The 57,671-nt window shown below is 46.6% G+C and carries 55 protein-coding genes and 1 pseudogene (1 of these 56 running past the window's edge); 29 read left to right on the forward strand and 27 right to left on the reverse strand.

Annotation, left to right across the window (positions count from 1 at the left end):
• Nucleotides 1-320 precede the first annotated feature (320 nt).
• Complete coding sequence (locus B2U10_RS11540) at nt 321-1,190, reverse strand: nucleotidyltransferase-like protein (RefSeq protein WP_290787829.1); 870 nt, start codon at nt 1,188-1,190, stop codon at nt 321-323.
• Between the two features lie 114 nt (nt 1,191-1,304).
• Here B2U10_RS11540 and B2U10_RS11545 point away from each other — a divergent pair, with 114 nt between their 5' ends.
• On the forward strand, nt 1,305-1,667 hold the full coding sequence (locus B2U10_RS11545; RefSeq protein ID WP_029340912.1) for a DUF2614 family zinc ribbon-containing protein: 363 nt from the start codon (nt 1,305-1,307) through the stop codon (nt 1,665-1,667).
• A gap of 14 nt (nt 1,668-1,681) precedes the next feature.
• On the opposite strand, the gene perR is transcribed toward B2U10_RS11545, so the two are convergent.
• Nucleotides 1,682-2,104 carry a peroxide-responsive transcriptional repressor PerR gene (gene perR / locus B2U10_RS11550; RefSeq protein WP_369792039.1) on the reverse strand — a complete coding sequence of 141 codons (423 nt, stop codon included), beginning with the start codon at nt 2,102-2,104 and terminating at the stop codon, nt 1,682-1,684.
• A gap of 175 nt (nt 2,105-2,279) precedes the next feature.
• Here perR and B2U10_RS11555 point away from each other — a divergent pair, with 175 nt between their 5' ends.
• The gene (locus B2U10_RS11555; protein WP_290787833.1) at nt 2,280-3,578 is read left to right on the forward strand and encodes a glutamate-1-semialdehyde 2,1-aminomutase; all 1,299 of its coding nucleotides are present in this window, start codon (nt 2,280-2,282) and stop codon (nt 3,576-3,578) included.
• 48 nt (nt 3,579-3,626) lie between these two features.
• Here the strand turns inward: B2U10_RS11555 and B2U10_RS11560 are convergent, their stop codons facing one another.
• The 4 genes from B2U10_RS11560 to mutY form a co-directional block, all read right to left on the reverse strand.
• Nucleotides 3,627-5,360, reverse strand: coding sequence for an ABC transporter ATP-binding protein (locus tag B2U10_RS11560; protein WP_290788110.1), 1,734 nt, complete (start codon nt 5,358-5,360; stop codon nt 3,627-3,629).
• 90 nt (nt 5,361-5,450) lie between these two features.
• Entirely contained in the window at nt 5,451-5,993 is a 543-nt protein-coding gene (gene ntdP, locus B2U10_RS11565; RefSeq protein WP_023467311.1) for a nucleoside tri-diphosphate phosphatase, read from the reverse strand.
• A gap of 116 nt (nt 5,994-6,109) precedes the next feature.
• Nucleotides 6,110-6,535, reverse strand: a complete 426-nt coding sequence (locus tag B2U10_RS11570) for a hypothetical protein (protein WP_290787835.1) — start codon at nt 6,533-6,535, stop codon at nt 6,110-6,112.
• Nucleotides 6,535-7,551, reverse strand: a complete 1,017-nt coding sequence (gene mutY, locus B2U10_RS11575; protein WP_290787837.1) for an A/G-specific adenine glycosylase — start codon at nt 7,549-7,551, stop codon at nt 6,535-6,537. Before mutY ends, B2U10_RS11570 begins: the two co-directional genes overlap by 1 nt.
• Before the next feature lie 103 nt (nt 7,552-7,654).
• Here mutY and B2U10_RS11580 point away from each other — a divergent pair, with 103 nt between their 5' ends.
• Nucleotides 7,655-8,638: a metal-dependent hydrolase gene (locus B2U10_RS11580; RefSeq protein WP_035412727.1), complete on the forward strand. Its 984-nt coding sequence runs from the start codon at nt 7,655-7,657 to the stop codon at nt 8,636-8,638.
• Between the two features lie 45 nt (nt 8,639-8,683).
• On the opposite strand, the gene B2U10_RS11585 is transcribed toward B2U10_RS11580, so the two are convergent.
• The 5 genes from B2U10_RS11585 to B2U10_RS11605 form a co-directional block, all read right to left on the reverse strand.
• A complete protein-coding gene (locus B2U10_RS11585; protein ID WP_023467307.1) occupies nt 8,684-8,956 on the reverse strand; it encodes a YfhJ family protein in 273 nt (90 codons plus the stop codon).
• Entirely contained in the window at nt 8,953-9,273 is a 321-nt protein-coding gene (locus tag B2U10_RS11590) for a DUF1811 family protein (RefSeq protein ID WP_023467306.1), read from the reverse strand. The genes B2U10_RS11585 and B2U10_RS11590 overlap by 4 nt, the downstream gene beginning before the upstream one ends.
• A 60-nt stretch (nt 9,274-9,333) precedes the next feature.
• Nucleotides 9,334-11,394, reverse strand: coding sequence for an ABC transporter ATP-binding protein (locus tag B2U10_RS11595; RefSeq protein ID WP_290787839.1), 2,061 nt, complete (start codon nt 11,392-11,394; stop codon nt 9,334-9,336).
• 14 nt (nt 11,395-11,408) lie between these two features.
• Nucleotides 11,409-13,136, reverse strand: coding sequence for an ABC transporter ATP-binding protein (locus B2U10_RS11600; protein ID WP_290787841.1), 1,728 nt, complete (start codon nt 13,134-13,136; stop codon nt 11,409-11,411).
• A 321-nt stretch (nt 13,137-13,457) separates the two neighbouring features.
• Nucleotides 13,458-14,273 (reverse strand): RecX family transcriptional regulator, encoded by an 816-nt coding sequence (locus B2U10_RS11605; protein ID WP_290787843.1) that lies wholly within the window; start codon nt 14,271-14,273, stop codon nt 13,458-13,460.
• A gap of 133 nt (nt 14,274-14,406) precedes the next feature.
• On the opposite strand from B2U10_RS11605, the gene B2U10_RS11610 reads away from it, so the two are divergent.
• From B2U10_RS11610 to B2U10_RS11640, 7 genes are all read left to right on the forward strand, one after another.
• Nucleotides 14,407-15,315, forward strand: a complete 909-nt coding sequence (locus tag B2U10_RS11610) for a TIGR01777 family oxidoreductase (protein WP_214861216.1) — start codon at nt 14,407-14,409, stop codon at nt 15,313-15,315.
• 18 nt (nt 15,316-15,333) lie between these two features.
• Nucleotides 15,334-16,473, forward strand: a complete 1,140-nt coding sequence (locus tag B2U10_RS11615) for an amidohydrolase (RefSeq protein ID WP_035412712.1) — start codon at nt 15,334-15,336, stop codon at nt 16,471-16,473.
• Between the two features lie 230 nt (nt 16,474-16,703).
• Complete coding sequence (locus B2U10_RS11620) at nt 16,704-17,264, forward strand: GNAT family N-acetyltransferase (RefSeq protein WP_023467300.1); 561 nt, start codon at nt 16,704-16,706, stop codon at nt 17,262-17,264.
• Nucleotides 17,265-17,391: 127 nt separating this feature from the next.
• Nucleotides 17,392-18,075, forward strand: coding sequence for a response regulator transcription factor (locus B2U10_RS11625; protein ID WP_023467299.1), 684 nt, complete (start codon nt 17,392-17,394; stop codon nt 18,073-18,075).
• Complete coding sequence (locus B2U10_RS11630; RefSeq protein ID WP_056063655.1) at nt 18,072-19,466, forward strand: sensor histidine kinase; 1,395 nt, start codon at nt 18,072-18,074, stop codon at nt 19,464-19,466. The genes B2U10_RS11625 and B2U10_RS11630 overlap by 4 nt, the downstream gene beginning before the upstream one ends.
• Nucleotides 19,466-20,029 carry a TVP38/TMEM64 family protein gene (locus B2U10_RS11635; RefSeq protein WP_290787846.1) on the forward strand — a complete coding sequence of 188 codons (564 nt, stop codon included), beginning with the start codon at nt 19,466-19,468 and terminating at the stop codon, nt 20,027-20,029. Before B2U10_RS11630 ends, B2U10_RS11635 begins: the two co-directional genes overlap by 1 nt.
• 32 nt (nt 20,030-20,061) lie before the next feature.
• A complete protein-coding gene (locus tag B2U10_RS11640) occupies nt 20,062-20,940 on the forward strand; it encodes an aldo/keto reductase (protein ID WP_290787848.1) in 879 nt (292 codons plus the stop codon).
• A gap of 69 nt (nt 20,941-21,009) precedes the next feature.
• Here B2U10_RS11640 and rlmD read toward each other — a convergent pair whose 3' ends face one another.
• Nucleotides 21,010-22,395: a 23S rRNA (uracil(1939)-C(5))-methyltransferase RlmD gene (rlmD, locus tag B2U10_RS11645; protein WP_056063648.1), complete on the reverse strand. Its 1,386-nt coding sequence runs from the start codon at nt 22,393-22,395 to the stop codon at nt 21,010-21,012.
• A 40-nt stretch (nt 22,396-22,435) separates the two neighbouring features.
• A complete protein-coding gene (locus B2U10_RS11650) occupies nt 22,436-22,648 on the reverse strand; it encodes an SE1561 family protein (RefSeq protein WP_023467294.1) in 213 nt (70 codons plus the stop codon).
• Nucleotides 22,649-22,732: 84 nt separating this feature from the next.
• Here B2U10_RS11650 and yfkAB point away from each other — a divergent pair, with 84 nt between their 5' ends.
• The 3 genes and pseudogenes from yfkAB to B2U10_RS11665 form a co-directional block, all read left to right on the forward strand.
• On the forward strand, nt 22,733-23,845 hold the full coding sequence (yfkAB, locus tag B2U10_RS11655; protein WP_290787850.1) for a radical SAM/CxCxxxxC motif protein YfkAB: 1,113 nt from the start codon (nt 22,733-22,735) through the stop codon (nt 23,843-23,845).
• 87 nt (nt 23,846-23,932) lie between these two features.
• On the forward strand, nt 23,933-24,115 hold the full coding sequence (locus tag B2U10_RS11660) for a hypothetical protein (RefSeq protein ID WP_023467292.1): 183 nt from the start codon (nt 23,933-23,935) through the stop codon (nt 24,113-24,115).
• A gap of 71 nt (nt 24,116-24,186) precedes the next feature.
• A pseudogene (locus tag B2U10_RS11665) lies at nt 24,187-25,338 on the forward strand (MFS transporter); the annotation flags it as partial.
• 41 nt (nt 25,339-25,379) lie between these two features.
• Here the strand turns inward: B2U10_RS11665 and B2U10_RS11670 are convergent.
• On the reverse strand, nt 25,380-25,667 hold the full coding sequence (locus tag B2U10_RS11670; RefSeq protein WP_023467290.1) for a hypothetical protein: 288 nt from the start codon (nt 25,665-25,667) through the stop codon (nt 25,380-25,382).
• A gap of 163 nt (nt 25,668-25,830) precedes the next feature.
• The gene (locus B2U10_RS11675; protein WP_290787886.1) at nt 25,831-26,760 is read right to left on the reverse strand and encodes a DMT family transporter; all 930 of its coding nucleotides are present in this window, start codon (nt 26,758-26,760) and stop codon (nt 25,831-25,833) included.
• A gap of 185 nt (nt 26,761-26,945) precedes the next feature.
• Between B2U10_RS11675 and B2U10_RS11680 the strand changes: the two genes are divergently transcribed.
• Entirely contained in the window at nt 26,946-28,895 is a 1,950-nt protein-coding gene (locus B2U10_RS11680) for a heavy metal translocating P-type ATPase (protein WP_290787889.1), read from the forward strand.
• A gap of 51 nt (nt 28,896-28,946) precedes the next feature.
• On the opposite strand, the gene B2U10_RS11685 is transcribed toward B2U10_RS11680, so the two are convergent.
• From B2U10_RS11685 to B2U10_RS11700, 4 genes are all read right to left on the reverse strand, one after another.
• Nucleotides 28,947-29,855 carry a YihY/virulence factor BrkB family protein gene (locus B2U10_RS11685; RefSeq protein ID WP_035412690.1) on the reverse strand — a complete coding sequence of 303 codons (909 nt, stop codon included), beginning with the start codon at nt 29,853-29,855 and terminating at the stop codon, nt 28,947-28,949.
• Between the two features lie 86 nt (nt 29,856-29,941).
• The gene (locus B2U10_RS11690; RefSeq protein WP_290787891.1) at nt 29,942-30,370 is read right to left on the reverse strand and encodes an NUDIX hydrolase; all 429 of its coding nucleotides are present in this window, start codon (nt 30,368-30,370) and stop codon (nt 29,942-29,944) included.
• A gap of 25 nt (nt 30,371-30,395) precedes the next feature.
• The gene (locus B2U10_RS11695) at nt 30,396-31,307 is read right to left on the reverse strand and encodes a PfkB family carbohydrate kinase (RefSeq protein ID WP_035412684.1); all 912 of its coding nucleotides are present in this window, start codon (nt 31,305-31,307) and stop codon (nt 30,396-30,398) included.
• A gap of 178 nt (nt 31,308-31,485) precedes the next feature.
• A complete protein-coding gene (locus B2U10_RS11700; protein ID WP_056063630.1) occupies nt 31,486-32,379 on the reverse strand; it encodes a 1,4-dihydroxy-2-naphthoate polyprenyltransferase in 894 nt (297 codons plus the stop codon).
• 159 nt (nt 32,380-32,538) lie between these two features.
• On the opposite strand from B2U10_RS11700, the gene B2U10_RS11705 reads away from it, so the two are divergent.
• The 6 genes from B2U10_RS11705 (at nt 32,539) to menC (ending at nt 39,685) form a co-directional block, all read left to right on the forward strand.
• Entirely contained in the window at nt 32,539-33,924 is a 1,386-nt protein-coding gene (locus tag B2U10_RS11705) for an isochorismate synthase (protein ID WP_290787894.1), read from the forward strand.
• Nucleotides 33,914-35,557: a 2-succinyl-5-enolpyruvyl-6-hydroxy-3-cyclohexene-1-carboxylic-acid synthase gene (gene menD, locus B2U10_RS11710; protein ID WP_290787897.1), complete on the forward strand. Its 1,644-nt coding sequence runs from the start codon at nt 33,914-33,916 to the stop codon at nt 35,555-35,557. Before B2U10_RS11705 ends, menD begins: the two co-directional genes overlap by 11 nt.
• Entirely contained in the window at nt 35,554-36,330 is a 777-nt protein-coding gene (gene menH, locus B2U10_RS11715; RefSeq protein WP_035412672.1) for a 2-succinyl-6-hydroxy-2,4-cyclohexadiene-1-carboxylate synthase, read from the forward strand. The genes menD and menH overlap by 4 nt, the downstream gene beginning before the upstream one ends.
• Before the next feature lie 18 nt (nt 36,331-36,348).
• Nucleotides 36,349-37,173 carry a 1,4-dihydroxy-2-naphthoyl-CoA synthase gene (menB, locus tag B2U10_RS11720; RefSeq protein WP_023469886.1) on the forward strand — a complete coding sequence of 275 codons (825 nt, stop codon included), beginning with the start codon at nt 36,349-36,351 and terminating at the stop codon, nt 37,171-37,173.
• A 62-nt stretch (nt 37,174-37,235) separates the two neighbouring features.
• Nucleotides 37,236-38,618 (forward strand): o-succinylbenzoate--CoA ligase, encoded by a 1,383-nt coding sequence (menE, locus tag B2U10_RS11725; RefSeq protein WP_290787899.1) that lies wholly within the window; start codon nt 37,236-37,238, stop codon nt 38,616-38,618.
• A complete protein-coding gene (gene menC, locus B2U10_RS11730; protein ID WP_290787901.1) occupies nt 38,615-39,685 on the forward strand; it encodes an o-succinylbenzoate synthase in 1,071 nt (356 codons plus the stop codon). Before menE ends, menC begins: the two co-directional genes overlap by 4 nt.
• A 76-nt stretch (nt 39,686-39,761) precedes the next feature.
• On the opposite strand, the gene map is transcribed toward menC, so the two are convergent.
• The 5 genes from map to B2U10_RS11755 all read right to left on the reverse strand — a co-directional run bounded on the left by map (nt 39,762) and on the right by B2U10_RS11755 (nt 44,920).
• Nucleotides 39,762-40,523 (reverse strand): type I methionyl aminopeptidase, encoded by a 762-nt coding sequence (gene map, locus B2U10_RS11735; RefSeq protein WP_023467279.1) that lies wholly within the window; start codon nt 40,521-40,523, stop codon nt 39,762-39,764.
• Nucleotides 40,524-40,536: 13 nt separating this feature from the next.
• Complete coding sequence (locus tag B2U10_RS11740; protein ID WP_056063615.1) at nt 40,537-41,727, reverse strand: EAL-associated domain-containing protein; 1,191 nt, start codon at nt 41,725-41,727, stop codon at nt 40,537-40,539.
• A 73-nt stretch (nt 41,728-41,800) separates the two neighbouring features.
• A complete protein-coding gene (locus B2U10_RS11745) occupies nt 41,801-42,067 on the reverse strand; it encodes a hypothetical protein (RefSeq protein WP_035412663.1) in 267 nt (88 codons plus the stop codon).
• Between the two features lie 106 nt (nt 42,068-42,173).
• Nucleotides 42,174-43,733, reverse strand: a complete 1,560-nt coding sequence (locus tag B2U10_RS11750; protein ID WP_035412660.1) for a DEAD/DEAH box helicase — start codon at nt 43,731-43,733, stop codon at nt 42,174-42,176.
• A 332-nt stretch (nt 43,734-44,065) separates the two neighbouring features.
• The gene (locus tag B2U10_RS11755) at nt 44,066-44,920 is read right to left on the reverse strand and encodes a CvfB family protein (RefSeq protein WP_214856486.1); all 855 of its coding nucleotides are present in this window, start codon (nt 44,918-44,920) and stop codon (nt 44,066-44,068) included.
• A 233-nt stretch (nt 44,921-45,153) separates the two neighbouring features.
• Here B2U10_RS11755 and B2U10_RS11760 point away from each other — a divergent pair, with 233 nt between their 5' ends.
• The 7 genes from B2U10_RS11760 to B2U10_RS11790 all read left to right on the forward strand — a co-directional run bounded on the left by B2U10_RS11760 (nt 45,154) and on the right by B2U10_RS11790 (nt 52,541).
• Nucleotides 45,154-45,321 (forward strand): hypothetical protein, encoded by a 168-nt coding sequence (locus tag B2U10_RS11760; protein ID WP_023467274.1) that lies wholly within the window; start codon nt 45,154-45,156, stop codon nt 45,319-45,321.
• Nucleotides 45,322-45,446: 125 nt separating this feature from the next.
• Nucleotides 45,447-45,752 carry a hypothetical protein gene (locus tag B2U10_RS11765; RefSeq protein WP_290787904.1) on the forward strand — a complete coding sequence of 102 codons (306 nt, stop codon included), beginning with the start codon at nt 45,447-45,449 and terminating at the stop codon, nt 45,750-45,752.
• Between the two features lie 38 nt (nt 45,753-45,790).
• Nucleotides 45,791-46,048, forward strand: a complete 258-nt coding sequence (locus B2U10_RS11770) for a hypothetical protein (RefSeq protein WP_023467272.1) — start codon at nt 45,791-45,793, stop codon at nt 46,046-46,048.
• Nucleotides 46,049-46,127: 79 nt separating this feature from the next.
• Nucleotides 46,128-46,826: a lysophospholipid acyltransferase family protein gene (locus tag B2U10_RS11775; RefSeq protein WP_035412648.1), complete on the forward strand. Its 699-nt coding sequence runs from the start codon at nt 46,128-46,130 to the stop codon at nt 46,824-46,826.
• Nucleotide 46,827: 1 nt separating this feature from the next.
• On the forward strand, nt 46,828-48,729 hold the full coding sequence (locus B2U10_RS11780) for an ABC-F family ATP-binding cassette domain-containing protein (protein WP_290787906.1): 1,902 nt from the start codon (nt 46,828-46,830) through the stop codon (nt 48,727-48,729).
• 181 nt (nt 48,730-48,910) lie between these two features.
• Nucleotides 48,911-50,743 (forward strand): GGDEF domain-containing protein, encoded by a 1,833-nt coding sequence (locus B2U10_RS11785; protein ID WP_290788113.1) that lies wholly within the window; start codon nt 48,911-48,913, stop codon nt 50,741-50,743.
• Nucleotides 50,744-50,753: 10 nt separating this feature from the next.
• Nucleotides 50,754-52,541 (forward strand): GGDEF domain-containing protein, encoded by a 1,788-nt coding sequence (locus tag B2U10_RS11790; RefSeq protein ID WP_290787910.1) that lies wholly within the window; start codon nt 50,754-50,756, stop codon nt 52,539-52,541.
• A gap of 53 nt (nt 52,542-52,594) precedes the next feature.
• Here the strand turns inward: B2U10_RS11790 and B2U10_RS11795 are convergent, their stop codons facing one another.
• Genes B2U10_RS11795 through B2U10_RS11805 form a run of 3 tightly spaced genes read right to left on the reverse strand, consistent with a single transcriptional unit; the run spans nt 52,595 to nt 54,865 of the window.
• Nucleotides 52,595-53,239 (reverse strand): hypothetical protein, encoded by a 645-nt coding sequence (locus tag B2U10_RS11795; protein WP_290787913.1) that lies wholly within the window; start codon nt 53,237-53,239, stop codon nt 52,595-52,597.
• Nucleotides 53,236-54,408 (reverse strand): DEAD/DEAH box helicase, encoded by a 1,173-nt coding sequence (locus tag B2U10_RS11800; protein WP_290787916.1) that lies wholly within the window; start codon nt 54,406-54,408, stop codon nt 53,236-53,238. The genes B2U10_RS11795 and B2U10_RS11800 overlap by 4 nt, the downstream gene beginning before the upstream one ends.
• A gap of 28 nt (nt 54,409-54,436) precedes the next feature.
• The gene (locus tag B2U10_RS11805) at nt 54,437-54,865 is read right to left on the reverse strand and encodes a hypothetical protein (protein WP_035412635.1); all 429 of its coding nucleotides are present in this window, start codon (nt 54,863-54,865) and stop codon (nt 54,437-54,439) included.
• A gap of 339 nt (nt 54,866-55,204) precedes the next feature.
• Here B2U10_RS11805 and pflB point away from each other — a divergent pair, with 339 nt between their 5' ends.
• Together pflB and pflA are read left to right on the forward strand one after the other, a co-directional pair.
• Nucleotides 55,205-57,454 (forward strand): formate C-acetyltransferase, encoded by a 2,250-nt coding sequence (gene pflB / locus B2U10_RS11810; RefSeq protein WP_290787919.1) that lies wholly within the window; start codon nt 55,205-55,207, stop codon nt 57,452-57,454.
• A gap of 34 nt (nt 57,455-57,488) precedes the next feature.
• Nucleotides 57,489-57,671, forward strand: partial view of a pyruvate formate-lyase-activating protein gene (pflA, locus tag B2U10_RS11815; protein ID WP_290787922.1) — the beginning only. 537 nt of this gene lie beyond the right edge of the window; only the first 183 of its 720 coding nucleotides appear in the window; its start codon is at nt 57,489-57,491; its stop codon lies beyond the right edge, outside the window.

Below are 57,671 nucleotides of genomic sequence, written 5' to 3' on the forward strand. Positions count from 1 at the left end.
CGAAGTCACGATTGACGAAGCTTGCGCTTCATTCATGTTTGTATTCCGTAGAATACGATTTTTGCCTCATCGTTCAGTTTTCAAAGTTCGTCGTGTCGTTTTCAGCGACTTTAATAAGATATCACGGAATAACTTAAGCGTCAATCCTTTTTTGAAATCTTTTTTCTTTCTTGTCACCGTCCAGCGCGTGTTGCCCTGTCGACATGTATTAATATACTATCTCGGTATAATACCGTCAATAGTTTTTCTAAAAAAACTTTTGAAATCTTTTTTCTTCTATATATAGCAAAAACAATTCTAAGAAAAAGTAAAGCCGATCGTCATACGACCGGCTCATACGTCACGAGTTCGACTCCCGCCCCTTTAGTCGTTTGATATGAGATACGAATCAAACCTTTTCGCATGAAGAAATCGATTAAGCTGCTCAAATCTACTTTAACTTCTTGCAATCGTTCTTCTTCCATCAATTCATACATCGTCCAAGGATCCGTCCGTTCACGCATAATTTCGAATAAATAGCGTCCTCCCGATAAAACCTTGGACTGCAAAAGGTGCTCAAGCCCAATCAAAGCAAGATGAATACGTTGATCTAGTGTCTCTTCACTCATCAATAATTGCTCGTATAGTTTATAGACATCCGGGTCATCGAGTCGCGCCTGTTCCCAAACGACCGTTTCAGGATGTTTTCCTTTTTCGAGGACGGATAACCGTGCCAGGTGATGCAACGCATGATGGACATGTGTATAGGCATCATAATGATGTCCGCGACTAAACAAGTTTCTTCCATCTTGGAAACGACGCAACAATTTAGCAAAGGAAATCGTCATCTGTAAATATCGTTCCTCATCAGGAAAATCGAGTAGTTGTCTTTTTAAGTCAACTAAGTAATCGTTTCGTTCGAATACGATCGTCCCTTCAGCAATCCAGTGAATCGCGCGTCGATTAGCGTTCAATAAAATCCAACGCGATAACACATCCTCGTGTACAAGATGTAAAGATACTTTCAACGTATTCAATCGGTAATGTTTAATCGTCCATTCGACTTCCGGATCTCTTGTGATGACAACAAGAAGTGTATCAAATTGATCTGTCAGGGAATCCCGTGGTTGCCGTTTCTCAACAGCAATGATCCCTTGTGTTTCACGATAAGCCGCGTACTCCGAATAAATCGTTCGTGTTGCTTGTTCCATGTACTTCTCACCCTTCTATACGAACTCGTCGTTACCATTTTCGACAAAAAAACAAGCTTTCCTTCTTCAGGCAATCCCACTTCTTATGCTAGACTGACAACAGGGGGAATTCACTTGAAAAAACAACGTAAAAATAAAATAAACCGCGCGCGAAACTTAGCTATGTTTCTCGTCTTCGGTGGGATGCTCGTCATGTATGGCGGTCTATTACTCAAACAATTCGAGATCATCATGGTCTTACTCATGCTTCTCGGTTTCGTCATGGTTCTCGCCAGTACGGCACTCTATTTCTTGATTGGTCTGACATCAACGAAGGCAGCTGTCGTCACTTGTCCGAACTGTGGAAAAGAAACAAAAGTCCTTGGTCGCGTCGACTTATGTATGCATTGCGATGAACCACTGACGATGGATCCATCTCTTGAAGGTAAAGAATTCGATGAAAAATATAATAAACACAATAAACGAGCTCCCCGCTAAGGCAGCTCGTTTTTTTATTGGACATTCGATTGACAGTCCGGGCAAGTTCCGTACACTTCTAATCGGTGACGATCGACTTTAAAGCCTGTTAAGTGCGCCGCAACCGTTTCGACATCATCGAGCACAGGATAGTTGAAGTCAACGATCTTTCCGCAATTTTCACAGATCATGTGGTAATGGCGTGTCGTAACGAAGTCGAAGCGACTTGAAGCGTCTCCGTAATTCATTTCCTCAACGATTCCTTTTTCTCGAAACACGCGTAAGTTATTATATACAGTCGCCACACTCATGTTTGGAAAACGATGTTCGAGTGCACGATAAATCTCATCCGCTGTCGGATGCGTGTGTCCCGTCGTTAAATATTCCAAAATCGCGTGACGTTGTGGTGTCATTCGAACGCCTGATTCCCGAAGCGACTTCACGGCGTCATCTAGCATTTCGTTAGCCACGTCCATCCCCTCATTTCTATCTTTCATTGATTATCAGATTGTAATCTTTATAATTAGTCTACCTACAAAAAGTCATTCCGTCAACGGCTCTGCACCGGATTTGACGTCCATGATACAATCATATCGTGATATTTTTCACGAATCATCGATTGGAGGAATCCTCATGTCTACCCACACTACACGTCCTACTTCAGAGGCGTTATATGAAATCGCACAAGAGTGTATCGTTGGTGGCGTCAACAGCCCATCCCGTTCATTCAAAGCCGTCGGTGGCGGCGCACCTGTCTATATGGAACGCGGAGAAGGTGCTTACTTTTATGATGTCGATGGCAATCGCTATATCGATTACTTAGCAGCCTATGGTCCAATCATCACGGGACACGGTCACCCTCACATTACGGAAGCGATCACTCATGCTGCCCAAAACGGTCTTCTTTACGGCACACCACACCGTCTAGAAATCGACTTTGCACATAAACTACAAAAAGCAATCCCATCGCTTGAAAAAGTACGCTTTACGAACTCGGGAACAGAAGCCGTCATGACAACGATTCGCGTCGCGCGTGCGTATACAGGTCGCGAGCTCGTCGTGAAGTTCAGTGGATGTTACCACGGTCACTCGGATTTGATGCTGATTGCAGCAGGTAGCGGACCGGCGACACTTGGTTCTCCCGATTCAGCTGGTGTCACGAAAGCGACGGCAAAAGAAGTCATCACGACACCGTTCAATGATATCGAATCGTACCGTCAAATCATGGAGCAATGGGGCGATCAAGTCGCTTGTGTACTCGTTGAACCGATCGTCGGAAACTTCGGTATCGTCGAACCGCAACCTGGATTCCTTGCTGCGGTCAACGAAATCACGCATGCACACGGCGCACTCGTCATCTATGATGAAGTCATCACAGCCTTCCGTTTCACGTACGGCAGTGCACAAGAGTTACTCGATATCCGTCCCGATATGACGGCACTCGGCAAAATCATCGGTGGTGGTTTACCGATCGGCGCTTATGGCGGTCGCAAAGAAATCATGGAACACGTCGCGCCACTCGGTCCGGCTTACCAAGCAGGTACGATGGCAGGTAACCCAGCATCCATGGCTGCGGGTATCGCTTGTCTTGAATTACTTGAGAAGCCTGGTGTCTATGAACAACTCGATCACCTTGGCGCCTTACTCGAACAAGGTGTGCTAGAAGCAGCAAAACGTCATGACGTCACGATTACGATCAACCGTCTAAAAGGTGCCATGACGGTCTACTTCACGGATGAAACAGTTATCGATTACGATGGTGCAGAACGTGCAGATAGCGAGATGTTCGGACGTTTCTTCAAATTGATGCTAGAAGAAGGCGTCAACCTTGCCCCTTCGAAATACGAAGCGTGGTTCCTGACGACAGAACATACGGAAGCCGACATCAAGGAGACGATCGCAGCAGTCAATCGTGCCTTTGCTCGACTTTAAGTCTCTTCACTAAAAAAGCAGCGCCCTCGCAAGGGGCGCTGTTTTTTGTTATTCGACGAGTTCCAGATTTTGAATGGCATACAGTTCAAAATAAGCGCCTCGTTTTTGCATGAGAACTTCGTGTGTGCCAATTTCCGTAATCTGACCATTTTCAATGACGACGATCTTATCGGCATCGGTAATCGTTGATAAACGGTGCGCGACAGTAAACGTTGTCCGCCCTTTTGCAAGACGCGCTAACGAATCTTGAATCATCGCTTCGCTCTCTAAATCGAGCGCACTCGTCGCCTCATCCAAGATTAGAATCGGCGGATTCTTCAAGAAGACCCGCGCAATCGCAAGACGTTGTTTTTGACCACCCGATAGCTTAACGCCTCGTTCACCGACCGGCGTATGATAACCGTTCGGTAATCGTTCGATGAATTCGTGGGCATTCGCTGCTTTTGCTGCTGCGATGACTTCCTCGTCCGTCGCGTTCGGATTCCCCATCTTGATGTTCATTTGGACCGACTCACTAAATAGAATCGATTCCTGCATGACCATCCCGATCTGATCGCGAAGACCTCGCAACTTCAAGTCACGAATATCAACACCGTCAAGCGTGATCCGACCGGCAGACACATCATAAAAACGCGGAATCAAACTGACGAGCGTTGATTTCCCGCCACCTGACATCCCGACGAAAGCAATCCGTTCGCCTGCCTGAACGTCAAGCGTCAAGCGATCGATCGCCAGCTCGCCGCCTTCTTCATAAGCAAAGCTGATATCTTCGAACTGAACGTTCCCGCGGACATCTTTCGGTTCGCGCGCATTCGGTTTTTCCGTGATGTCATACGGCTCATCTAAAAACTCGAACATCCGGTCCATCGAAGCGATCGACTGTGTCAACGTCGTTGAGGAGTTGACGAGACGACCGAGCGGTGCATACAGACGGTCGATATAACCAATGAACGCGACCATCGTCCCAAGTGTCACATGTCCGTTCAAGACGAAGAACGCCGCCGTTCCGAAGATCAGGATTGGTGCGAAGTCCGTAATCGTCGAGACGACGACGTATGTCCGCGCATTCCAGTTCGTTTGACGAAGCGCTGCTTTTAAGAACCCATCATTTTGATGTTTGAACGCTTTGTTCTCGTGTGGTTCCAGTGCAAAACTACGGATGACCGCCATGCCGTTGACCCGCTCCGTCAAATGACCTTGTAGCTCCGCAAGTGCTGCCGAGCGTTCCCGTGTCAATCCACGTAAGCGACCGTAAAAGAACTTAACGGCGAGGGCGTAGAAGGGTAAAGGAATGATGGCGATAAGCGTCAACTTCGGATCAATCGTCCACATGATGGCAATCGCAATAAAAATCGTGATCATATCAAGCCATAGATTCATTAATCCTGTGACGACGAAGTCTTTCGTCTGCTCGACATCATTGATGATCCGCGAAATGACTTCCCCCGTTTTTGTGTTCGAATAAAAACGAAGCGACAATTTCTGAACATGATCAAACAATCGGTTCCGTACGTCAAATAGAATCTTCGACGCTGACCATTGTGCGAGATATTGGCGAACGTATTCAAGCGGCGGCTTGACGATCAAGAAGATGAAGACACCTGCTCCGATCAAATATGCCAATTGCTTACTTTTTTCCGCCATCGGCATCGTGTTCCCAGTTAGGATATGGTCGATGATGTACTTATACAACAATGGAAGTCCGAGTGGGATCGAGAACTTGATGATCCCGACGAAGACCGTCAAGAGGATCTGTTTTTGATACGGCTTGACGAACGCCATATACCGACGAATCGAGCCTTGTTTCTTACGTTTTGCTTGTGTTGCCACATGTTTCACTTCCTTCAACTAAAAAAAGACGATGGCGAACCATCATCTCCGATATCTTGTTTCATATTCACGATACCACATATCCACGAAAGCCGGGTTAAATGGACCCTTGCGACTACGAATCCACTGAATCAGGATTTGAACATTATCCTTTAAAATACGATCAATCGCCTTCGGATAGTTCATTTCACGGCGATGTTTCTCATATTCGTCCTCATCGAGGATCATGTAGGACATGTCCGGATACACTTTGATATCTAAATCATAATCAATGTACTTGACTGCTCGATCTTTCTCATCGAACGTAGAAGGTGACCCGAGGTTACAGTAGTAGTAAATGCCATCCTCCCGAATCATACAAATGACATTGAACCAGAGTTCTGTTGAAAAATAACAGATTGCAGGCTCTCGCGTTCGCCACTGACGACCATCCGATTCACTGACCATGATACGGTCATTGAACCCAATCAATTCTTCTTCCGTCGATTTCAGCACGAGCGTTTCTTCCCAAACTCTGTGTAAGCTCCCGTTATGTTTGAAACTTTGAATCTCAATCTTGCTACTTTCTTTTGGGAATCGACTCATGTGCTACTCCTTTCTAAAGCGTTTTTCTTCCATTCTGTTATACTCTCGTGCTTATTATACCCATTTTCAGAACGCATGAAAAACGAAAGGGTATTTTTTCAGAAAAATGACGGAATTCAGCCTTGAAAGTGATTTAAAATCGCATTTTTTCGCTGTTTGAACATCGGTTTCAAGATGAATGCTTCGATGACGAAGGCAGGTAAGAAGGATGCATACGTCACTTCATCCATGAAATAGACGCCAGATTCACGTTCTTCGACCCGGTGGACGTGACACCATGCGCGAAACGGATACGGGACTTTTGTGCCGACATCAACGAAGACATATTCTTCTACGAAAGGAATCCAAGACGTCCATGAGACAAATAGTGGAGAAACTCCGACACGTAGACGAATCGTATTCCCGGCTCGCGTCCGTGTATCACCCGACGTTTTCACTTGCGGAAATACCGTCAATCGACTCAATGCCTTGGCGTCACTTAAAAAATCCCAAGCTTGCTTCTTTGATGCATCAACACGTGTCTCAAAACGAAAAGTACGCATTAGATCTCCCCCTTCAATAATCGATCAATCTTCATTTGCGCGACAGAAATCGGATGCGTCGCATACGTTTTCTGATCGACGAGTACTGTCTGATCCGGCTGTTCCGTCACGCGATAGACGGCGATCTCCCAAATCCGGTGTGAGAAGATATGTCGGACGTGCCCGACAAGCGTTCCCTCACGCTCTTCTTCCGCTTCTCGAAGTGGATATTGCCACATACCTGCAAGCAAACCGGTCTCCCCCCGTTGTTCAATTGCGATTTTTCCGTCTGCTTCATAAACAAGAGCGTCATAAGGAATTATTTGCGTCTTCCCTTTCTTCGTCTTCACAGGCAGTTCTTCCTGTGCGTTTCGGTCATATGCAAAACAAACGTCTTGAACAGGACAAAGTCCACACATCGGTGACTTCGGCGTACAGACCATCGCCCCGAGTTCCATCAGACCTTGATTGAAACTGGACGGATCAGCCGGATCAATCAATTGATGCACCGCCGCTTCAAACAATTTCCGCGTCTTCGGTACAGCGATATCCTCATAGATTCCAAGCACACGCGAAAGAACGCGCATCACATTTCCGTCTACTGCTGGTTCTGCTTGTCCATAAGCAATCGATAGAACCGCTCCTGTCGTGTATGGACCGACGCCTTTCAGCTGACTGAACAATTCCTTTTCATCGGGCACGATTCCATCATATTTTTCAACAACTTCCTGAACCGCGATTTGAAGGTTCTTGACACGGGAATAGTACCCTAAGCCCTCCCAGTGCTTCAGGACTTCACTTTGATCCGCTTCTGCTAAATCATGCGGTGTCGGAAAACGTTTCGTGAAGCGCTCATAATACGGAATGACTGTATCGACGCGCGTTTGTTGGAGCATGATTTCACTAATCCAGATATGATACGGGTTTTTGGTTCTTCGCCACGGGAGATCTCGCTGTTCACGAAGGAACCAGGCAATCAGTTCTGTGGTAAATTGTGTTTTATTAAAGTTTGTGAAATATTCTTGAACGACAGTCAAAAGGTTACCTCTTTTCTCTTAAATACGATATATTAATTAAAAATTACTCGGCAGAACCACGATGGATTCACCATCACGATTTCATAGAAGGAGCGAATTCGCATTGGATACTGGTACGCATATTGGCATGGGACTTTGTCTCGCCGCCATCTCGACGCTACACCCTGACGTCGCAGCGAGCACGACGCTGTTTGCTGCCGTGACGACGACAGCGCTCGTCGGCTCACACGCACCGGACTTCGATACTGTCTTTAAATTTAAAGGAAACAGCGCCTACTTGCGCCAACACCGCGGAAAATCACACGGTTTGATCGCTTTGCTCGCTTGGCCATTATTACTTTCGATCGTCATCGGCACGTTATTCGGTGTACCTCCGACTTCATTATGGCTGATGGCACAGATCGCTGTCGCTCTTCATGTCTTCGTCGATCTGTTTAACGCTTACGGAACACAAGCCTTACACCCGTTCAAAAAATCCTGGATCGGTTGGGGTGTCATCAATACATTTGATCCATATCTGTTCACGATGTATTATGCCGCGTTCGGGATTTGGCTACTAACGCGAGCGACGATCGTCATCTTCCCGATTTTAATTGCTATCGTCATCATCTACTACGCTGTTCAATTCAAGTTACGAAACGATGCCCTCGCGACCGCAGCCCGCTATTATCGCGGTGCGCATAAACTGTTCATCTCCCCTGGCATGAAATGGGATGAATGGCATGTCGCGGCACGTTTACGCGATGAGTATTCCGTCGTTAAGATTAACAGTGGAACCGTCGTCGAATGCGGAAACTTCCGGATCAAGGACGAACCACACGGTGACGCCTTGTACGAAATCGTCAAACAAAACGCGGACTTGCAAGCGTTTCTTGAGTTTTCGAAGATTCATACGTATACGGTCTCACGAAAGGATGGCATTGTCGAATACCGCTTCACCAACCTGCGTTACTTCACGAAGGAAGTCTATCCATTCGTTGCCGTCGTCAGAATCGACGCTGCCACACAAGAGATCGTCAGCTCCTATACCGGCTGGGTGTTTAGCGAACGGACCTTGCAGAAAAAACTGTTCATCCCTGCATTATAAAGACAAAGCTCCGCGCAACGGAAATCCCGATGTGCGGAGCTTTTTTCATTCGACGTTTCGACCTGTCATCAAATGCTTGAATTTTTCGTTCGTCGTATTAAACCGGTGTAACATTGCCCCGTGCTGTTTGATCTGCTGCTCGACAAAATGAACCGCAACGGCTTCACCTTGATATTTCTCACCTGCGCGCGCGAGTGTCGCTTCGAAATCTTCCCACAGCACTTCGACCCACGTCAGTGCTTCTTCCGGGGTTAATACTTCATTCACTTGTAATAATTCTTCAGCCAGTTGCTGAAGGGCTTGTTCTCGATTCGTCATGTCTGTTCTCCCTCTCCTGTGAATAACGCGAGCGGAATCGCGACTTCCTGAGCCGTTCCTTCAAAATGTCCCCAACCCATGACGCCATTGACGAAGTGTAACTCAAATCGTGCCTCTTCTCCTTCGATTCGGTAAAAGGCTCCCCGTTCGAATCGTGCCGGATCGATCAAATAACTTTTCGCAATGGCGATTTTTCGCGTCACGACTTCCACTTCGCTGACGTTCCCGTGTTGCTCCGCTTTTCGTTTTTGTTCACTTAATTTCGTGATCAACATCTCAAGCTCGTATTTCGATAATTGACTCATCCGTGTCTCCATTACAAAAACTCCCCCTCTTCGTTTTTCAGTATAAACGAAAAGGAGGAGAAACTGGATGGATTAGCTTGATTTCAATTCAAGATTCCGTTTACTTTGTAACGCATACATTTTCGCATAAATCCCGGACGTTGCAAGGAGCACATCATGGGATCCTCGCTCGACGATCCGACCATGATCGAGAACAAGAATCTCATCCGCATCCTTGATCGTCGACAAGCGATGGGCGATGATGAACGTCGTTCGTCCTTTCGTTAACGTTAACAAGGCATCTTGAATGACCGCTTCCGTTTCTGAGTCAACACTCGCTGTCGCTTCGTCAAGAACTAGGATTGCAGGATCAAACGCTAACGCACGGGCAAAACTGATCAACTGTCGTTCCCCCGCTGATAACGTGGCACCTTTTTCGATGACTGGTTCATCGAGCCCGTTCGGTAAACGATCAATGAACCGATCCGCGCCGACAGCTTCGATCGCTTGTCGTACTCGTTCTTCGGAAATATCAGGATTGCCGAGTGTGATGTTCGAGCGAATCGTTCCTGTGAAGAGGAACGGATCCTGTAAGACGATCCCCATATGCTCACGAACCGCTTGTTTCGGTAAAGTCGTCACGTCCTGTCCGTCAATCAACAACTGTCCCTTTGACGGATCATAAAAACGCATCAATAAATTCATGATTGAACTTTTCCCGCTACCCGTATGACCGACGAGGGCAATCGTCGCGCCAGGACGAGCATCGATTTGAATTTCACGTAATACGGGATTTCCCGCTTCGTAACTGAATTCGACGTCTTTGAAGGATACCGCTCCTTTAAACCGAGCAACGCGCCCTTGTTCGACCGGCTCGCCCTTTTCGTCGAGCAACTGGAACATTCGGTCCGCTGACACGAGCGCTTGTTGTAGCGGTGACAGCTGATTCATGATTTGAGTGACCGGTTCGAATAAACGGGACACGTAATCGATATACGCATATAAGATCCCGAGTGATAAAAACGATCCATTCGTCAGACTTTTTCCGCCGACGACCCAAATCAACAAGGCGAGCGTCAAGTTTTTCAAAAAGTAGGATAAGTTGTGTGACATCAAGGCATCAAGTCGTAACAACTTTGCCCGTGTCTGATAGTTCTCTTCATTCTTTTGTTCGAATTCAGCAAGAACTTCCTTCTCACGTGCATAAGCCTGAATGATCGGCATCGTCTGGATGTTCTCATTCAGTTGACCATTCATGTCGGCAACGAGTGAACGGACTTTGAAGTTATTCTTCGTCGCGAGTTTCTGGAACAGCTGAATCCAGAAATAGACGATCGGAATAATGATTAGCGAGACGAGTCCTAAGCGATAATCGAGGAAGAACATCGCGACGAGAATCCCTGCCATCGTGATGATCCCTGAGAAGACTCGTGCGAGCACACCGAGATATAAATCGCGAATCGTTTCCGTATCATTCGTGACGCGACTAACGATTTTCCCGATTGGCGTCTGGTCGAAATAACGAACCGGTAACCGTTGCAGATGCGTAAAGACATCAAGCCGCATCCGTTTGATGATTTTATGAGCAGATCGCTGGAGCAAGATTTGTTGAATCCAGTTCAAACCAGCTGCTGCAAGTAGCAAAAGAACATAGATCAAGGACAACCAGCCGATTGCTTTTAAGTCCTTTGAATAAAAATCATAGACCTGTCCTTGTGTCAGTTTTTGAATATTATCATACGTGTACACATTGTCTCCACGCGTGACCGTCATCGTATTTCCACTGATTTTCCGCTCTCCCCCACTGACGACTTGTTTTGGTACGAAAAAGTAGCCGTTGGTCGTTTGGACGATCGAGACGGATCGAACGATCTCACTTTTAGATACGTCTTGTGCTTTGGCGAACTGACGACCGTCATACGTGACCGCACCGTCTGCTTTAACTTCGACCCAGTCCTTTTCAATCGCTACGATATGTTCATCGATGATGACTTTCGCGATATACGGACCTGTCAATTCCGCACCGACTGCCAGTACGAGTAGAAACAATCCTAAGAAGATCGCTTGTTTCTCATGCATCGCATAGCGGATCAACGAACGGATCGTCGTCTTCCGACGTGCCGGATCGAGTTGATATAATTCCAATTCATTCATGCAAAGGCACCTCCTTACATTTCTTCACTTTGTCGCTCGAATTGTTGAGCGTACCAGCCATTTTGTGCCATCAGGCTGTCATGTGTTCCTCGTTCAGAAATCATTCCGTCTTGCAAGACGATGATTTCGTCCGCATGTGCCACTGCCGATAAGCGATGGGCAACAATTAATGTCGTCGATTGGTGGCGATTCGATCGAATTGAATCGATGATATGTGATTCCGTTTTCGCGTCTACCGCTGATAATGAATCATCCAGCAACAGCAACTCTGGTTTTTTTAACATCGCCCGCGCGATTGACAGACGTTGCTTTTGTCCTCCCGACAACGTAACGCCACGTTCACCGACCATCGTCTCAAGTCCTTGCTCCAGCGTCTCGATATCTTTTTCGAACGATGCGAGACGAATCGCTTCCTGCAATTCTTCTTCTGTCGCTTCACCTGCACCAAACAAAATGTTATCCCGAACAGATTTTGAAAATAGTAAATGTTCTTGTGACACATAGCCCGTCCAACCGCGAACCGTCTCTAGCGCAACATCTTCATACGGTACGCCGTTGACTGTCAACATGTCCCGTCCGATTGGATACTCACGTAAGAATTGACGCAAGAACGTCGTTTTCCCGGATCCCGTTGGTCCGACGATACCGATCGTTGTTCCTTGTTCAATCGTCATATTCAAATCTCGTAAGACCGGATGGGCTGTCTCTGGATACGTAAACGTCAAATCGTTCATCTCGATCCGTTCAGGGCGATCGACGTGTTTCCGCGGTGTCGAAGCAATCAACGGTTTGACTCGCATCGTTGCTTCTAAGCGATCAAGACTTGCTGTTCCGCGCTGGATGACATTGATCAATTCACCAAAGGCGTACATCGGCCAGATCAGCATCCCGAGATAGATGTTAAAGGCGACCAATTGTCCGAGCGTGATGTCGTTCGTAAAGACGAGATATGTCCCGAACGATAAGCCGATCAAGTAACTAAACCCGACGAGCAACTTGATGATCGGTTCAAATAAGACATCGATTTTTGCGACATGCATGTTTTTCTCAAAAACATCCGTCGTGACATCGTCGAACCGTTTAACGTCGACTGGTTCTTGGACGAACGAGCGAATGACACGCAGTCCGGAAATCGACTCGACGACCTGATCATTCATCGTTCCGAACGAATCCTGGGCCGTGATGAAACGCCCGTGAATCTGACTTCCGAGCTTATTCATCGCGTAGGCGAGAAGCGGCATCGGTAACAAGGCAGCAAGCGTCAGCTTCCAATCGATCGCGACACCCATGACAACAAGCGTGATCGCTGTCATGTTCAACGAGTCGACAAGCGTCAAGACACCAAATCCGGCTGTCCGCTCGACCGCCTTTAAGTCGTTCGTCGCGAGCGCCATCAAGTCTCCCGTCCGATTCTTTTGATAGAATGTCGGCGTCAGTTTTAATAAGTGCGTAAAGAAGCGGCTCCGCAGCGTCCGTTCTAATAAAAAGGCCGTTCCGAATAATTTCGCTAACCATTGATACGTCAAGAGGAAGGAAACGATAGAAATGGCTGTTAATCCGATGACATACTGCAAAAGTGTCGTCCGGTCCATCGACCCTGATCGTAAACCGTCGATGACCTTACCGATCAGCCACGGTGGCGTTAAATCGATGAAGCCGGTGATGATTAACAAGACGACTGCTACGAGGTACGATGATTTGTGTTCTTTAAGAAACCAACTCAATTGCTTAAATAAACGCATGAGGGTCCCCCCTTTACTGTGAAATGAACTACTTTTTCCGAGCACGCAAAAAGGCATACGGATTTCCGGATGCAGTCCGAGAATCAGTATGCCTTGAAATGGGCATGATCCATTCTTGTTCGTCTGCGCGCTCGGGAGACGAATCCCCTTGCTCGCACATGAAATGAATTACTTATACGTGCTCAAGAGTCTCCGTCGTATTCAGCTGTTGGATATGAGTGAAACCAATTGGCTTTTTCATAGGACGGTTCCTCCTTTTCTTAGTCTGTGCGTAGAATAGCACAATTGTCGGATAATTGTCAATTTTTCGTCTTGCTTTTATTATTCCACCTCTTCTTCTTTGACTTGTTCAAGGACTTGAGCCGCTAGTCCGTATGGAAATCCTTTTCGGACGAGCGCTTGCTTCACTTTCTGTTCGCGTTCGAACGGTTCAAGTTGCCGGTATTTCGGATAATACTTGCGTGCTTGATAAAGGGCCGCTTGTTCTTCTTCGTCCCCTTCTTCAGCTCGGAACACCTCTTCGATACCCGCCTTGATCAAGTCGGACGAGAAACCGCGTTGCATGAGTGTCATCTGTAGCTTTTGCGTCAGTTCCCGCACGGAACGCCGTTGCAGCTCTTTTTGCTTTTGCCGCAAAAACTTCAGGACTTTTTCGTATTCCTCTTCATCCGTAAACGTCACGATCGCTTCATCAATCGCTGTCTTCGGTATCTTCAATGCCTCAAGGTCGCGGCGAATCCGTCCAGGTCCTTGTGGTGTCGTCGCTTTTTTCGTTGCCGTATAAGCAAGTGCGAACTGTTGATCATCCAGATAGCGTTGCTCTGTCAATCGCTCGATTGCATGTTTGATCGCATGCTCCGGTGTCTCTTTCTCTGTTAAATACGCGACGACTTCACTCGTCGCCCGCATGCGGTACGATAAATGATTCAATGAGAGACGATATGCTTTCTGCTGTTCTTCAGCCGTCAATACTTCCTTGACGAAGTCATCATCGAGTTCTTTATCGCGTTGCAGATTGTATTTGATTAAAATATCGACGTCTACGGCAAAGGCATACTCTTCTTTGCCATCACGCTCGACATAGATATTAAATCGTTCGCTGTTCTTTTTCTGTGTCGAGATCCGTTTGATCTTCATTACATTCCCTCCTCTAACCTGACTCGGTAGTTCTACGATATCATGAACAGGCAGGTCTATGTTTGAGTGAAACCATGGAACGGGAACAAATGGAAAGAAGCTACTTTTACTTATTTCAGGGAGGATGAATTACATGAACATTGCGATTACCGGTGGAACCGGTATGATTGGTCAAGCCTTGACGAAGCGTTTATTAGAGCAAGGACATCACATATTTATCTTGACGCGTCATCCGAAAGCGAACGATGCGCATGTCACATATATCAAGTGGATGACAGAAGACGCAAAACCGGAACAGCACTTAGAGGGCGTCGATGCATTCATTCATCTGGCTGGTGCTTCGATCAACGACGGACGTTGGACGGATGAACGTAAACGCGTCATTCTCGACAGCCGCGTCAGTACGACGAAGGAGCTCGTGCGAATCGTTGAAGCACTCGATCAAAAACCAAATGTCGTTTTGTCTGCTTCTGCGGTTGGCATTTACGGACAAGATCGGCATCAAACCTTCTCTGAAGATCAACCCCTTCCACCGACCGCTGACTTCTTAAGTCATGTCTGTGTTGCGTGGGAAGATCTTGCTCGTCCGATTGCTGACGCTGGCATTCGACTCGTCCATCCACGAATCGGTGTCGTCTTGACGAAAGCCGGTGGCGCTTATCCGTTAATGCGTCTGCCTTATGTTTTGTTTGGTGGTGGGACGATGGGCGACGGTAAACAGTGGGTCTCCTGGGTCCATATCGATGATTTAGTCGATTTATTCCTATTCGCGCTTGAAACTCCGACAGTCGAAGGACCGCTGAACATCACTGCGCCTCACCCGGAGACGATGCGCCGTTTCGGACAGACGATCGGAAAAGTCTTACATCGCCCACACTGGCTCCCGGCACCACGCTTCGCATTAGAACTCGCACTCGGTGAAAAGAGTACGATTGTACTAGAAGGAGCTCGTGTCGTCCCGAAAAAAGCGCTCGAAAACGGATACAAGTTTCGGTATGCTGAACTAAAGGATGCATTACGAGCAATCGAGCATTCAAACTAGTACAGGGGTGGACGATACTTGGATATCTTAATTCGAAATGCACATATCTATCCGATTACTTCGGACAGTTTTTACGGGGACATCCGCATTCGTGATGGGAAAATCATTGAAATCGGTGAATTACTGGATCATTTAGAAGACGATCAAGTCATTGAAGCAGAAGGTCACTTTTTATTGCCCGGTTTCATCGATGCCCATACACATCTCGGATTATATGACGAAGGTACCGGAACCGTCGGAAATGATGCGAATGAGACGATTTTCGCGATGACTCCTCATCTGCGTGCCATTGATGGCGTCTATCCGCTGGATGAAGGCTTTAAGGAAGCTGTCGAACACGGAATCACGACCGTTCAAGTCATGCCGGGTAGCATGAACATCATCGGTGGCGTCACGAGTGTCATCAAAACGCACGGACGATTCATCGATGATATGATTCTTCGAAAGTATGCGGGTCTGAAGGTGGCGCTCGGTGAAAACCCGAAGCGTGTCCATAGTGCTGGTCGTGCCGGTGAACTGACACGGATGGGCATCATGGGGATGTTGCGCGAAGCCTTTCTTGAAGTTCGAACGCAACCGGTTTCCGAAACCTTCGCCCATCAAATGATCAAACGGGTCCTCGATCACAAGATGCCGCTTCGTGTACATGCACATCGAGCAGATGATATCCTTTCCGCCATTCGTTTCGCGGAAGAGTTTGATCTTGATTTACGCATCGAACATTGCACGGAAGGTCATCTCGTCGCAAAAGAGATGGAACAATTACCGATCGAAAAAGTGACGGTTGGACCAACCTTTACGCGAAAGTCTAAAATCGAACTGAAGAATAAGACATGGGAAACGTACCGGATTCTTCACGAACATGGTCTTGAAATTTCGATTACGACCGATCATCCATACACGCCTGTCCAATACTTGAACCTCTGTGCTGGTCTTGCCGCACGAGAAGGTCTACCGGTCGATGTCGCCTTACGCGCGATCACGATTCATCCAGCCCGTTCGCTCGGTGTGGACGATCGTGTCGGATCGATCGAGGTCGGAAAAGACGCGGATCTCGTCTTGTGGAGTCACTTCCCACTCGACTATTTAGCGAAGCCGCTCATGACGATGATTGATGGAAAAATCATTTTTGAACACGCTCAACTGAACTTGACTTAATCCCACCCCCGCCAGGTGTTTTTTGCACCTTTCGGGGGTTTTAGACGCTTACGGAAAACATCTTGTTTTTGTATCTTTTTTCACAAAAATTATTTTCTTGCAATTTTAAAAAAAGAAGGTAATATTATCTTATCCGACAACTGAAGAAGGCATACCATGCGCGGTTCAAACGAGTCAGACAGGTAGCTTTCGACAATCATTCTTGCGGTCCTAAAAGGAGGAATGGAAGTATGCTCAAGCAACGGGAGCTGAGCGACTGCGCTGATTTGTTCGAACTGATGCAGCATCAAGACGTATATCCGTACGTCCGCCAAAAAACACGGTACTTTGATGAATTTCTGTTTACTACAAAGCAGGCAATCGAAGAGGAAGAACGTGGTGAAATCGTATCACGTACCATCCTAGATGAATTCGATCAACCGATTGGTACGATTAGTTTACTCGATATCGAAGGACAATATGGGTTTCTCGGTACATGGTTAGGTAAACCGTATCATGGTAAAGGATACAATCATTTAGCGAAAGAAGCCTTCTTCTCTGAGCTGTTCTTCGAGCTCGGATATGAGAGTGTCTTCATGAAAATTCGCAAAAGCAATATTCGGTCACAAAAAGCAGCTGAAAAATTGCCGTATGCGTTCTGTGCGGATGAGTTGCGCCCTGCGCTTCTTGAGCAATTGAATGCTGGCGAAACACAGTTCACGCTGTATGAAGTCTCAAAATCTAGTTTCCACATGTACATTCATGGTCGGGAACTCGAAACACTATACGATCACCAACAACTCGAAGCATGAGGGCCTTGTCTCTCATGCTTTTTTGTGTCCACGCATGCGTTTCTAAAGTTTGAAATGGTATGATAAATAAGAAAACTCATCTTTATGGAAGAAACCTTTTCTTCTACAGGAAATGGAGCGAAGACTAATGCCAGAATCGTTTAACATTCTCGTAGTAGATGACGAAGCACAAATGCGTGACCTTCTCGTCTCGAATCTCGAAAAAGAACACTACACGACGATGACAGCTTCTAACGGACAAGAAGCCATCCATCTCATTCAACAAAATACATTCCACCTCGTCCTGCTCGATGTCATGATGCCAGAAATGGACGGCTTGACAGCATGTATGCGCATCCGTGAGTTCTCAAACGTTCCGATCATCATGCTGACGGCACGTTCGGACGAACTCGACCGCATCCACGGTCTGAAAATCGGAGCTGATGACTATATTACAAAACCGTTTAGCCCACGCGAACTGCTTGCTCGCATCGAAGCGACGCTTCGTCGCTCTCACCGCTTTACAGTTGATCAATCGGCTACTTTAACGCTCGGTATGCTTGAACTCGACACGGAAAGTCGGAGTGTCCACGTCAACGGCAAACCGGTCAGTCTGACGCGCAAGGAATTTGATTTGCTGCATCTGTTCGCTCAAAACAATGATAAGGTCTTTTCTCGCGAACAGTTACTCGATCAAATTTGGGGTGCGGATTATATCGGGAACTTACGGACGGTCGATACGCATATCAAAACACTTCGTTTAAAGCTCGGGGAAGCTGGTGGCTCGATTCAAACCGTCTGGGGCATCGGTTATAAATTCGAGGAAGTATGATTAAGCGCTATACGATTCGGCGCCGGATTTGGATCACGATTTGGTTCACGAGCGTTTTTTCTGCCATTCTGTTCGTCCTGCTGACGTTTTATCTCTACGACCGGTTCTATCTTCAGACGCAAGAAGATATCTTATTGAACCGAGGGGAAAAGCTAATCAACATTTACAAGTCCGAAGGCTTATCTGGTGCTTTTTACGATGGGATGACTTATACGAATGAATTGACGGAATCGAAAGTCTTCTTCATCGATTTTCTGAAGAAAAATCCGGCAGGACTCCGTTTTTTGACGAATGCGGACATCGAACAGCTTCGTAATGGCGAGACGGTCGTCTCGAGCCGGACCCATCCGATAGAAGGAACGGACATTCTAATGACTGGATTTCCGATCATCGAAAACAATCGACTGGTCGGTACATTGATTTTATATCTAGAACTCGGTCAAATCAGTGAACCATTCCGCCCACTCCGCCTGATGATCTTCTTCATGATCGGACTGATCGTCTTGAATCTCGTCATCTTCGGACGACAAATCATCGATACGATCATCCGTCCGTTGATCGACATGAAGCGCGCCTCGACTGTTTATGCACAAGGTGACTTTGATTACCGGATTCCGATTCAATCGGACGATGAAATCGGAGAACTCGCAGAAACATTGAACAAGATGGCGGAATCGCTCGGTGAGGTCGACGAGCAGCGAAAGGAGTTCCTCGCGAACGTCAGTCATGAATTGCGGACACCTCTCTCCTACATTCGTGGCTATACGGAGATGATGCAGGATGATTCGCTCGAGGAAGAAAAGCGTGCGCAGTATTACCAAATCATTGAGCGGGAAACGGAGCGTCTGCAACGTCTCGTCAATGATCTGCTCGATCTCGCTCAACTTGAACGCGATTCCTATCCGATGTCGAAACAACCACTTGTCTTCAGTCAAGTACTTGAAGATGTCATTTACCGGATGGAACCGATCGCCCAGTCAAAAGGAGTCACGTTCGTGATGAATCTCGATCCGGATCAAATTGTCTTAGGCGATACAGACCGTCTCGAGCAAGTCTTCGGCAATTTACTCGATAACGCTTTACGATACACACCGCCCGGCAAACAGATCTTCTTATCGACTGAAACGATCGGCGACCGGACGCATTGCCTTATCCGGGACGAAGGAGAAGGCATTCCGGAAGAACATCTCGATCGACTGACGAAACGTTTTTATCGCGTCGATAAATCACGGACGCGGAAAGATGGCGGAACCGGTCTTGGTCTTGCGATCACAAAACACATCATCGATCGTCATGATGGGACGATCCGGTTCGACTCCGTTCTTGGAGAAGGAACGACCGTCCACATCGAGTTACCGCTTCTTCCGGATGAAGAGGATGAATTCGAATAATGGAACAACATGTCATCCAAACCTTTGAACTCTTCGGACCGTTCGCTCCGTTCGTTAGTGTCTTGGTTGGCGTCGTCATCAGTGTTCTTGGTGTCCTACCGAGTACGTTCGTCACCGCTGCGAATCTTGTCTATTTCGGGCTATGGACGGGCACATTGCTCTCCTTCACCGGTGAAGTCCTAGGTGCGGTTTGTGCGTTTCTACTTTACCGGAAAGGACTACGATATGCCCTTCGTCGCCCGCTTCCAGATCGAGTCAATCGTTTGCAACAAAAGCTCCAAACACAACAAGGACATGAAGCTTTTTGGACGATCATTTTGTTACGGCTGTTACCATTTGTCCCGTCAGGCATCGTCAACATTGTCAGTGCTGCTAGTGGTATTTCCGTCTTACTCTTCCTAACTGCGAGTACGATTGGAAAAATTCCAGCGATGTTAGTCGAAGTGCTCGCCGTCCATCAATTCATGCAATTCTCGTCCATCGTCCAATGGTCGATAGCAGGCGTGGCACTCGTTGGTTATCTGATTTATCGTAATCTCCAAAAACGAGCATCATCGATATAAAACTACAGGTTGTCTGAAAGGAAGTATCGTTCATGAAGTTAAGACGTTTTGGAACATCCGATCTATTCGTGTCCCCGCTTGGGTTCGGAGCCGGTCACATCGGTGCAGAACAGATGACGGACCGCGAAGCAATCTATTTGCTCGAACAAGCACGTGATCTTGGCATCAATCTGATCGATACAGCACGCGGCTATGGCTTATCGGAGCAACGCGTCGGACAATTTCTAAAGAATCGTCGGCACGACGTCATTTTGTCGACGAAAGTCGGCTATGATGTTCCCGGTACACAGGATTGGACGTTTGAAGCGGTTCAAGGTGGCATCGATCAAGCCTTACAGACGATGCAAACGAATCATCTCGACATCGTACACTTACATTCTTGTAGTCGAGAAATCCTCGCTCAAAGTGATGTCATCGAAGCGCTTGAACAAGCAAAACAAGCTGGAAAAGTCCGCGTCATTGCCTATTCCGGTGATCGAGAAGATTTGCAGTATGCCATCGAAACGAAACGCTTCGATAGTTTCCAGACATCCTTCAATCTGTTTGATCAACGCGTCGATCAAGTCTTACCTACACTTTTGAATCACGGGGTCATCGCCAAACGTCCAATCGGTAATGCACCGTGGCGCTTCACGGATCGTCCGGTCGGGCAATATGTTGAACCATACTGGGAACGAGCGCAACAACTGGCTTATCCACTCGAGGAATCTAGCTGGCTTGAGACCGCGTTACGTTTTACAGTTTTCGAACCAGGAATCACGACGGCCATCATCGGAACGTCTCGACCAGAACATCTCGCTTTGAACCAGCAATTGATTGAACGTGGTCCACTCCCAGCTGACCGCGTCAGTCAATTGAAGGAACGTTTTTCCGAATGTGACGCCACGTTCGATTATGTTTCGCAAACGTAAGTGAGCAGTCACAGAAAATAAGCCCGTATGTTCACTCGTTCAAGGAGTGCATACGGGCTTATTTCGCGCTTAGAACTTTTTCTTTTTCTTCTTTTCGAGCACGACGATCGCTTCAACGTGCGCCGTTTGTGGGAACATATCATACGGTTGAATGTACGATACCTTATATCCCGCTTTCATCAAATGATCGCAATCACGTGCAAGCGTCTGCGGGTTACACGAGACATAGATGATTTTTTTCGCCTTAGACGAAATCATTGCGTTCAATAACTGCGTATCGCAACCTGAACGGGGGGGATCGACGATGAAGACGTCTGGAATCCAGCCTTCCTTCACCCAACGTGGAATCCATGCTTCTGCCTTACCGACGACATAATGCGCATGGTCAAAGCCATATTGCTTCATATGCGCATTCGCATCTTCAACTGCTTCTTCGATGATTTCCATACCACGGACTTCTTTTGCACCCTTAGCAATCCAAAGTCCGATTGAACCGACACCTGCGTAAGCATCAACGACACGTTCTTCGCCTGTCAAAGCAGCAGCACGGGCAATTTCCTCATACATCCGTTCTGCCTGTTCCGGGTTCAACTGGAAGAAGGCGCGTGGCGACAGTTGATACGTGAACTCGCCCATCTCTTCTTCAATCCGTTCGACACCGCGCAAGACTTCCGTCTCTTCTCCAAAAACACGTGACGTCAACTTATCATTGATGTTCAGCGCGACCGAGACGACACCTGGAATGTCCATGATATCGCGCGACAAACCCTCTAGATCACGGAAGCCGTCTTTAAAGGCAACGAGCACGACTTGAATTTCACCCGTTTTGATTCCTGTCCGGACGACGATATGGCGCATGACACCGTCTTGTTTTGCTGCATGGTAAACAGGTACTTTATAATCGTTGAGTAATTTCGTGACAGCTTGGTTGACACGAAGCGTATCCTTATTTTGGACGACACAATCATCGATTGCGACCAGACGATTCGAATTCGCAGAATAGAGACCACTAACGATTTCATTGCCTTGTTTCCCGACGACGAATTGTGATTTATTGCGGTAACCCCACTCCTTCGAACCAATCGTCGGACGGATATCGGCCTTTTCGACATTCAATTTCGTTGATTTTAAGAACGCATTGCGAAGCATCTCTTCCTTATAACGCAATTGCCCATCGTAACTCATATGTTGTAATTGACAGCCACCACAGACACTATAGACTGGGCAAAGTGGTGTCACGCGGTCTGGTGAACGATCGTCACGCTTTAAGATCTTTGCATTCGCATAGTTCGCATGGATTTCCGTGATCTCGATTTGCGCCGTCTCACCTACAAGCAATCCTGGGATGAAGACGATTTGTCGTTCGAGCGTCGCGATCCCTTCACCGTTGATGCCCATCCGTAGACAAGTGACCGAACGGACCTCACCTGTCTGTAATTTGATTTTTGTTGCCATTAATTTCATCCTTTCTCTTTACGCAAATGAAAAAGCGGTCTCAATCTACCGCTTTTTTCGTTTCTTCTTGTTCTTTCATATCCTTCGCATACCGAACGACTTTCGCCTTGAGTTGATCTAGTGATACGATCAGTCGTTCCAAATCTTCGATATCTGATGATTCATCGAGTGAATCGATTGTATGACAGAGAAGCTGCATTCTTGATTTTAGCACATTCATTTGACCAAGTTTATCAGTTCTTGCTTTTCCCATTATTCAGACTTCCTTTCTTCCGCTGGATTCCGACGTTATTTTAGCATACGATACGAAGTGGAGCACTAAAAAGGAGGAGTATCTATGTCACATTCATCACCCATAACGATCGCGAACGATCCGTGGGAAGCTTATCGCGACATTGAACAATACGGCACGGTCCGTTTGACGAACATTGAAGTCACGACGACAAAACTGTGTAACATGCGCTGCGAACATTGTGCCGTCGGTTACATGTTATCCAGTAGCGAGTCACCTGAAATCCCTGTCGAACTGCTTATTCAACGTCTGGATGAAATCGAACACCTACGCGCCTTTTCCATTACAGGCGGCGAACCGATGCTTTCAATGAAGTCCGTCAAAAAGTACGTCGTCCCTTTACTTAAGTATGCCCACGAACGTGGCGCTAAAACCCAAATCAACTCAAATTTAACACTTCCATTATCTCGTTATGAATTAATTATCCCTTATCTCGATGTCTTGCATATCTCACATAACTGGGGAACAGCCGATGATTTCATCGATGGTGGCTTTGCGATGATGGAGCGAAAACCGTCACGTGAAGCACGAACGAAACTATTTGAAACGATGAAAGAGAATGCTCGTGTCTTGAATGCACGTGGTGTCATCGTGTCTGCCGAAACGATGATCAATAAACGGACGTTGCCACATCTTGAAGCGATCCATAAAGAAATCGTCGATATGGGCTGTGTCCGTCACGAAGTGCATCCAATGTACCCAGCTGACTTCGCGTCAATGATCGAAGCAGCTAGCTTATCTGAAATCCGTGACGGGATTCATCGTTTGCTCGACGTCCGGGATCCGAACGTCTGGATGTTATTCGGAACACTACCTTTTTACGCTTGTTCGATGGAAGAGGCAGATTTAGAATTGCACCGTCGCTTGCGTCAGGAGAAAAACGTATCGGTCCGCAATGACCCAGATGGTCGTTCTCGTCTCAACGTCAACATCTTTGATGGTGAAATCATCGTGACCGACTTCGGCGATGAACTCGCTTCGCTCGGTACGATTCACGAGACGTCTTTTAATGATGCGTATGCGCAGTGGCAAGAGACGGAACTGAATAAAAGCTTGTCGTGTCACTGTCCTGCGGTGCAATGCCTTGGACCGAACGCGCTTGTGAAGAACGCTTATTACCCTGAGATTGATTTCACAAAACAATCGAGTCGGCTTTAAGAACGGAAAATAGGTTTCAAACGAAGCCATGCCGGGAAAAATGTCACAAAGTAGACACATTCTGTTTTCTAAAAAGGGGTGACCGGGATGGAATGGCTCGTAGGTATTGTCGCAATCATCGGTACGTTCAGTATGGTCTTGTTCGTCATGATGGTTGGTATTCGCGCTTCACATAGCATCGAACATGATGAAGTCTTTGACCAGACAGACTGGGACGAACATCTGCTGCATATGCCGCGTCCGACACGTTTTGAACAAGAAAATAAATGAAGCACGCCCCGGTCTCCCTTTTCGGAGACCGGGGCGTGTTATGCTAAAAGAAAAAAGAAAGGTCGTCGTTACTTGTGTCACGTCGTTTTGCTCTTATCTTATCGATCGTCTTCATTTCCGGATTCACGCAAGGTCTGCTGATTCCACTGTTATCTATTTTACTTGAACGCCAAGGAACCCCCGCTTTCATCAACGGTCTCAGCGCTGCCGTTCTCTATATCGGTGTCATCGTCGCCGCCCCTCTCATGGAAGGTCCACTACGACGACGTGGTTATATTCCGGTCATCTCGTTTGGACTCGCTCTTGTTGCAGTAGCGGTTTTCTTATTTCCACTTCTTCCAAGCGTCATTGCTTGGATGATTTTACGGTTCCTCGTCGGATTTGGTGATCAGACGTTACACTATGGATCACAGGTTTGGGTGACGTCCATTACCCCAAATGAGCGGTTAGGACGAACGATGTCACTATACGGGATGGCATTCGGTCTTGGTTTTGCTCTTGGTCCTCTTGCGGCACCTCTCGTCGATGTCATCAACTGGCTACCATTCGTGTTGACTGGTACATTGACTGTCATCGTCCTGATCTTGTTATCGCGTATGCCGAACGAAAAACCGTCATCTGTCATGCCGGAGGAGCTGCAAAGCGCCGCCTCACGGTATAAACTTGTCCTATCAACTGCTTGGTTCACGTTACTTCCTGGCTTTACATATGGTTTTCTCGAAGCCACACTGAATGCCAGTTTTCCCGTTTTTGCGACGCGTAACGGGTACGGTCTATCTGAGACGAGTACCTTGATCACGACATTCGTCGTCAGCTCATTGATCATGCAGCTTCCACTGGGACGACTTGCTGATCACTTCGGAAAACGTCGGACGTTAGTAACCGTTCTTTCGATTGGCTCCGTTGCTTTCCTTATCGCTTGCTTCGTCTTCGAACGATACGGTTGGTTATTCGCGATTTTTGCTATTAGCGGGATGGCACTTGGCTCGACGTACTCGCTCGGTGTCGCCTATATGACGGAACAGTTACCGCGACACCTTCTTCCGACGGGCAACTTGCTTGCAGGGATTGCCTTTAGTCTTGGTTCGATCCTTGGACCGATTGCTGGCAGCTTGTTCGTTCTGCTTCCAGCTATGCTTTATTTCAGTCTATTCGTTCTGGTTCTAGCGACACTTGCGTTTCTCTTACGATACGCGAAACGTCACGAATCATCCCGGATCTAAAACAAAGGATCTTGCGCTAATGATGCGCAAGATCCTTTGTTTTATTTCACGATTCCTTCTTGCCGAAAACTCCGCCAGAGCTTATCGTCGATCGCATACGGCTGTTCTTTTGCACGCTTCAGCTCTTCTGTCTCGAGCAGCACGACGACCTCTCGACCGTTGATTGACCACACTGAATCGTAACCTCTCTCCGCCTCGATGATTTCCACATCCACATCTCCATGGGTTTCCTTCAACTGCTGACTGACGCACGTTACGACGAACCGGGCAAACTCATCACGTGGACGACGAGTGGCAATGATCTTTCGAACGATCTCATTCCGTTCCATTCGTTTTCATCTCCTTCCGTTTTATAGTCGCACTAGCCTTTCAGACAAGGCCGAATCGGTCTTCACTTGACCGTACAGAAAAAAGCCGAACGGGTCGGCTTGAGCAACGAACGATTGGGAGTTACTTTGATTGAAACTATTTTTGCACGATTCTGAATCTTCGTCAACCTCGCTTTTGAAACCATACAGGAAGGTACGTCGAGACTAAGATACCACTGACGACGAAGAGTAACCCAAGCAACGCTTGCGGCGGAATCGTCTCGCCGAGAATCAAGGCCGATAAACTGACACCATAGATCGGTACGAAGAACATGAACAACGACACTTTACTGACTGGATTATATTTCATTAGTAAGTTCCAAAGTGTAAATCCAGTCGCTGATAAGAAGGCAAGATACACGAGCATCCAAGCACTTGTCGTTGAAAAGGTGAATGGTGCGACGTGACCATCGAGAATGACTCCTGCGATAAAGAGACCGATTGATCCAATGACCATCGCCCATCCAGTCATCGGTGCCACCGGATAACGTGCCGAGTATTCTTTGGCAATCAAGTTACCGAACGCCCCGGAAACCATTGCTGCGATCAATAATCCTTCCCCTACTCCAAACGAGACACCTTGCCCACCTTGTGGCCAGTTGGCCAAGATGACACCTGTGAATCCAAGGAATAAGGCGAGTCCTTTAAATCGATTCAGTCGATCGTCTTCATATCGAAAATGTGCCAGCAACATCTGGAAGAACGAAGTCGATCCAGCAATGATTGATCCTTGTACGCCAGTTGATAAAGATAGACCGATATAAAAGAAGACGTACTGCAAGAACGTCAAAAAGAAGCCGAGACGACTATAGGCGTAAGTCCGCTCCTTCAGTGTGATCGTCTGTTTGAAGACCAGGACACTGACGACAAGTAACAGCACACCTGCCAAGAAGAAGCGATAGCTCGCGAACAGCAGCTGTTCTCCGTATTCGGAAGATGTGATCTGTAGTAATTCGTAACTTTTTTTAATGAAGGGAAACGCACTTCCCCACAAAAAAGTCGTCAGTAACGCAAAGACGACGAGTCCAATCCGATGGGTTAAAATTTTTTGCATCTTTCTAGTTCCTTTCCTGTTCCTTTTCACTGAAGCATGGTATAGTAATTCTACAGATAATAATAATTATAATCTAGAGACAATGAAACTCATTATCAATCAATTAAACTTATTGATACATCACATTCTCATTCTCTTTCTATAATGATTTCATTTCTCATTTACATTTTGAAAGGAGTTTTAATATGACGACTTCCACTACTACCGATGTTCAACAGCGTTCCGTATTCCGTCATGCTTGGGATGAGCATCACGAATTGATTCTAGCATTGTTTAGCGGAATATTGATTTTAGTTGCTTACGGACTCGAAAAATTCAATACGGCGTCTGCCGTTTATGTCACGTTGTACTTATCAGCATATGTCATCGGAGGATATGCGAAAGCGAAGGAAGGATTGACGGAGACGTATCAAGAAAAAACGTTGAACGTCGAATTGTTGATGATTTTAGCTGCCATCGGTGCGGCTGCCATCGGCTACTGGATGGAAGGTGCGATCCTCATCTTCATCTTTGCGTTATCCGGTGCCCTTGAAACATATACGATGAATAAGAACGAACGTGCCTTGCAAAGCTTGATGTCCTTACAACCGGAGGAAGCAACACGTTTGAATGCAAACGGTCAACTCGAAGTCGTCGGAATCGAACAATTAGCGATCGGTAACCTCGTCTATGTTCGTCCTGGTGAGCGGATTCCGGTTGATGGTGTCATCGTCCGTGGTCAAGCGGCGATCGAAGAAGCATCGATTACAGGAGAATCGATTCCGGTTGAAAAACAAACGGGCGATACCGTCTATAACTCGACCGTCAACATGAACGGTGTCTTGACGATTGAGATGACGAAAGCTGCTGACGAGTCGTTGTTCCAAAAGATCATTCATATGGTCCAAAACGCACAAAGTGAACAGTCTCCATCTGCTCAGTTCATCGAACGTTTCGAAAGCCGTTATGTCAAAATCGTATTGCTTGTCGTCGCACTGATGATGGTCCTCCCTCATTACGTCGTTGGTTGGACATTTGAGACAAGTATTTATCGCGCGATGATTCTTCTCGTCGTCGCCTCACCTTGTGCCCTTGTCGCGTCGATTACACCTGCTGCTTTGTCTGCAATTGCCGCATCTGCGAAAAATGGCGTTCTTTTTAAAGGAGGCGCCCACATCGAGACGCTCGGACAAGTCGATACGATCGTCTTCGATAAAACAGGGACTCTGACAACAGGTAAACCGGTCGTCACTGAAAGTCGGTACGCGGAAGGAATCGATGTCCGAGCCGTCGAACAAGCGGTTGCTTCCATCGAAGCACAGTCGAACCACCCGCTCGCACAAGCGATCGTCGATCACTTAAAAACCGATGTCCGCGAACCGTCAACGTTTAAAGATGTGACAGGATACGGGATTGAAGCAACTGTCGATGGTGTCACGTATCGTATCGGTAAACGGGCATTCCACGATGGTTTAGACGATCCATTCGTCGCAATCGAACAGTCATTGAAAGAACAAGGGCATACGATCGTTTATGTCAGCAATGGAACACAGATCGTAGCGCTTTATGCGTTACGTGATACGATTCGTCCGGAAGCCAAAACAGCGATTGCCGCCTTAAATGATCTCGGCATCGCAACGATCATGTTAACTGGTGATAATCCGGTCACGGCAGCTGCCATCTCACGTGAGGCGGGATTGACGGACTTCGTCGCTGAGTGCCTACCGGAAGATAAAGTACGCTACATCAAACAATACCAAACAGAAGGTCGGACCGTCGCGATGGTCGGTGATGGTATCAATGATGCTCCGGCGCTCGCACTGGCACATGTCGGGATTGCAATGGGTGAAGGAACGGATGCTGCGCTTGAGACTGCTGACGTTGTCTTGATGAAAAACGATTTAGGTCGTCTTGCCTACGCCGTGCATAAAGCCCGGAAGATGAACCGGATCGTCAAACAAAACATCACGCTTGCGATCGGTGTCATCCTTCTATTGATCGCATCCAACTTGTCACAGTTCCTAATCATGCCGTTCGCTGTCGTCGGACACGAAGGATCGACGATTCTTGTCATCCTGAATGGCTTACGTCTTCTTCAACAGGATGCTTTACCAACTCTCCCACAGCGTGTATCCGAAAAACGATTAGCCGCTTAATCATAAAAAAACGTCTGACTGCCGCATGGCAATCAGACGTTTTTCGTCTCTTCATCCGAACGTATTCGTCGGAATCGAATCGAGTTCTGCTTGTTCCTTCAAGCGCTTTTCTTCCATCTTCTTCGGATCCGCTTTTTTCATGAATCGTTCCCATGACGCGTTCAATTCAGAACCAAGTAAGATGATCAATCCTGTGAAATAAAGCCATAATAACAAGATAACGACACTACCGAGTGAACCGTACGTCTGATTGTAGTTTGAGAAGTTCGAGACGTAGAATCCAAATCCGACCGATAGTAATTGCCAGACGATGACACCAAAGACGGCTCCTGGGATCGCTTCCTTAAAGGTAATCGGGCGCTTTGGTGCGACGCGGTAAAAGATCGACAGTATACCAATCAATAGAATCGTTGAAACGACGTAACGCAAGACCGTTAATAAGATTTTTTGCCCCATATCGATCGGGAGAACGAAATTCGCAAGATACGTGATGATTGGACCACCAAGAACGTTCAAGACAATTAATAATAACATCCCGATTCCGAGAACAATCGTGAGTAGTAAAGCAATCCCGCGTGCTGCGACAAAACCACGTGGCGAGAAATCACCATAGGCATGGTTCGCTGTCGTGATCAAGCGATCGACACCTTTTGAAGCGGACCAGATGGCAAGAATCGCACCAATCGATAACAATCCCCCCTGCGGATCCTTGATGGCTTGAAAAATCGTATCCGTGAATGTATTGACGGCCCCACCCGGTGCTAAGTCCCGGATTTGCGACTCAAGTGTCTGACGATCAATATCAAAGAACGACAAGACGGAAATGACGAAAATGATACCTGGGAAAATGGATAAAAACCAGTAATAGGCGAGTGTCCCTGCATAATCCGTAATGTTGTGATCGGACATTCGCTGCTTTAAGTTCAAGGCAAGCCCTTTAGGATCGCGTGAATGCGCCATCGTCATCTCTCCTTCATGAAAAAGAGGCAGTCAAAGACCACCTCATTGTTTTAATATACTTTTCCCATTTTATTTCAACTAAAACCTCATTCGTTTTCAGAAAGAATCAATTTATAGAACGGTTCTGTCATTTCTGCCAATTGTTTGGCAAGAGACGGTGGACGAATCGGCAATGACGGCAATTCGGATCGTTTAATCCAGACTGGTGTATAACCAGACTCTTCCTCTTCGAATTCTTCACCCATACCTGTTCCAAAGCGACCGCCAATTGCTTTCGCCCAAAAATAAGGGTTATCGAATCCGTTAAAACGGACGATGGCAGCAATGCCATTCAACTCCACGTCGACACCAAGTTCTTCATGTGCTTCACGAATCGCTGTCTCTTCTAGTGATTCTCCATCATCTTTTCCACCGCCTGGAAAGACATAATACGTTTCGTTCGGTTTATCCCGTCGAATCAACGCAATTTCATCCTGTTCATTTCGTAAAATGATCGCACTTCGTTGAATCGGCATGACGCCACCCCTTTTCAAAATTAATTCATTGAATGGCATCCAGCATTTCTGGAACCAATCCGTTTTCTGTCGAAGCGATGACTTCTGCCGCGATTTTCATGCCAAGCTTCAATGCCTCTTCTGCTGGTTTTTCTTTTGTCAATTCAGATAAGACAGCAGAGAAGAAGGAATCGCCTGCTCCCGTTGAGTCGACGACTTTTACTTTTTTCGTTCCAACATGACCTGACGTCGCCGTACGACGATCGACGTAGACCGCCCCTAGTTCACTCATCGTCACGACCGTGAATGGAGCACCTTTTTTCGCTAGCTCATTTGCTACATGAATCGCATCTTCTACCGTCACGATTGACAGATCAGACAAAATTTCTGCTTCTTCGCGACTGCAAATGAATCCAGTGAATCCTTGTAACAGATGACGATTCCGTTCAATGACGCTCAAGTGACCACAAACACCAAACAATGGCAACTCCATTTTGCGACATAGATGAATCAAACGTTCCAAGACTGTAACAGACAAATCAAGATCGATGGCAACGGCATCGACTCCATCGAGCGCATAGATTGATTGACGTAAAATCGCCTCTTCGAGCAACTTCGCATCCGGTTGTTTCGAGATTGAGGTTTGCAAGTCACCTTCGTTATCCATGACCGCTAGCCACATACCCATTCCATGATCTTCTAACATTTCGACATGATCCACATTCGCACCGTAAGATTTCAGCTCATCGAGCACTCCCACGCCAATCTGATCATTCGTAACCGTCGAGATAAAGCGAACTTCATTCCCGAGGACGGCTAAGTTTTGTGCTACGTTGCGTCCTGTTCCTCCATTCGAAAACGTGATGTCTCCTACGTTTTTCGCATCCTTGTGCAAAGGAGCGAACGAAGTTCCTTTTATGTCGACGAATACTTTTCCGATTACCGCGATTTTATTCATTCCAGTTCCACCTCTAACCATATTTCCTGATTCCCGATCCTTGAATTGATCTTTCAGGCACATTGCTTCAATTATAGTAAAATTTTAAATCAGTGACAACCGAAGCACTTTTTTTCTAACTGTTCGCTATCTTCTCATAAAAAAACAGCAAGCGAATCGCCTGCTGCTTTGTTTGAATTTAGATGTTCGCAATCACGAGACTGATTGCGAGTAATAATCCGAAAATCGTATTTACTTTGCCAGTCTGCGCCATACCAGGCATCAGTTGTTCTGGTGGCAAGTCCTCCCAGAAGAGACGGACCGTTTTAATCATGAGCGGAATACTTAACAACGCAAGTAAGGCAAACCAAGAGACTTCGAATGCCAGTACAGCAATGATGAGTGACAGGACAGCTGCCGCAAAAAATCCGATCAAAACGTACACGGCACGGCGATGCCCTACAAGACAGGCAATCGTTTTTCGTCCGTTGACCTTGTCATTATCCAAGTCCCGAATGTTATTTGCAAGCAGGATTGAACCGATCAAGATGGCAACAGGTATCGAAATCGCAATGGCTTCCGTTGGTACATAACCAATTTGCAAGTAGGCGGAGATCGCAATGATGATATATCCCATGAAAAAGCCAGCAACCACTTCCCCAAATGGTGTATACGCGATCGGTAGTGGTCCTCCGGTGTAAATATATCCGACGAACATCGAAATGAGTCCCACGACAAGCAACCACCACGAAGTCTCGATGCATAGATACACACCGAGTAGTGCGGAAATGCCATACAACGTAAGTGCAAATGCAAGAATCGTACCTGGCTTGAATCCATCACGTACGATTGATCCACCGATTCCGACCGATTCCTCTGTATCTAAACCACGTTTGTAATCGTAGTATTCATTGAACAGATTCGTTGCGATTTGAATCAACATCGATGCGATTAACATCGCTACGAACAAATCCAAGCGTATCGATTCCACACGTGGTGCGACAACTGCCGTACCGACGACGACCGGAACAAAACTTGCTGTCAGTGTATGCGGCCGTGTCATTCGCCAATAGACAGCGATTGATTTATTCATATAATAACCCCTTTCCTGTCTAAGTGTAGCGGGTTTCGTTTTTTGATGTCAATGTTCAATCCAAGATAGCTTATTCCTTCTTTTTTGTCCGCAAAAAGTTTACACTTAGAATAAGTGAAACATATCACAGTATCTACAGACTAGGGGGCAATGAGCGGTATGGCTTACGCTCAACAAGAGCTAAAACAGTGTATCGAACAGGCCGTCAGTCAGGCGAATGCCTCACAACGACCTATACTTGCTTCGTATTCATGGGAAATCGAAGCAACTGACATGCGTTCTCTCGAACAGGGTATCGAGGAACGATTTTATTTCGCGACACCTGATCGCTCGATGCGGGCCATTGGGTTTGGTATCGTACAACAACTTCAGGCTTCAGGAACGGATCGTTTTTTACGAATTCAATCGCAGTGGACAAATGTGAATCGCGACCATGTCGGTCATGATTTGTTTGCGTTCAGCGGATTCTCTTTCACTGAACTTAACCAACCGGATTATCGCTGGTCTTCCTTTGGAGACGCTTCGATGACGATTCCGAAGTTTTTATTCTTAGAGCAAGATGGTAAGACACGCGTGACGATCTTTGCCCGTGTTGAACCGATGGATCAAGTCGATTCAATCTTAAATCAGCTCGCACTTGATTTCGCCAAAGTTAATCAACCGCAAACACCGACTTCGACAGGCGTCACGCGTTTACGTCTATCTCGGGATGGAAATGAAGCCTTTGAAGCCTCGTTTCAACAAGCGATGCATTACTTGGAGACAACACTTGAAAAAATCGTTTTGGCGCGGGAAGTCGTCTACGAACTGGACCGCCCACTTGATGTAGCCGCCGTCGTTGCTGAACTCGAAGATACGCAGCCCGGTAGCTATGTCTTCTGCTTCCAACCGAATCCGGAAGAGGCCTTTATCGGAGCCACACCGGAACGACTCGTCCAAAAACGTGGACGTCGCCTTGAGACAGCAGCCGTCGCCGGTTCTGCACCGCGCCACGCGACGAATGAGATGGATGAGGCACTCGGTCAATCGTTATTACAAGATCAAAAGAACCGAATGGAGCACGGGATTGTCGCTGATTCGATCGAACGGACGTTATCTGCTTTTTCAGAGCAACTGGATTGTCCGGATACCCCGATTCTCTTAAAAAATCGTCATATCCAACATCTCTATACACCGATCACAGCGCGTTTAAAAGCAGATGTCACGTTATTCCAACTGATTGAGAAACTTCATCCGACACCTGCACTTGGTGGCGAGCCAAAGCAATTAGCGGTCGATGCGATCCAAGAGATTGAAACGTTCGAACGGGGTTGGTACGGTTCACCCGTTGGTTGGATGAACGGACAGGATGATGGGGAATTCATTGTTGCCATTCGCTCTGGATTATTTACGGAACGGGCTGTCATTCTTTATGCCGGTTGCGGTCTTGTTGAAGGTTCTCATTTCGACAGCGAGCTAGCAGAGACGGAAACTAAACTATCACCGATGTTACAAGCTCTTTCACACATTGGTTCGATTGAAAAGGATGATATTTATGTTGACTAAGTGGATGCACACGTTAATTGATACGCTCGTTGCGTCTGGTGTCCGGGACTTCGTCATCAGTCCCGGTTCCCGCTCGACACCACTTGCTATTGCAGCTTTTCTGCATCCGTCTAGCCGTACCCACGTCCTTGTTGACGAACGGTCGGCTAGTTTTTTTGCTTTAGGTTTAACACGGACGGAAGAGCGTGTTCGTCCCGTTGCGCTAATTTGTACAAGCGGTACCGCTGCGACGAACTATTATTCAGCAGTAACCGAAGCTAATATTTTTGAACTTCCATTGATCGTTTTGACTGCCGATCGACCTCATGAATTACGTAATGTCGGGGCACCTCAAGCTATCGATCAGGTCGGACTATACGGCAAGCAGGTTCGTCATGCATTTGATCTTCCCTTAGCAGAAGAAGCGAGTCTTCCTTACGTCGCTCATGTCGCAAAACGTGCAACCCTGCTCTCCCTGACGGAACCGGCGGGACCAGTTCAAATCAACGTTCCATTACGTGAACCACTCGTGCCTGAACTCGATCTTTTACGAACAGGTCGTCCTGTCGGCGTTTTACCTGAACCGACATCGGGAGTAAATAACGCCTTAGCGATCGTGCTTCAGAAAGAGCGCCTTCTTTTTGTACTTGGACCACAACTTGCTGCCGCGGACAGTCAGATTGTCATCTCGTATGCAAAACAAGCAGGGATTCCGGTCTTAGCAGATCCACTCAGTCAAGGGCGGCAATCGCATGATGATCACGTCTTTGCCTACTACGATACATGGCTAAAACATCCGGCCACCGCTCAGCACGTCCGACCGGATCGAATCATTCGTTTCGGCGCCATGCCGACGTCAAAACCTTATCTGCTTTGGTCTCGGGATATTCCGACGACAGTCGTTGGTCATCCAGGGAATTGGCGCGATCCCCAACTCCATTCGGATTTCGTGATTGGTCACGCGCGACAACTCGAACATCATGAGCCCGTTCCGCATGACCCTACGTACCTCAATCTGTTACAACAGGCAGAGCGACGCGTCACCGATGCCTTTACGACGATCGATCAAGAGGAGATGACGGAGTATAACGTCGTCCGCGCGTTAACGACGTTACAAGAAGGAAGCCTATTCGTTTCGAACAGTATGCCGATCCGAGATATTGATACGTTCTTGCCTACAGGAACACCCCTTCGTCTACTCGCGAACCGTGGAGCAAATGGGATTGACGGCATCCTCTCGAGTGCTCTCGGGGCAACGTTTGATGCCAAACACCGCTATTTACTCGTTGGTGACCTGGCATTCATTCATGATATCAACGGGCTGATGACAGCGCGCAAGCTTCCGTTAACGATCATTCTCGTCAACAATGCGGGTGGCGGCATCTTTAGCTTCTTACCGCAACAGCAACTCGAGCAAGCGGTGTTCGAGCCACTATTCGGTACACCGCAGCATCTCGACTTCGACTCCCTTGCCTCCGGCTACGGTGTGACCTATCAGGCGATTGATTCGATTGCTGCGTTACGTCAAGCACTTGCGGAAGAGACGAATGTCACTCGGATACTTGAAGTCAAGACAACACGAATCGAAAACGTACAGATGCATCGTTCGATTTGGGACGTGACGAATCAAGCGTTAGCCGAGGTATTCCGATGATTTTACGCGGTCATCCCTATCATGTGAAAATCGAGGGAGCTGGTCCACCGCTCTTATTACTCCACGGTTTTACAGGCTCCCTCTCGACGTGGGACATGCTAAGTGAGCATTTATCGACTCACTTCACCGTCTACCGCCTCGATTTGATGGGACATGGAGAAACGATACCAGCGTCTAATCAACGAATGCGTTTGACACAACAAGTCAAGGATCTTGAGGCGCTGCTCGCTACACGATCCGAGCCATGGATTGTCCTCGGTTATTCGATGGGCGGACGAATCGCCTTAATGTTGAGTGTCGTCTCTGAGCAAATCGCTCGAACAATCGCTGTTAGTACAACACCAGGTATCAAGACGGCAGTGGAGCGAAAAGTACGTCGTGCATCCGATCGTATGTTAGCAGAGCGACTCGAAAAGGATGGACTCGAAGCTTTCATTGATCATTGGGAGACACTTGGATTATTTAAACCTCAAGCGCTTCTCAAAGAACAACAACGCACGCGACTGCGTCAGGAGCGTATGTCTCAAACGGTTGAAGGTCTGAGTGCTTCGCTTCGAGCACAAGGTACAGGAAGCATGCCCTCTCTTTGGTCATGCCTTCCGAAAGAGATTGATTGGATCGTCGGGGAAGAGGATGAAAAATTCCGCGCCATCGCCTTACGAGCGGCATCACCTGAAAAAATTCACGTGATTTTGCATGCTTCGCATGCCCCACATATCGACCAACCGCAAAAGTTTGTTACAATGGTAAAGAATCTACTTATTCATCACTAACATATTGGGGGAATTCAAATGAAATACGCTCCGGAATGGGTATCAGCCCGTAGCTATGAAGACATCAAATATGAACAATGGAACGGGATCGCAAAAATCACGATCAACCGTCCAGAAGTTCGCAATGCGTTCCGACCACACACGGTCCATGAACTCATCGACGCATTTTCACGTGCACGTGACGATCAAAACGTCGGCGTCATCATCTTAACAGGTGAAGGCGATCTCGCATTCTGCTCTGGTGGAGACCAAAAGGTACGCGGACATGGTGGATATGTCGGCGACGATGAAATCCCACGTTTAAACGTCCTTGATCTTCAACGTTTGATTCGTGTCATCCCGAAACCAGTCATCGCTATGGTCGCAGGTTATGCGATTGGTGGCGGACACGTCCTTCACCTCGTGTGTGACTTGACGATCGCTGCAGACAACGCCCGCTTCGGACAAACAGGTCCAAAAGTCGGTTCATTCGATGCTGGATATGGCTCTGGTTACCTCGCGCGCGTCGTTGGACACAAGAAAGCGCGTGAAATCTGGTACCTCTGCCGTCAATATGACGCACAGCAAGCACTTGACATGGGACTCGTCAACACGGTCGTTCCACTCGCGGATCTCGAGCAAGAAACGATTCAATGGTGTGCTGAAATTCTTCAACATTCACCAACGGCTCTTCGTTTCCTCAAAGCAGCATTCAACGCCGATTCAGATGGTCTCGCAGGGATTCAGCAACTCGCAGGAGATGCAACATTACTGTACTACACGACTGACGAAGCAAAAGAAGGACGCGATGCGTTCAAAGAAAAACGCAATCCTGACTTCGGACAGTTTCCGCGTTTCCCATAATGAAAAAAAGGTTCAATCGTCTTATGACATTGAACCTTTTTCGTATATTCATCAAAAAGGAAGTGACTATTTTGTATCCTTGGATCTATACACGGGCAAAAGAGCAACCGGATGACATCGCGCTCATTACGGAAACGGAGCGTTGGACGTGGTCTGAACTATATGCACGCGCGCATCGTTTGGCGAGTACGTGGGCGACGATCGTGACACGCGGAGACCGGATTGCTCTTTACGGTCCATCCAGTGCACAGTATATCGTCGCTCTTCACGCTGCTCAATTGCTTGAATTAACCGTCGTCCCGATCAACACTCGACTAACGCAAACGGAAGTGCTGCGCCAATTCAAACAGGCAGATGTGCGGCTCGTCGTAACAGACCGGATACTCGATACAGCGATTCCGTGTCGAGCTTTCTCTTATGAAAAAGAAGCGCCCGATCTGTTAATACGCCATATGCCTAAACAATACGTCCAATCAATGCTCTTTACGAGTGGTACGACCGGACATCCGAAAGCTGTGGAACAAACGATGTTGAATCATTTCTCGAGTGCGACGAATGCCGCTCGTCATATCGGATCACTGCCAGAGGATTGTTTTTTGATTGTCACACCACTGTTTCATATGAGTGGGTTAGCCGTCGTCTATCGAGCGGTCATCTATGGAGTACCGATCATTCTCGAGCCACATTTTTCACCAGAACGCGCCTTACACTGGATTACGACGGAAAAAATTACACATGTCTCACTCGTCTCAGTCATGCTTGATCGGTTGCTCGACGCCGGACTACGTCGTCACGCGCTTCGCGTCGTACTGACAGGGGGTGGTCCTGTTCCATTACCGATTCTGACGCGTGCACTCGACCGCAATATTCCTGTCATGCAAACATATGGGATGACGGAAACAGCTTCTCAAATCGCGACTCTTCTGCCTGAGGATGCCTTACGAAAAATCGGATCAGCTGGACAAGCCATTTATCCGACGCAAATCCGCATCACGCGCCACCAAGAAATCGAAGTCAAAGGACCGACAATCATGAAAGGCTATTTTCATGATGAAGAGAAAACGGCAGACGCCTTTACAGCAGACGGTTTTTTCAAGACTGGTGACTTAGGACGTTTGGACGCCGATGGATACCTATATGTCCTCGATCGTCGAAGTGATCTCATCATCTCAGGTGGGGAAAATATTTACCCAGCTGAGGTCGAATCAGCACTTCTCTCGATCGATGGGATTCAAGAAGCAGGTGTCGTCGGACGATTTGATGCTAAATGGGGACAAGTTCCGGTTGCCTTCATCGTTAGTTCACTCGATGAAGCCATCATCCGAACGGAAATCAGTCAATTGCTCGCCAAATATAAATGTCCAGTTGATTACATCTACCATAGCGTTTTGCCACGCAATGCGAACGGTAAACTATTGCGGAAACAACTGAAGGAGTCATTATGAGCATCACCCTCCGGTCTGCCGAATTGTTCGATGTACCGCTCGTCTTTCGTCGTCCGATGCAAACAGCACTCTCGACGTTAACGATACGCAGGACGACGATTTTGCGCCTGACCGATTCGGAAGGACGAATGGGTTACGGGGAAGGAGTCGCGTTTGATACACCGTGGTATACGTCCGAAACACAACATTCTCTGCAAGGAATCGCTTCACTGCTGTACCAGTTACTTGACCAACCGCTCCATCATCCAGCAGATGTCACGCACCGCTTCCGCATCGTGCAAGGCAATCCGATGGCAAAAGCGATGTTTGAAGGAGCGATTTATGAATTATTCGCAGCAGCTGCCGGACAATCGCTCGCTACGTATCTCGGAGGTGATGAATCATCCCTCGTACCTTGCGGGAAAGCACTCGGACGGGCTTCTGCAGCGCAGACCGTCGAAGCCGTCGGACAAGCGATCGCCTCTGGATATGGACGGATCAAGCTGAAGCTCGCTCCGACGGATACCATCGTTCTTGAGCAAGTACGTGCCGCTTTCTCTGATGCGCCCTTGATGTTTGACGCTAACGGCAGCTTCACAGAAGCAGACTTTCCTTTATTACAGCATTGGGATTCATTCGGTCTCGTTATGATGGAACAACCTCTCGTAGCGTCGGATTGGTCCGGACATCAACGTCTCGCTAAACTCTTGCAGACACCGATTTGTCTAGATGAATCCATCGTCGCTCCAGCGGATGCCGATTTGATGAAGACGCTTCACGCTGGTCAGATTCTGAATATCAAACCGGCACGTGTCGGTGGGCTGACGAACGCTTTGTCCCTTCGAACAAAAGCGCCCTACTGGCTCGGAGGGATGTTCGAGAGCGGCATCGGACGTCGTCAGACCCTTGCTTTCGCGACACTTCCAGGGCTCGCTTATCCGATCGATATGGCAAGTACTGCGGATTATTTTGAAGAAGATTTGCTCGAGACCCCGTATCATGTCGAACACGGACACATTCGCTATTTTGCTCCAGCCGTATCCGAGTCCCAATTAAACAAATTGGCAACCTCCCGGATCTCTTTGTAACAAGAACACCACGACGAAAAAGAGGCAATGGATTGACTTCCATTGCCTCTTTTTGTGTTTTATTATGCGAACTTTTTTAGAACGATTCTTTGCCTTCGACTTTCGTCAAAATCTCATACCCGTCCTTTAAGACGACGACAGTGTGCTCAAACTGTGAGACAAGGCTCCGATTTGGTGTGTATAATGTCCAGCCATCCCGCTCATCTTCGATACAGAACTCGTCTCCTGTTGAAATGAACGTCTCGACAGCAATGACTTGCCCTTCCTTCAGCAGATCGTTTTCTTCACGATTGAAGTAGTTCGAGATGGATTCCGGCTCACCATGAAGTGTCTTCCCGAGACCATGCCCCGCTAAGTTACGGATGACGGTGAAACCACTCTTACGCGTTTCAGCATAGATCGCTTTTCCGATCTGATTGACCTTCGTTCCGGCTTTGACCTTCTCGAGTCCTTTTTCAAGCGCCGTCAATGATACTTCAACGAGTCGGACATCTTCCGGACGTTTTGCTTCTCCTGCGATGACTGTTTTCCCCGTATCCGAATAGTAGCCATTCTTCACAGCTGAGACATCGACATTAACAATATCGCCTTCTTGAATGACATATTTACCGGGAATACCGTGTGCTGCGATATCGTTGACACTGATACATGTCGCTCCCGGAAAATCATACATGACGATCGGGGCAGATTCTGCTCCCTGCTCCTTCAGAATACGTGCTCCGATGTCATCAAGTTCCTTTGTCGTGATTCCTGGTTTGACGGCATCCGCCATCTCGTCGCGCGCCATCGCGACGATGCGTCCAATTTCTCGTAATGCTTCATAATCATAATCTAACACTTTCATTTCCTCCTCATTCACTCAATCGTTCTTGATATAGATAATCTGCGGAGATATCCGCAAATAAGAACATGCCATTGCTGAGCGGCATACTAAACGTCCGCGTTTGTTCACTCGAGCTGAAGTCGACGTACCGTTCCGACAGATATCCGCTATGCCGTCTCTCCATTGCTACCGTCGTCCGGATAAAGTAAGGACGAAAACTCCAGTTGTATCCCTTGTAGAAGGAATACAGTTTCCACTCGCCACTCTTTTTACTGACATTCGAAGACTGTTGGAAGCCATTCGCGTCCGTGATGTAAAACCGGATGAATTCCGGCTCCATCTTCCGGGCGAGCATTAGCAGCCATTGATCGAGATCTTGCTCCGACTTCAAGGACTGACAATACTCATTAAATCGGACTGTCCAGTCTTGCTCCAGTTGGAACAGGCGATTCATCTGTTCCCGATCATATTTATAGAACATCGGGACTTCATGGATCAAGACCTCCATTCCAGGACAAGTCATGACCCATTCCGGCGCAGCCTCTCCTAAAAGATTCCCCATGTAATAGCGTCCACCATGCTGCCACGCATATCGAAGTTGACCAAGATGACTGATGTTTTTATACAAAAGTGGCGCTCCAAGCTGATCACAAAGGTGCTCCATCGTCTGTAAGAGATGCGGATACGATGCTGAGACGGTCTTTTTCTCAATCATTGAAGATAGATCGACGATTAACATATCCGGCGACATCGAAAAGACGCGTTCGAGACTCGTTGCTTCCGCGCGATCCAGCGCTACCTTCAGTCCAGAATTCTGATAGTACGCGACGATCCGGCCCAGACGATCAAAATCATCGACTTGAACATCCGTCAAAGTAACATACATCCGTTCTTTTGGAAACGACGAGTCGACCGTACGTAAAACATGCAAGAAATCTTCCCCACCGTTCTCAAACAACCAAGCCGGACGACAACGGATCAGGATGAACGCTTGTGTATCGGAGGGTACTTTTTGGAATGCTTGACGGACGACATGTCCCATGACTTCGAGCTGATACTCGATCGGAACATCATCTTCCTGAAAAAATGGTTTTAACGGTTCTCCACGAAAATGGGACTGGATTTCATACCCTTCCACCTTAAAAGGGGCAGCGCCTACGATCGGTTGAAACCACGCCTCTATCTCTTCGGGATGAACGATGACATCTAATGCGTCCATTCTATTCCCCCCTTGTACTCTTGTTCTATCTTAACAAAAAAGGAGCCTCTCTGTAACGAGAGAGCCCCCTGTTTTACGATAACGTCGTATCTTTCCGCATTGCAATATACAAATACACACCGAATGTCGCCGTCAAGTAGATGATACTCAGGACACCGTATTGAATCCCAACAGCTCCGCCCTTACCAATGGCCAGCACAAGAAAGATGATGCCACCAAATAATAAGGTCGCTAACGGAATATAACGAAAATGTCCTTTTGTCGTCCGCTCACAAATCTTTTTCGTCGCGACGATCAGTGCAACGAGACAGACGGATGCTGCTACATAAATGGTATACACGAATGATTCAGCCCTCTCCCTATCGTTCATGGCTCATTTTATCATGACCGCTTAGATAAATCATAAAAAAGAACCGACTTGTCTGTGACAAATCGGTTCGAATCGTTTACTTTTCAAAGCGTGGTTTGCGTCCACCACGGTTACGATCGCTTTCGCTACGGTTGCTACGTCCAGCATAACCGCCTTCACGACGATCTGATGAAGAAGATGAACGACCACCTTCACGACGATCGCCACCACGCGGGTTGTTTCCACGGTATCCGCCACTGCGGTTGCCGCTTCCACTTCCACCTTTGTTTCCGTAAGGACGACGGTTTCCACCACCGTTGCTACCGAAACGTTTCACGCGGATTGGTTCGATTGAAGAGATTTGGACTGGTGTTGCATCCGGCTCTTTCGTCAATCCTTTAAGTGCTGCTGAAAGAAGTTCCACTGCTTCGTACTCTTCTAAGAGTTCTTGTGCAAGTGTCGTATATTCTTTTGAGTCTTTTGCTTCAACACGTTTAATGAGTTCTTGTGCAGCAAGCTTCAAGTTGCCTTCTAAGATTTCATCAAGTGTTGGTGCATGACGACGTGACATTTTTTTGTTCGTGACACGTTCGATTGTTTTAATTTGACCGAATTCACGTGGTGTAACAAATGTGACAGCCGATCCTGTTTTACCAGCACGACCTGTACGACCGATCCGGTGAACGTAGCTTTCTGGATCTTGTGGGACGTCGAAGTTGTAGACGTGTGTGACACCAGAGATGTCAAGACCACGTGCTGCAACGTCTGTCGCTACGAGGATATCGATCGTTCCTTTTTTGAAACGACGGATGACTTGGTCACGTTTTGCTTGTGTTAAGTCACCATGTAAACCGTCAGCTGTGTATCCGCGTTGGATCAAGCCTTCTGTCATCTCGTCAACACGTTTTTTCGTACGACCGAAGATGATTGAAAGTTCTGGAGAATCCGTGTCGATCAAACGGCAAAGAACGTCGAATTTTTGGCTTTCTTTCAATTCGATGAATGACTGGTCGATGTTTTCAACTGTCATTTCTTTTGCTTTGACTTTGATGTGCGTCGGAGTCGTCATGAAACGATCTGCGATTTTACGAATTTGTGGTGGCATCGTTGCTGAGAACAAGAGTGTTTGACGTGTTTCAGGAAGTGCACCGAGGATTTTCTCGATATCTTCGACGAATCCCATGTTCAACATCTCATCTGCCTCGTCAAGGATGACCGTTTGAACGTGATCGAGGTTCAACGTCTTACGGTTCATGTGGTCCATCAAACGTCCTGGTGTCGCAACGACGATTTGTGGATTTTTGCGAAGTGCACGGATTTGACGATCGATTTGCTGACCGCCGTAAACAGGAAGTGCATGAACGCGTTTTACTTCACCGATCCGGTTCAATTCTTCAGCTACTTGGATTGCAAGCTCACGTGTCGGAGCAAGGATCAACGCTTGGATGTTGCGTGATTTTGCGTCAAGACGCTCGATTGTTGGGATACCGAATGCTGCAGTTTTACCAGTACCTGTTTGTGCTTGACCAATTAAGTCAACGCCGCTGAGTCCGACTGGAATTGTTTCTGCTTGGATTGGTGTTGCTTCTTCAAAGCCCATTTTTAGGACACCTTTGATAAGTGCCTCACTAAGATTTAATTCACGAAATGTTGTCAATGCTAAATACTCTCCTTTGTCATATGAAAAGCGTCTGCCACTAAACAGACGCTACCGTAACGAATACAATCGACTACCTATTATAACAGAATCTATCCCATAAAGATAGAGTGGTTTCTCTCATAATAATGTTTAGGGAAGTCACCATCATAATCGTTGCCATAAGGGCGAGGGAAAGGCGAAGTGCCCGGACCGTGCGATGAACGTCATCGCGTGCCCCCACTAGTGATGGGGTATATTCAGTAAATGGTCGCCGGTAATCAAACCAGCCGCAACCACCAAAATGATGAATTCCTTACTATCTATTCGAAACGCAGGCTTACTCGGTTTGATTATTGCGTCAACCGAATACCCGTTTCATTTTTTTCTATTTTTTTATCTTTCAACAGGCGACCGAGCGCTCGTTTGAATGCTGCCTTACTGAGACCGAATACTTCATCGATCGTCTCGGGAGCTGTCTTATCACCATACGGCATCTGACCATCATGTTCAAGTAGATGGTTCAGAATCAACTCCGCGTCTGTATCAATGGCTTCAAAGGCACGTGGTCGTGCTGAAAGTAATACTGTACCATCTGGTTTTACATTTGTCACTCGTAATTTCAAGACTTCTCCAAGACGCGGCCAACGTTCCATCTCGCGTTCATGCAAGAATCCGATTGACTGATCGTTGACCCAGACATTGACGCCTGGTTCGCGTTGTGAGAAGACGAGACCTTCGACGTCCATGTTGTTCCATTCTTCTGGAGCTGGCTTCGCTCGTAAGTTGAAGTAAGCATATGGTGCAGGGTCTCCGAGTAAACGAAGCTTTTGATCATGTTTTAGACGAATGAAAAGTTGATCGCCTTCTTCCGGCCAGAACATCCGACGTTGCGGCAAATCGTCAAGTGAGACAAGAACATCTTTTTGAATCCCGATATTCGCGAACACTCCTGTGTTATAGCGTGTCCCATTGATCGTCGTCTTGACGTAGTCTTCAAATGAAGCTTCTGGAATCGTCATCGATGATGCCAAACGTCCTTCATTATCTTGATACAAGAAGACTTCTACTTCATCATCAAGAGCTACTTTTTGTGTCTGTTCATTGTTATGCAACAACACATCTTCATTTCCATCTGTCAAAAACACTCCGAACTCTGCTTCACGTTCTACTTTTAATGTGACAACCTGTCCTGCGCGTAATCCCATTTCGGGTCATCTCCTCTCTCTATTTGAATTGGTTCAAGTTCATTCGAACCATCCTTCTGTTCTTTCCCTACCATACTATACTCTTTTTCTGTTCACCTCTGAAATCGACCCCACGATGACAGTTGTGACATATTTGTGAACGAAACACATTTGCGTGATTTTTTTGAAAAAAAGATATATGATTAAATAACAGGAAAAAGAAGGTTTAGTTTAGGTAAATATGGGGGATAAAAATGTTTCATAATATTCAATCGCGTTCGTTCGCTCGACGCTTCACGAAAACATTGGTTTTTGCATTTTTTGCTTTCCTTGCTACGATTGGAATCGTTTTTGCAGAAGGATCAAACAGTACAGATATGACTCCGAAGACACCAGCGCTTCAGCAAATCGATCGCCCTTAAAATCTACACCTTCCGTGTGGATTTTTTTATTTTTTCCGGACATTTACAGGACGATAAAGGAAAATCAAGTTTGACCTCGAATTAGATGAACATACCTATATTTTAATTTCGAGGAGGAAACGGACGTGCTCTTCTACTTATTCACGACGATTGCGGGTCTCATCACTACATACTTAAGTTTTGTTACCGGTTATTATACAAGTTCGATTGGTGTTTTCGTCTTTACGTTAGCGATTTGCCTATCGTTATCATCTATTCGACAGTTAATCCGTACGTCCTATCTGACTTACATTGAATACATTCAATACCGTCGCGTCAAAAAACAGTACGAACGCATGAAAAAACGAGAACAGTCTTATCAAATTGCCTATCCTAATCGAGATTCGAGTACACCACTTGCATTCTCTGGGACAGACCAGCATGATAAATAAAGAACACGATTTCATCACCTAGGAGGAACAGATTCATTATGAACGAAATCCCTTTATCAAACGGTTGGACACTCCGCTACTCACCTGTCATCGATTTATGGTTGAAGGAAGATGGCGTACTGCTCGTAGATCACGAAGATAAGGTCCGCTTGACTCTCATCTTGGATGAAGAGACGATGGAAATCAAACAGATCGACAACACGAACGCTACGTTCTCCGTTGATCCGACGACACGTCGCCTCACTTTCGAACTTGGAGAAAGCGAAGAGGAATCTGAGCCTCGTTACTGGGAATAATCATGGAGACTGGGTGCGACACCTGGTCTTTTTTTGTACAATAACATCAGCAATGAAAAAAAGGAGCTGTCACTTTACCATGATCCGTACTGTCATTTGGTTCATTTATTTTGGACTTGTCTTACCCTGTACCTTACCGTTTTTACCAACCGCAAAACGTCGAACGCATCTCGCGCGCTATGCATTCGTTCAGCGTGTAGCGAGCGCTTGGGCGAACTCTCTTCTCCGACTTGCTGGCGTTCGTGTCCATGTGACGGGGCATGAACATATTCCGGCAAATGAACCTGTCGTGTTCATCTCGAATCACCAAGGAAACTTCGATGTTCCGATTCTACTTGGAAAAATCGATAAACCAAAAGCATTCATCTCAAAAATCGAAGTGAATAAAATTCCAATCGTTAATGTCTGGATGAATCTGATGGGGTGTGTCATGATTGACCGAAAAGACCGACGCCAATCACTAAAAGCGATCCGCTCTGGTGTCGACACGATCAAGGATGGACAATCAATGATCATCTTCCCAGAAGGAACACGTTCAAAAGGCGGACCGATGGCGGAATTCAAAGCAGGAAGTTTTACCCTTGCGACATCAAGTGGCGCACGCGTCGTACCAGTCGCGATTTCAGGTAGTTATCGTGTCATGGAGGAAACGGGTAAGATCCGTCCGGCTACAGTCGAAGTCACGATTTTGCCGTCGATTGACCCGAGCACGATGACACAGAAAGAACTCGTCCAGACGGTCGAACATCAAATCAAACAGATTGTAGAAGGTGTCTAATATGTTAATGAAAGTAGAAAATCTCAAAAAAGAATTTGCCGATAAAATTGTCTTCGAAGATGTCACGTTTTCTGTCTCTCCTGGTGACCGGATCGGTATCATTGGCGTCAACGGTACCGGTAAATCGACCCTCCTGCACATTCTAGCAGGCAAAGAAACAGCAGATGCTGGTACGATCCATCATCCAAATGATTATCGGATCCGTTTGCTATCGCAAACGACCGATTATCCGGAAGATCGGACTGTCATGGAAGTACTCCTGTCGGGTGACACACCAACGATCAACGCGTTGCGCCACTACGAAACGGCACGACTAGCGCTCGAACAGGATCCGACAAGTGAGACGTTACTCAACCGCTTCATCACGGCGCAAACCGAGGTTGATGCCGCGCAAGCGTGGGACACGGAATCGCGTTTAAAGATGATCTTAAACAAACTCGGCATCCTCGACTTAAACGCGTTGATCGGCTCTCTTTCCGGAGGACAACGTAAGCGTGTCGGACTCGCTGAAGCCTTACTCGATGAAGCTGATCTCCTCCTGCTTGATGAGCCGACCAACGAACTTGATGCCGAGACGATCAGCTGGCTTGAGACTCAAATCAAGGAATACCGTGGTGCGATTCTACTGATCACTCATGATCGCTATTTCTTGAATCGTGTCACGAATCATATGATGGAGATCGCAAACGGAACAGCTTATTTCTATGTCGGAAACTATGAATCGTTTCTTGAAAAACGTGCCGAACGTCGTGAACGGACGGCTTCTATGGAGGAAAAACGTCAAAACATCCTCCGTCGCGAACTCGCTTGGTTGCGTCGCGGAGCAAAAGCACGGACGACGAAACAAAAAGCCCGGATCCAGCGCGTGGATGCTTTACAAGACCTTTCTTACGAGGAAGAAGAAGCGACACTTGAAGTACAGGTCGGTTCGACCCGCCTCGGCAAGAAAGTCATTGAAGCATATGACGTCTCGCACCGATTTGGTGAACGGACACTTTTTGAATCGTTTGACGCTCTGATCGGACGCAAAGAGCGGTATGGCATCGTTGGTCGAAACGGTAGTGGAAAATCGACACTTCTTTCAATTCTCGCGAAACGCTTAGAGCCAACAACGGGTGAGATCATTCACGGCGAAACGGTGAAGATCGGTTTTTACGGTCAATTCGCCGAATTCACGCATCCCGAACGCCGCGTCATCGATGAGGTCGAACGGATCGCAAAAGTCATTACGACACTCGCCGGTGAGGAGATCACAGCAAGTCAGATGCTCGAACAATTTCTCTTTAAACCGGAAGCACAATATAAACAAATCGGCAAGCTTTCTGGTGGCGAAAAGCGACGTCTGAAATTGTTAACGATTTTGATGGAAGAACCGAACGTCCTCTTCCTTGATGAGCCAACGAACGACTTGGATACCGAGACCTTATCCGTACTAGAAGATTATTTAGAATCATTCCCAGGTACTGTCATCACAGTCAGTCATGATCGCTACTTCCTCGATCGGGTCGTCGATCGCCTGATTGCATTTGAAGATGGAAACATCATTTTTTATTACGGACAATATACAGACTATCTTGAGCAAATGGCAGCACCCGTTCCCTCAATCGTCGTTGAAAAAACGGCAGAGGTTGCTACAGCACCAAAAACAGAGACGCCAAAGAAACTAAGTTATCAGGAACAACAAGATTGGGCTATCATTGAGCAACAAATTGAAGAGAGTGAAGTTGAACTAGAGCAATTAGAGGCTGATCTCGCTTCAGCAGGAAGTGATCTCGGAAAGGTCAATGAATTGTATCAAGCCATCGAAAAGACCAAAGCGACGCTTGACGAGCGAATGGAATATTGGACATATCTTTCTGAAAAAATCGAGGCATTTGAAAACCATCGCCAATCTAATCAGTAAATCCGATAAGCGGAGTTCTTCACTTAGAAGAGTTCCGCTTTTTTTTATGAAATAGAAAACATCTCTTACTTTTATTTTTAATTATGAAAATAAATGTGAATTCATATTAGATATCGGGTAATGTTATAGCATATTTCGTTTTGGAGGAAGGCTTGCGAAAGGAGGAGTTCTAGTGAAACGGATGGTTCAAAACATCTACCCTATCGTCGCATTCTACTTAGTCATTACTTACATACTGCTCTGGCTATTGCCACAAGACCTTTCGTTACAACTCTCGGCACTTATTAGTTTAAGCGGTTCTTTCATGATTTTCTTATTTAGTCGATCGACGGCTTTCAAACAACCTTTCCTTCCGTACAAGTGGTTATCCATCGCCTTCTTCTCTTATTTTTTGGGCGATTTCCTGAATATGATTGGACGTTTCTTTCAATGGAACGATGTCAATTTTAACGTCTTGCTGGATTTACCTTATACGATTCATTTGACAATGATGGTCCTTTTCTTTTTCCGACAATTAGATTTGACATTATTCAAAAAACAAAAGTTATTGATTCTTGATTCCTTGACTTTATTCGCTGTTTCAATGATTGCTGGATATATCGCTATTTTCCGCTTTGTTCCCTCTTATACGCGAACGACACTCGAGCAAATCAGTTGGACATTTTATGCCTTCTTGACAATTTTGTTGACGCTTTTCTTTTTTTTACTCTATGCGTCTGGGTTAAGACGGAACGTATCACGATCAGGATTTATCTTTCTTGTCCTCGGAACATTCATTCTCGGCATGACGAACTTCGTGTTTTATACCTTGTTATTAAACGGTGAACCGCAAATATCGGGTCTATTGCTTCCGCTATATCCACTTAGCGGTCTGTTCCTCATCGCCTTTCTGAACACACGTACACTTCCCATTAGTCGTGAGGAGCAAGCAAATCTCATTCGAGTCGAGACACTTACGCGTTCACTGTTGGTTTACATCTTATTATCTGCGCTGATTCTTTATATTACGTTTTTTCCTGTCTCTCGAACCTTCTTCTTATTGTCTATTGGTATTACGTTTTTATTATTTTTAACACGGCAGCTTTTTTCATACCGGGAAAATCTTCGGTTGTTACAGGAAACAACGGCATTACAAACGAATCTAGAAGACATCGTTCATCAAAAAACAGAGTTGCTACAGTTGCGTGAAAAAGAACTGACGTCACTTTTTTTGTCTTATCCAGAAATCGTTTTTGAAATCGATGACATGTATCAGATTCGATCCGTCAATCCAGCCGCTGCAGAAGCAGGATGGAATGATTTACCGCTCGGACCGAGTCAACGTCGTCAACTTGATCGGCTCATCCCGTTGCTTCAACAAAAGCAGTCGACCTATCCTGCTCACCTCCTACATGTACCTGCTACGGACGAACATCCAGAAACCTTTTTGAATACGACAATCATCGATATTCCACATCAGCAACGCTATTTCGTCGTCTTAGCGGATGTCACAGAAGACTATCAACAGGAAGTATGGCTAGAACGTATGGGATACCATGACTCACTCACTCGTTTACCAAACCGGCGTTACTTCGAGGAGCAACTCTATCTAACTCTGCCAACGCTAGATTATGGCTCCTTATTGTTCATAGATTTGGACGGATTCAAACAAATCAATGACACCTATGGACATGATGTCGGTGATTTACTGCTACAAGAAACAGCAACGCGTCTTCAATCAATGACGACGCCAACTGATCTCGTCGCACGCCTTGGTGGAGATGAATTCTTGATCTTCATTCAGGCATCTGCCTCGGAAACTCGACAGTTTGCCGAACACGTTCTCGAAATCCTAAATTATCCATTCTATATCAACACGTATATGCTTCATATCACACCATCTATCGGAATTTCCTTATACCCTGAAGACGGTAAGAGTTCAGAACAGTTATTGATTCGGGCAGACGAAGCCATGTACCAGATCAAGAAGAACGAGAAAAATAACTATATGTTCGCTGTCCACATCAAACGTTAGGAGGGATCCCGTGCTTAAATCAAACTACTTCATCCGTTGGTTCCCTGCCATGCTCGTAATCTCTTTTATTCTAATGGTCCTTACTACATGGACTCCTTCCATCTCTAATGGGATTGTCGAACAGGTACTTCAGTATGTATCACTTGGGTTGATCGCTTACTTTATTCTTACGGCTTATCGTAAGGAACAAATATTAGTCGTACCCAGACGAAATTTCTGGCTGATTGCTTTAGGATCACTGGTTTTATCCTATATCGGTTCCATTTTTGAGACGTTACGTTTTGTCTATTCAGACTTTCCAATTCCATCTATTTATAGCCTGATTTTATTTTCAATATCCCATTACGTATTCTTATACGCGATTTTTTACCGAATCATCACAAAACGAACACTCGGACAACATGTACTTGCTTTCGTTGATGCCGCGATTATCGTCATTTTCATTGGACTTGTCGCATTCCATGTCCTCAATGAACTGACGAACCCTGGGCTTCAGACTGTTCCTTATGCCATCATCGTCATTACGAACACATCACTCGGTTTGTTCGTTTTTTTCTATTTTACGTTCATCCAAGAAACACATTGGGTATCACGGATGGCCTTATTTCTATTATTCTTATCCATTTTCATTCGTGGTATCTATGAAGTCTCTAGTGTCTACTTCCCTGATTTTTCAGCGAATTATCTGGTGTTCTTCCCGATATTGATTCGTTTGGCGCAAAGTGCAGCTATTCTATGGCATGTTGATCATATTGAAGAAGGAACTGCTCGAACGACGGTCATTCCTCGTTCGTGGCTTCCTTTACTGGCCATCCCTTTGTTCATCCACTACATGGTGGAACAAGAAGGTGGAAAACTCGACATCTTTATCATCTTATTCCTACTAATCGTTCGACAAATCTTGATTGCCCGTCAACATGGGTTGATTGTCGCACAATTACACGAACGAAATGAACAACTCGCTTCACGCATTGAACATCGAAAACAACAAATCCAAGATAGTGAACAACAGGTCATTCCACTCTTCCTCGGTCATCCTGATCCGATGATTCGACTCGATCAGTCCGGCACTGCGCTGTACGCGAATTTAGCTGCCCAACGTCTGTTTCATTTGCCAGATATGACGATTGAACATGTTCCTCGTACGATGCGTCATTTGTTAGAAATGCTCGAAACGAACGTTGATGAGTATGAGGATGAACAAAGTCGCCGCTATGAAATCATTGATATTCCGATTCAAATTGCCGCTACCTCGATGGGACGATTCACGATTTTACATGATGTCACGGAAAGCAAAATTCGTCAAAAGAGAATCGAATACCATGCCTATCATGATGCTTTGACTAATATCGGAAACCGTCGTTCCTTAGAACGAGATTTCTCAAATCGACTCTCCGATAAGAATTATCTTGCCTTAGTCGATTTAGATGGATTTAAGCAAGTCAATGATACGTATGGTCACGAGGCAGGAGATTATGTATTAATTGAAGTTGCGAAGCGATTGAGCGAACATACAAGTTCTTCGGAATCCGTGTATCGCCTCGGTGGAGATGAATTCGCGATCCTTTTACAAGCCGATGATGAACTCTCCTTACGCCGAAAATGTAAATCCTTTTTACAATTTTTAAGACGTCCCTATGTCTACAAAGGACAATCTTTATTCGTTTCCGCAAGCATCGGAGTGACAGCGTGTCATGAGGCCGATCTTGAAACATGTTTAAAGCAAGCCGATCTTGCCATGTATCGCGTGAAACATCGGGATAAGAATGATGTCGCTTTATATCGAGCGGACCCATGAAAAAACCTAGGACATATGACTTTTTGTAGTCAACGTGTCCTAGGTTTTTTGAGTTATTCTTCTGGTCTTGGTGCAATGTTACCTTCTTCGATATCGAGGAGCAAGTCGATTAATTCCGCACAAAACTCTGGATATTGACGAAGTAACGCGTCTTCTCCCACTTCATCCACGAAGTCCGTCAACAAAGCGAGGACTTCTGGTACTAATGCGCGCGCTACCTTCATGTAGGCAATCGCAAAGCGCCACTTACCAGAAATATAGAGCAGTTTCCCAATCAACAGATCCCCCGGTTCGACTTCAATCTCAGCCAAATCCGTTTGATACGTCTGTTTCGACATTAAATCAACAACACCATCTGCATCGACTTGAAACAGCGACGGCATCGGGTCAGCTAATCCACGCAAGGCGCGATAGAGACTAGGTGATAGCTCGTCTTTTATCTGCTCGAGAAAACGACCGTGCGGTGTTTTTCCTTTATCATCCGTTTCATAGAAGATCGCCCAGTCAACGAATAAGTCCCGGAACAATTCAGCATCTTTTAAATACCAACGTCCTTCTGTCGCAATCTCTTCAATGAAAGCGACCCAGTCCGTACTGCGTGCTGTTGCTGCTTCCTGATACATTTTCTTCAAGGCTGCATTCATTTCCGCTTCAGAAACCGTCGTCGGAAATGGAATTACTTTTCGATCGTTCTTCATTTCGATCGCCCTTTCCGGTGAGGAGTAGCCGGTCGCTTAATCGTCTGAGGAGCTGTGAATTCACGTTTCGGAATGACTTCTCCGCGGTAAATTTCCATTGGCTCCATCTCGACGCCCATTTGCTTTGCAAGTGTTTTTAAGTGTTTTAAATCTTGATCCGTGACAAGTGCAAGTACCATCCCATTTGCGTTTCCGCGTCCCGTCCGACCTGAACGGTGTACGAAATCGTCAAGCGACTCCGGTAAATCGTAATGGACGACGTGTGTGACCGCTTCGATATCAAGCCCACGCGCCGCAAGACCTGTCGTGACGAGTAAAGGAAACTCTCCCTTTTTATAAGAACGCAAGGTCTCCATCCGCTCTCGTTTTCCTTTTTCAGCGTCTAAAATCCGGTATTTCAGTGAGAATTTACTCAACTCGCCATTCAATGGTCCAAGGAATGAGCGATTGTTGATGAATGTCAGCACTTTTGATCCTTGCATGTTCGCCAGACGACGTAACAATTCCGGTTTCTGACGACGTGAAGTCTCCAAATAACCGAATGTCACTTGTGTGCTGACGGCACGCTCAACACGAATCGTCTCAGGATCATTCGCAAGCGTCCGTCCCCATTCTGCTGTCCGTTCCGGCAATGTCGCTGAGACAAATGCCAGTTGTCGATCGCGTAGCGCACTATTTGCGATTCGCGTCGCCGAGTCACTCATGCCACTTTCATAAATTTGATCCGCTTCATCTAAAACAATCAATTTCACCTTATGCATCTTCAGCTTCTTCGAATCAATCAACTCGACGAGACGTCCCGGTGTTCCGACGATGATTTGCGGCTTTTTCTTCAATCGTTCATATTGTCGCTTTAATTCAACACCACCAATGAATGCACCGGATTTGATACCACTTCCTTGAGCAAATAATTGAATGACTTGATGAATTTGCATGACGAGTTCCCGTGTTGGTGCCGTGATGACGACTTGCACGTGTGGCTCTTCCACTTCAATCTTTTCTAAAGCTGGAATGACATAAGCAAGCGTCTTCCCTGTTCCTGTCGGCGCTTCAGCTAGGACATCTTTTCCTTCGCGCAACAACGGAATCGCTTGTTCTTGAACAGGCATCAACTCTGCAAAGCGCGCCCGTTCCCATGCTTCCTGTAAAAATGGTTTTGTAAAGTTCATAACGATTTCTCCTACTCTCTTAATTCCATCATGCCGTTACGTATTCGACATGATCTCCTGATGCATCACGGTATCCCCGTAATGTCTGTGTATATTCATTTCCTGCGTCGAGCAATCGGATGTGGAACCGGACTTCTTCTTCACCAGCTTCTTCCTTTAAAATCTCGAAGCCTTGGATGACACGATCCTGTAATTCTGCAGCGAGTGCCGGATACACGGCAAGACTCGCATACGTCGCTTTTACGTCCACGGGACGGCGAACAAGCGCAATCCAGTACGATTCATCATAGCCGATAAAGTCTTCATAATCAAAATCATCTTCAAACCGAATCCAGAATCCATCACCTTCAAATTCTGTGATCATCCCAGTTCGCGTCGAACCTTCCGATCCGATTTTCAGCGAGACCCAGTCTCCCGACTGATAATCTCCTTGTTGCGTTAATGACACATACTCCATTTGGCACACCTCCACGTTCTATGTTCCCTTTTTCATTGTCAACGATACGTCCTAAAAACACAAGATACCGTAACGTGACATTCCTCACAGTTTCAACTGTGCTAGTGGATCTTTTTCAAATCAGCTCATACAGTTTCGTGAAACTCTTGATTTACCAGACTTCAACTGTTTTTTAATCTTCACTCTTTCATAAGTACAGAAATAAGGAAAGCCCGTCATATCAACGTTTGTTCACTTGTTAAAATATTCACATGAACGTAAAGGGAATCTCTACCTCCTTTTGTTACACTATTCACATAAGGAACTGATCATTAGCTCAATTTTAAAGGAGTGGTATCCATGTTATTAGAAAAAACGAGTGCCTGGGCAAACTTTACGTCTGGCGAATGGATCAAGACAATCGATGTTGCAGACTTCATCCGGCTCAATCGCACGGAATATACAGGTGATGATCACTTTTTAGTCGATCCGACTCAAGCGACGCAACGGCTTTGGCAACAAATTCTACAGTTGACGAATGAAGAACGACAACGTGGTGGTGTGTATGCCGTCGATGCCAAGACACCATCAACGATTCTCTCGCATGATGCAGGGTATCTTGATCCCTCTCTTGAAAAAATCGTCGGCTTACAGACGGATGAACCGTTCAAACGTTCAATTCATCCGAACGGCGGGATTCGGATGGTGAATGATGCCTTAGCTGCGTATGGCTTTGAAGCAGACGAGACCGTCACGAAAATTTTCAGCGATTACCGAAAAACACACAACCAAGGGGTTTTTGATGCTTATACTCCAGAGATGCGCGCCGCGCGTAAAGCCGGTATCATCACAGGATTACCAGACGCCTATGGACGTGGGCGGATCATTGGCGACTATCGTCGTGTCGCTTTGTACGGAACAGCACGTTTGATTGAAGAACGTAAGCGAGACTTGAAGGCACGTGGCGGCTTCCTCTCTGAATCGATGATCCGCGACCGCGAAGAAATGAATGAACAATTGCGCGCATTAACGGAATTGACCGAGCTTGGAACTCGCTATGGTTTTGATCTCTCCCGCCCTGCAGAAACAGCACAAGAAGCATTCCAGTGGGTCTATCTTGCTTATCTTGCTGCGATCAAAGAACAAAATGGTGCAGCTATGTCACTCGGTCGAGTCTCGACGTTCCTCGATATTTATGTCGAACGTGATCTTGCGACCGGCCGCTTGACGGAAGAAACAGCACAAGAGCTCGTCGATCATTTTGTCATGAAACTTCGGATCGTCAAATTCTTACGAACACCGGACTATAACGATCTCTTCTCTGGCGACCCGACGTGGGTAACGGAATCGATTGGCGGGATGAGTGAAGATGGTCGATCAAATGTCACGAAAAGTTCATTCCGCTTCTTACACACGCTCTCGACACTCGGTCCGGCACCTGAACCGAATCTAACTGTTCTCTGGTCCACTCAGCTTCCACGCGGATTCAAGGAATTCTGCGCGAAGATGTCGATCATATCAAGCTCGATTCAGTATGAGAACGATGATTTGATGTTGCCGGTTTATGGGGATGATTACGGCATCGCTTGTTGTGTCTCCGCGATGCGGATCGGGAAACAGATGCAGTTCTTCGGTGCTCGAGCAAACCTTGCAAAAGCATTACTTTATACAATCAATGGCGGAATGGACGAGAAGCTCAAAATTCAAGTCGCCCCAGCCACACCATTGATGCTCGACGAAGTACTCGATTACGAGACAGTCATGGCGGCTTACGATCGTCAACTCGATTGGCTCGCAGAACTGTACGTCAACACACTGAATGTCATCCACTACATGCATGATAAGTACAGTTACGAACGGATTGAAATGGCTTTACATGATCCGGAAATCTTACGGACGATGGCATGCGGCATCGCTGGTTTATCGGTCGTCGCTGACAGTCTATCCGCTATTCGTTATGCAATAGTCCGCCCGATCCGAGATGCGGATGGGATTGCAGTTGATTTCAAGATCGAAGGTGAGTTTCCAAAGTTCGGGAATAACGATGAACGAGTCGATCAGATGGCGGTTGATCTCGTGACATTGTTCATGGAGAAAATCCGTAAACATCCAACGTATCGAAATGCGCTCCCGACACAGTCTGTCCTGACGATTACTTCAAACGTCGTCTACGGTAAGAAAACAGGAAATACACCCGATGGACGCCGTGCGGGTGAACCATTTGCACCCGGTGCTAACCCGATGCATGGACGTGATACCCGTGGTGCTATCGCTGCTCTGACGTCTGTCGGGAAACTACCATATGAACATGCGCTCGATGGTATCTCCTACACGTTCTCGATCGTTCCAAAAGCACTTGGTAAGGAGGAAGCAACACGTATTCGCAATACGGTCGGATTACTTGACGGATATATGGGTGGTACGACTTCAAAAGGTCATCACTTGAATGTCAACGTCTTCGACCGTGAGACGTTACTCGATGCCATGGAGCATCCAGAACAGTATCCACAGTTAACGATTCGGGTTTCCGGTTATGCCGTCAACTTCATTAAACTGACGCGTGAACAACAGATTGATGTCATCAATCGTACGTTCCACGGTTCTCTCTAAAATGATGTGTAGTATGTGAAAGGAAGTGAGCAGAATGACCTATGGTATGATCCATTCCGTTGAATCATGTGGAACAGTCGATGGTCCTGGCATTCGATTCATCGTCTTTACGCAAGGATGTCCACTACGGTGTCAATACTGTCATAACGTGGATACATGGGAGTTCGGTTGCGGACAGCGTGTCTCAGCAGACGAAGTCGTAAAAGAAGCGATCAGC

The organism is Exiguobacterium sp. UBA7533, assembly GCF_002479335.1.
Lineage (GTDB): Bacteria > Bacillota > Bacilli > Exiguobacteriales > Exiguobacteriaceae > Exiguobacterium_A.

Coding starts and splice junctions, on each gene's coding strand:
- B2U10_RS11540 (WP_290787829.1), bottom strand. CDS start 1,190: ATGGAACAAGCAACACGAACGATTTATTCGGAGTACGCGGCTTATCGT.
- perR (WP_369792039.1), bottom strand. CDS start 2,104: ATGCTAGATGACGCCGTGAAGTCGCTTCGGGAATCAGGCGTTCGAATG.
- B2U10_RS11555 (WP_290787833.1), top strand. CDS start 2,280: ATGTCTACCCACACTACACGTCCTACTTCAGAGGCGTTATATGAAATC.
- B2U10_RS11560 (WP_290788110.1), bottom strand. CDS start 5,360: ATGGCGTTCGTCAAGCCGTATCAAAAACAGATCCTCTTGACGGTCTTC.
- ntdP (WP_023467311.1), bottom strand. CDS start 5,993: ATGAGTCGATTCCCAAAAGAAAGTAGCAAGATTGAGATTCAAAGTTTC.
- B2U10_RS11570 (WP_290787835.1), bottom strand. CDS start 6,535: ATGCGTACTTTTCGTTTTGAGACACGTGTTGATGCATCAAAGAAGCAA.
- B2U10_RS11585 (WP_023467307.1), bottom strand. CDS start 8,956: ATGACGAATCGAGAACAAGCCCTTCAGCAACTGGCTGAAGAATTATTA.
- B2U10_RS11590 (WP_023467306.1), bottom strand. CDS start 9,273: ATGGAGACACGGATGAGTCAATTATCGAAATACGAGCTTGAGATGTTG.
- B2U10_RS11595 (WP_290787839.1), bottom strand. CDS start 11,394: ATGAATGAATTGGAATTATATCAACTCGATCCGGCACGTCGGAAGACG.
- B2U10_RS11600 (WP_290787841.1), bottom strand. CDS start 13,136: ATGCGTTTATTTAAGCAATTGAGTTGGTTTCTTAAAGAACACAAATCA.
- B2U10_RS11605 (WP_290787843.1), bottom strand. CDS start 14,273: ATGAAGATCAAACGGATCTCGACACAGAAAAAGAACAGCGAACGATTT.
- B2U10_RS11610 (WP_214861216.1), top strand. CDS start 14,407: ATGAACATTGCGATTACCGGTGGAACCGGTATGATTGGTCAAGCCTTG.
- B2U10_RS11620 (WP_023467300.1), top strand. CDS start 16,704: ATGCTCAAGCAACGGGAGCTGAGCGACTGCGCTGATTTGTTCGAACTG.
- B2U10_RS11625 (WP_023467299.1), top strand. CDS start 17,392: ATGCCAGAATCGTTTAACATTCTCGTAGTAGATGACGAAGCACAAATG.
- B2U10_RS11630 (WP_056063655.1), top strand. CDS start 18,072: ATGATTAAGCGCTATACGATTCGGCGCCGGATTTGGATCACGATTTGG.
- B2U10_RS11635 (WP_290787846.1), top strand. CDS start 19,466: ATGGAACAACATGTCATCCAAACCTTTGAACTCTTCGGACCGTTCGCT.
- B2U10_RS11640 (WP_290787848.1), top strand. CDS start 20,062: ATGAAGTTAAGACGTTTTGGAACATCCGATCTATTCGTGTCCCCGCTT.
- rlmD (WP_056063648.1), bottom strand. CDS start 22,395: ATGGCAACAAAAATCAAATTACAGACAGGTGAGGTCCGTTCGGTCACT.
- B2U10_RS11650 (WP_023467294.1), bottom strand. CDS start 22,648: ATGGGAAAAGCAAGAACTGATAAACTTGGTCAAATGAATGTGCTAAAA.
- yfkAB (WP_290787850.1), top strand. CDS start 22,733: ATGTCACATTCATCACCCATAACGATCGCGAACGATCCGTGGGAAGCT.
- B2U10_RS11660 (WP_023467292.1), top strand. CDS start 23,933: ATGGAATGGCTCGTAGGTATTGTCGCAATCATCGGTACGTTCAGTATG.
- B2U10_RS11670 (WP_023467290.1), bottom strand. CDS start 25,667: ATGGAACGGAATGAGATCGTTCGAAAGATCATTGCCACTCGTCGTCCA.
- B2U10_RS11675 (WP_290787886.1), bottom strand. CDS start 26,760: ATGCAAAAAATTTTAACCCATCGGATTGGACTCGTCGTCTTTGCGTTA.
- B2U10_RS11680 (WP_290787889.1), top strand. CDS start 26,946: ATGACGACTTCCACTACTACCGATGTTCAACAGCGTTCCGTATTCCGT.
- B2U10_RS11685 (WP_035412690.1), bottom strand. CDS start 29,855: ATGGCGCATTCACGCGATCCTAAAGGGCTTGCCTTGAACTTAAAGCAG.
- B2U10_RS11690 (WP_290787891.1), bottom strand. CDS start 30,370: ATGCCGATTCAACGAAGTGCGATCATTTTACGAAATGAACAGGATGAA.
- B2U10_RS11695 (WP_035412684.1), bottom strand. CDS start 31,307: ATGAATAAAATCGCGGTAATCGGAAAAGTATTCGTCGACATAAAAGGA.
- B2U10_RS11700 (WP_056063630.1), bottom strand. CDS start 32,379: ATGAATAAATCAATCGCTGTCTATTGGCGAATGACACGGCCGCATACA.
- B2U10_RS11705 (WP_290787894.1), top strand. CDS start 32,539: ATGGCTTACGCTCAACAAGAGCTAAAACAGTGTATCGAACAGGCCGTC.
- menD (WP_290787897.1), top strand. CDS start 33,914: ATGTTGACTAAGTGGATGCACACGTTAATTGATACGCTCGTTGCGTCT.
- menH (WP_035412672.1), top strand. CDS start 35,554: ATGATTTTACGCGGTCATCCCTATCATGTGAAAATCGAGGGAGCTGGT.
- menB (WP_023469886.1), top strand. CDS start 36,349: ATGAAATACGCTCCGGAATGGGTATCAGCCCGTAGCTATGAAGACATC.
- menC (WP_290787901.1), top strand. CDS start 38,615: ATGAGCATCACCCTCCGGTCTGCCGAATTGTTCGATGTACCGCTCGTC.
- B2U10_RS11740 (WP_056063615.1), bottom strand. CDS start 41,727: ATGGACGCATTAGATGTCATCGTTCATCCCGAAGAGATAGAGGCGTGG.
- B2U10_RS11755 (WP_214856486.1), bottom strand. CDS start 44,920: ATGGGATTACGCGCAGGACAGGTTGTCACATTAAAAGTAGAACGTGAA.
- B2U10_RS11760 (WP_023467274.1), top strand. CDS start 45,154: ATGTTTCATAATATTCAATCGCGTTCGTTCGCTCGACGCTTCACGAAA.
- B2U10_RS11770 (WP_023467272.1), top strand. CDS start 45,791: ATGAACGAAATCCCTTTATCAAACGGTTGGACACTCCGCTACTCACCT.
- B2U10_RS11775 (WP_035412648.1), top strand. CDS start 46,128: ATGATCCGTACTGTCATTTGGTTCATTTATTTTGGACTTGTCTTACCC.
- B2U10_RS11780 (WP_290787906.1), top strand. CDS start 46,828: ATGTTAATGAAAGTAGAAAATCTCAAAAAAGAATTTGCCGATAAAATT.
- B2U10_RS11785 (WP_290788113.1), top strand. CDS start 48,911: ATGGTTCAAAACATCTACCCTATCGTCGCATTCTACTTAGTCATTACT.
- B2U10_RS11795 (WP_290787913.1), bottom strand. CDS start 53,239: ATGAAGAACGATCGAAAAGTAATTCCATTTCCGACGACGGTTTCTGAA.
- B2U10_RS11800 (WP_290787916.1), bottom strand. CDS start 54,408: ATGAACTTTACAAAACCATTTTTACAGGAAGCATGGGAACGGGCGCGC.
- B2U10_RS11805 (WP_035412635.1), bottom strand. CDS start 54,865: ATGGAGTATGTGTCATTAACGCAACAAGGAGATTATCAGTCGGGAGAC.
- pflB (WP_290787919.1), top strand. CDS start 55,205: ATGTTATTAGAAAAAACGAGTGCCTGGGCAAACTTTACGTCTGGCGAA.